The 55,262-nt window shown below is 50.6% G+C and carries 43 protein-coding genes, 1 tRNA gene and 1 pseudogene (1 of these 45 only partly in view); 38 read left to right on the plus strand and 7 right to left on the minus strand.

All coding sequences use genetic code 11. The features are described 5' to 3' along the window. Together DQG13_RS31715 and DQG13_RS01785 are read right to left on the minus strand one after the other, a co-directional pair. Nucleotides 1-121 (minus strand): annotated as a pseudogene (locus DQG13_RS31715) (polyphosphate kinase 2 family protein) (its annotated part extends 98 nt beyond the left edge of the window); the annotation flags it as partial. A gap of 72 nt (nt 122-193) precedes the next feature. Continuing rightward, the gene (locus tag DQG13_RS01785; RefSeq protein ID WP_181592506.1) at nt 194-1,897 is read right to left on the minus strand and encodes a methyl-accepting chemotaxis protein; all 1,704 of its coding nucleotides are present in this window, start codon (nt 1,895-1,897) and stop codon (nt 194-196) included. Nucleotides 1,898-2,191: 294 nt separating this feature from the next. Here DQG13_RS01785 and DQG13_RS01790 point away from each other — a divergent pair, with 294 nt between their 5' ends. From DQG13_RS01790 to DQG13_RS01820, 7 genes are all read left to right on the plus strand, one after another. Continuing rightward, the gene (locus DQG13_RS01790; protein ID WP_113017633.1) at nt 2,192-3,136 is read left to right on the plus strand and encodes a phosphate ABC transporter substrate-binding protein; all 945 of its coding nucleotides are present in this window, start codon (nt 2,192-2,194) and stop codon (nt 3,134-3,136) included. A gap of 146 nt (nt 3,137-3,282) precedes the next feature. After that, on the plus strand, nt 3,283-9,138 hold the full coding sequence (locus DQG13_RS01795) for an S-layer homology domain-containing protein (protein ID WP_113017634.1): 5,856 nt from the start codon (nt 3,283-3,285) through the stop codon (nt 9,136-9,138). A 260-nt stretch (nt 9,139-9,398) separates the two neighbouring features. Continuing rightward, entirely contained in the window at nt 9,399-10,262 is an 864-nt protein-coding gene (pstC, locus tag DQG13_RS01800) for a phosphate ABC transporter permease subunit PstC (RefSeq protein WP_181592513.1), read from the plus strand. Beyond that, entirely contained in the window at nt 10,259-11,146 is an 888-nt protein-coding gene (gene pstA / locus DQG13_RS01805) for a phosphate ABC transporter permease PstA (protein WP_397333915.1), read from the plus strand. The genes pstC and pstA overlap by 4 nt, the downstream gene beginning before the upstream one ends. A 6-nt stretch (nt 11,147-11,152) precedes the next feature. Further along, entirely contained in the window at nt 11,153-11,908 is a 756-nt protein-coding gene (gene pstB / locus DQG13_RS01810) for a phosphate ABC transporter ATP-binding protein PstB (RefSeq protein ID WP_113017636.1), read from the plus strand. Between the two features lie 30 nt (nt 11,909-11,938). Then, a complete protein-coding gene (gene phoU, locus DQG13_RS01815) occupies nt 11,939-12,598 on the plus strand; it encodes a phosphate signaling complex protein PhoU (RefSeq protein ID WP_113017637.1) in 660 nt (219 codons plus the stop codon). 101 nt (nt 12,599-12,699) lie between these two features. Then, complete coding sequence (locus tag DQG13_RS01820) at nt 12,700-14,907, plus strand: GGDEF domain-containing protein (RefSeq protein ID WP_113017638.1); 2,208 nt, start codon at nt 12,700-12,702, stop codon at nt 14,905-14,907. Between the two features lie 17 nt (nt 14,908-14,924). On the opposite strand, the gene DQG13_RS01825 is transcribed toward DQG13_RS01820, so the two are convergent. Both DQG13_RS01825 and DQG13_RS01830 read right to left on the minus strand, forming a co-directional pair. Continuing rightward, a complete protein-coding gene (locus tag DQG13_RS01825) occupies nt 14,925-15,689 on the minus strand; it encodes an HAD family hydrolase (protein WP_181592507.1) in 765 nt (254 codons plus the stop codon). Between the two features lie 240 nt (nt 15,690-15,929). Continuing rightward, a complete protein-coding gene (locus DQG13_RS01830; RefSeq protein WP_113017640.1) occupies nt 15,930-16,382 on the minus strand; it encodes a CBS domain-containing protein in 453 nt (150 codons plus the stop codon). 739 nt (nt 16,383-17,121) lie between these two features. Here DQG13_RS01830 and polA point away from each other — a divergent pair. The 5 genes from polA to DQG13_RS01855 all read left to right on the plus strand — a co-directional run bounded on the left by polA (nt 17,122) and on the right by DQG13_RS01855 (nt 22,824). Beyond that, nucleotides 17,122-19,803, plus strand: coding sequence for a DNA polymerase I (polA, locus tag DQG13_RS01835; RefSeq protein WP_113017641.1), 2,682 nt, complete (start codon nt 17,122-17,124; stop codon nt 19,801-19,803). Nucleotides 19,804-19,878: 75 nt separating this feature from the next. Continuing rightward, nucleotides 19,879-20,760 carry a DNA-formamidopyrimidine glycosylase gene (gene mutM / locus DQG13_RS01840; RefSeq protein WP_113017642.1) on the plus strand — a complete coding sequence of 294 codons (882 nt, stop codon included), beginning with the start codon at nt 19,879-19,881 and terminating at the stop codon, nt 20,758-20,760. A 122-nt stretch (nt 20,761-20,882) separates the two neighbouring features. Next, nucleotides 20,883-21,575, plus strand: coding sequence for a sporulation membrane protein YtaF (ytaF, locus tag DQG13_RS01845; RefSeq protein ID WP_113017643.1), 693 nt, complete (start codon nt 20,883-20,885; stop codon nt 21,573-21,575). 53 nt (nt 21,576-21,628) lie between these two features. Next, nucleotides 21,629-22,225: a dephospho-CoA kinase gene (coaE, locus tag DQG13_RS01850; protein ID WP_113017644.1), complete on the plus strand. Its 597-nt coding sequence runs from the start codon at nt 21,629-21,631 to the stop codon at nt 22,223-22,225. Further along, a complete protein-coding gene (locus tag DQG13_RS01855) occupies nt 22,222-22,824 on the plus strand; it encodes a lytic transglycosylase domain-containing protein (protein WP_113017645.1) in 603 nt (200 codons plus the stop codon). Before coaE ends, DQG13_RS01855 begins: the two co-directional genes overlap by 4 nt. Nucleotides 22,825-22,874: 50 nt before the next feature. Here the strand turns inward: DQG13_RS01855 and DQG13_RS01860 are convergent, their stop codons facing one another. Then, entirely contained in the window at nt 22,875-23,093 is a 219-nt protein-coding gene (locus tag DQG13_RS01860) for an alpha/beta-type small acid-soluble spore protein (protein WP_113017646.1), read from the minus strand. 126 nt (nt 23,094-23,219) lie between these two features. Here DQG13_RS01860 and nrdR point away from each other — a divergent pair, with 126 nt between their 5' ends. From nrdR to DQG13_RS01915, 11 genes are all read left to right on the plus strand, one after another. Continuing rightward, a complete protein-coding gene (nrdR, locus tag DQG13_RS01865; protein ID WP_113017647.1) occupies nt 23,220-23,690 on the plus strand; it encodes a transcriptional regulator NrdR in 471 nt (156 codons plus the stop codon). Nucleotides 23,691-24,175: 485 nt separating this feature from the next. Further along, nucleotides 24,176-25,564, plus strand: coding sequence for an extracellular solute-binding protein (locus DQG13_RS01870; protein ID WP_113017648.1), 1,389 nt, complete (start codon nt 24,176-24,178; stop codon nt 25,562-25,564). 12 nt (nt 25,565-25,576) lie between these two features. Continuing rightward, nucleotides 25,577-26,461 carry a carbohydrate ABC transporter permease gene (locus DQG13_RS01875; protein ID WP_113017649.1) on the plus strand — a complete coding sequence of 295 codons (885 nt, stop codon included), beginning with the start codon at nt 25,577-25,579 and terminating at the stop codon, nt 26,459-26,461. After that, on the plus strand, nt 26,461-27,300 hold the full coding sequence (locus DQG13_RS01880) for a carbohydrate ABC transporter permease (protein ID WP_113017650.1): 840 nt from the start codon (nt 26,461-26,463) through the stop codon (nt 27,298-27,300). The genes DQG13_RS01875 and DQG13_RS01880 overlap by 1 nt, the downstream gene beginning before the upstream one ends. A gap of 117 nt (nt 27,301-27,417) precedes the next feature. Beyond that, nucleotides 27,418-29,232 carry a cache domain-containing sensor histidine kinase gene (locus tag DQG13_RS01885; protein WP_113017651.1) on the plus strand — a complete coding sequence of 605 codons (1,815 nt, stop codon included), beginning with the start codon at nt 27,418-27,420 and terminating at the stop codon, nt 29,230-29,232. Continuing rightward, entirely contained in the window at nt 29,229-30,866 is a 1,638-nt protein-coding gene (locus DQG13_RS01890; RefSeq protein ID WP_113017652.1) for a response regulator, read from the plus strand. Before DQG13_RS01885 ends, DQG13_RS01890 begins: the two co-directional genes overlap by 4 nt. A gap of 131 nt (nt 30,867-30,997) precedes the next feature. Further along, the gene (nagZ, locus tag DQG13_RS01895) at nt 30,998-32,713 is read left to right on the plus strand and encodes a beta-N-acetylhexosaminidase (RefSeq protein ID WP_113017653.1); all 1,716 of its coding nucleotides are present in this window, start codon (nt 30,998-31,000) and stop codon (nt 32,711-32,713) included. A 584-nt stretch (nt 32,714-33,297) separates the two neighbouring features. Continuing rightward, nucleotides 33,298-33,373 (plus strand) — tRNA-Ala (locus tag DQG13_RS01900). A 315-nt stretch (nt 33,374-33,688) separates the two neighbouring features. After that, the gene (locus tag DQG13_RS01905) at nt 33,689-34,867 is read left to right on the plus strand and encodes an SAVED domain-containing protein (protein WP_113017654.1); all 1,179 of its coding nucleotides are present in this window, start codon (nt 33,689-33,691) and stop codon (nt 34,865-34,867) included. 1 nt (nt 34,868) lies between these two features. Beyond that, a complete protein-coding gene (locus DQG13_RS01910; RefSeq protein WP_220094314.1) occupies nt 34,869-36,059 on the plus strand; it encodes a nucleotidyltransferase domain-containing protein in 1,191 nt (396 codons plus the stop codon). Nucleotides 36,060-36,071: 12 nt separating this feature from the next. Continuing rightward, on the plus strand, nt 36,072-36,719 hold the full coding sequence (locus DQG13_RS01915; protein ID WP_113017655.1) for a hypothetical protein: 648 nt from the start codon (nt 36,072-36,074) through the stop codon (nt 36,717-36,719). Nucleotides 36,720-36,888: 169 nt separating this feature from the next. Here the strand turns inward: DQG13_RS01915 and DQG13_RS01920 are convergent, their stop codons facing one another. Next, entirely contained in the window at nt 36,889-37,098 is a 210-nt protein-coding gene (locus DQG13_RS01920; protein WP_113017656.1) for a hypothetical protein, read from the minus strand. Nucleotides 37,099-37,344: 246 nt separating this feature from the next. Between DQG13_RS01920 and DQG13_RS01925 the strand changes: the two genes are divergently transcribed. Continuing rightward, nucleotides 37,345-37,635, plus strand: coding sequence for a hypothetical protein (locus DQG13_RS01925; protein WP_146767080.1), 291 nt, complete (start codon nt 37,345-37,347; stop codon nt 37,633-37,635). 69 nt (nt 37,636-37,704) lie between these two features. On the opposite strand, the gene DQG13_RS01930 is transcribed toward DQG13_RS01925, so the two are convergent. Next, nucleotides 37,705-37,983 (minus strand): helix-turn-helix domain-containing protein, encoded by a 279-nt coding sequence (locus tag DQG13_RS01930; RefSeq protein ID WP_113017658.1) that lies wholly within the window; start codon nt 37,981-37,983, stop codon nt 37,705-37,707. 223 nt (nt 37,984-38,206) lie between these two features. On the opposite strand from DQG13_RS01930, the gene DQG13_RS01935 reads away from it, so the two are divergent. The 14 genes from DQG13_RS01935 to DQG13_RS02000 all read left to right on the plus strand — a co-directional run bounded on the left by DQG13_RS01935 (nt 38,207) and on the right by DQG13_RS02000 (nt 55,212). Continuing rightward, a complete protein-coding gene (locus DQG13_RS01935; RefSeq protein WP_113017659.1) occupies nt 38,207-38,746 on the plus strand; it encodes a zinc ribbon domain-containing protein in 540 nt (179 codons plus the stop codon). Next, nucleotides 38,743-40,449 (plus strand): stalk domain-containing protein, encoded by a 1,707-nt coding sequence (locus DQG13_RS01940; RefSeq protein ID WP_181592508.1) that lies wholly within the window; start codon nt 38,743-38,745, stop codon nt 40,447-40,449. The genes DQG13_RS01935 and DQG13_RS01940 overlap by 4 nt, the downstream gene beginning before the upstream one ends. 148 nt (nt 40,450-40,597) lie before the next feature. Then, complete coding sequence (locus tag DQG13_RS01945) at nt 40,598-41,533, plus strand: hypothetical protein (RefSeq protein ID WP_113017661.1); 936 nt, start codon at nt 40,598-40,600, stop codon at nt 41,531-41,533. Between the two features lie 1,543 nt (nt 41,534-43,076). Continuing rightward, nucleotides 43,077-43,592, plus strand: a complete 516-nt coding sequence (locus tag DQG13_RS01950) for a hypothetical protein (RefSeq protein WP_113017662.1) — start codon at nt 43,077-43,079, stop codon at nt 43,590-43,592. A gap of 386 nt (nt 43,593-43,978) precedes the next feature. Continuing rightward, nucleotides 43,979-45,268, plus strand: coding sequence for a toprim domain-containing protein (locus DQG13_RS01955; RefSeq protein WP_113017663.1), 1,290 nt, complete (start codon nt 43,979-43,981; stop codon nt 45,266-45,268). 75 nt (nt 45,269-45,343) lie between these two features. Further along, nucleotides 45,344-46,363 (plus strand): DnaB-like helicase C-terminal domain-containing protein, encoded by a 1,020-nt coding sequence (locus DQG13_RS01960; protein ID WP_113017664.1) that lies wholly within the window; start codon nt 45,344-45,346, stop codon nt 46,361-46,363. A 44-nt stretch (nt 46,364-46,407) separates the two neighbouring features. Next, a complete protein-coding gene (locus DQG13_RS01965; protein ID WP_113017665.1) occupies nt 46,408-47,382 on the plus strand; it encodes a DNA adenine methylase in 975 nt (324 codons plus the stop codon). Between the two features lie 384 nt (nt 47,383-47,766). Further along, nucleotides 47,767-48,474, plus strand: a complete 708-nt coding sequence (locus tag DQG13_RS01970; RefSeq protein ID WP_113017666.1) for a hypothetical protein — start codon at nt 47,767-47,769, stop codon at nt 48,472-48,474. 59 nt (nt 48,475-48,533) lie between these two features. Beyond that, nucleotides 48,534-49,427, plus strand: coding sequence for a hypothetical protein (locus DQG13_RS01975; protein ID WP_113017667.1), 894 nt, complete (start codon nt 48,534-48,536; stop codon nt 49,425-49,427). Between the two features lie 270 nt (nt 49,428-49,697). Beyond that, a complete protein-coding gene (locus DQG13_RS01980; RefSeq protein WP_113017668.1) occupies nt 49,698-50,303 on the plus strand; it encodes a recombinase family protein in 606 nt (201 codons plus the stop codon). 211 nt (nt 50,304-50,514) lie between these two features. Continuing rightward, entirely contained in the window at nt 50,515-50,745 is a 231-nt protein-coding gene (locus tag DQG13_RS01985; RefSeq protein ID WP_113017669.1) for a hypothetical protein, read from the plus strand. A gap of 121 nt (nt 50,746-50,866) precedes the next feature. Next, nucleotides 50,867-51,355, plus strand: coding sequence for a recombinase family protein (locus DQG13_RS01990; RefSeq protein ID WP_181592509.1), 489 nt, complete (start codon nt 50,867-50,869; stop codon nt 51,353-51,355). 149 nt (nt 51,356-51,504) lie between these two features. Beyond that, nucleotides 51,505-53,250 carry a recombinase family protein gene (locus DQG13_RS01995; RefSeq protein ID WP_113017671.1) on the plus strand — a complete coding sequence of 582 codons (1,746 nt, stop codon included), beginning with the start codon at nt 51,505-51,507 and terminating at the stop codon, nt 53,248-53,250. Nucleotides 53,251-53,541: 291 nt separating this feature from the next. Next, on the plus strand, nt 53,542-55,212 hold the full coding sequence (locus DQG13_RS02000; RefSeq protein WP_113017672.1) for an nSTAND3 domain-containing NTPase: 1,671 nt from the start codon (nt 53,542-53,544) through the stop codon (nt 55,210-55,212). Nucleotides 55,213-55,262: the final 50 nt, after the last annotated feature.

The raw sequence follows: 55,262 nt of genomic DNA on the forward strand, positions 1-55,262 counted from the left end.
CCTTCAACCGGTTAAACTCCTGCATGGCCGCGTCCTTGTTTTTCATCCCGGCAGTATCATCGGGATCAAAGGCCGAAAGGACTGCTTTCCGCGGTTCCTCCATCCGGTAACGGTCCAGCATGCGGGTCACACTCCTTAATGGGGATTTATCGAACAATAGGTGGATATTACCCCATTTTACACTGTTTTAACCCTATGCCACCACAAAGCTTTGCAACAGCCTGAACAGTTCCTTGGACAGGCGGTGAATATCCTCCGCTTGCCCTGCCACATGGCGGATGGCCGCATCCTGCTGCAGGGAGGTAGAGTTGACCTCCTGGACGCCTGCCGCCGTTTCCTGGGCTACCGCCGCTACCTGCTGGAAGGATTCCACCAGCTCCCGGCATTTCATCCGGATGGTGTCCACTTTCCCGTTAACCTGCTCCATGCGGGACGAAACCTCCGCGGCGGAGCCGGCAATCGCCGTAAAGGAACCAAGACAGTTGACCACCTGGCTGTTCTGCTTCAGGATCATTTGCTGGCTCTCGGAAAGCTTGTCCCCCAGCGCCGCAATTTCTCCGCTCAACCCTCCGATAATCTGCTCTATGTTCCTCGACTGCTCGCTGGTATGTAAAGACAGAACCCGCACCTCCTCGGCAATTACCGAAAATCCCTTGCCGTACGTGCCTGCCCGCGCCGCTTCAATGGCGGCGTTCAACGATAGAATATTGGTTTGCGAAGCAATCTCCCCGATGGTCTCCACAATCGCTCCGATCTTCGAGGAGTGCTGGGAGAGACCCGCCATGGATTGCTGCACCTCCATAAGCAGCTCTTCCGTTTGCATGGAAGCCTTCTGCAGCGCCTCAATGGAGGCTTGGCCGTTCTTGGTGTTCTGCTCCGAGGTTTTGCCGCTTTGGCTCATCATCCGGGCATATTCCCAGATATCGCCGATTTCCCGCTCCAGCTGATCCAGAATGCCTGCGCTGTCCTCAGCCTGCTGGGCCTGCTGCCCGGCGCCCTTGGCAATGTCCTGGATGGCCGTAAGAATATGGGCATTGGCTGCGGCAGTATCCTGGGAATAACGCTGGAATTGCCCGGAATGCTCGTCTAAGGAGGTAGCGGCGGCTTTGGTTTCCACCACCATATCCCGCACCTTGTCCACCATCGTATCGAAGGCGCGGCTTAACTGACCCAGCTCATCCTGGGAGGCGGAGTTGATTTTGTGGGACAGGTTCCCTTCTGCGATGACGGAAACCGCGTTTTGGAGTCTTCGGATGCTGCGGCCGAAATAGAGAATAATAACGATGGCAACGGTAGCGCCCAGGGCGATCGCCAGCAGGGAGTAGAGCCACATGGAGGAAGCGCTTTGATCCAGGGTTTCCCGTGAGACAGCCATAGCCGCTTCGGCATCCTGACTGAAGGCGGCGTAGAACTGGTCGGTCAGTGTAAAAATTTTGTCCCGCTGCTTCTGGGTTTCTTCATACAGGTGCTGGGTATTCATCTGTTTTTCCACATCTCTTAAGTTCGGGTCGGAAATGATGGCGACGGCCTGGTCGAACATATTGAGATAGTCATTGGTGGCCATCACCAGCTGGCTTCTCCATTTCATCTGCTCCTCGGTGGAAGCGGTATCCCCCAATTGCCGGGCTTGCTCCAGAAAAACAGGGCGGGCCTCCTTGTATTTGTCGATAAAGGCCTGTGTGCGGGAAATCATCAATCCGGAAGCAATGTCTTTGATATCCTGGGCCGCACCTTTCAGCTCAAGAGCCTGCATCTGCAGGAGAACCTTGCTGTCCTGGGTCTCCATGTTGGCGCGGATCCGTCCGATTTGCCCGCTATTGATTACCGCCGCCACCACAAAAACGGCAATAATGGCGGCGAAGCCGATCCCCAGGCGCAGCTTTAGGGTCAGCCTCAATCGGGGTAATCTCCCTGCAAAGCGGGGGTTTTGACGAAATAGCATGTGTATGCACCCTCCAACGTTCGAATGAATTACGCTTCAACTATATAGGCGATTTATGAGCGCAAGATCACGGAAATGTAAGGGAATTGTAAAGTCATAAATTTGTCGAATATGCAGAAAAGATCCGGATTTTGTTTTTTTGGGACGAGCGAATCTTTTACACTCCGTTTACGAATCTAGGGTTTCAGGTTAACAAAACGCTGTTACCATGAGTTACAGAAAGATAACACTAAGGAGGACAAAGAGAACATGTCTAAGAAATGGTTGGTACTGATTCTTTCGGCAATGATGATGGTGGGGGTATTGGCGGGATGCGGAGGCAAAGAAGAAGAGACTTCCGGCAGCAGCCCGGCAGCAAGCACAGCAGCATCTGCAAGCGCAGCGGCATCTCCCGCGGCATCCAAGGCTCCTGCGGCTCCTACAGTTGAAGGTACAGTTACAGCTTCCGGCTCCAGCGCCCTGCTGCCCCTGGTAAAGGCTGCCGCTGAAGACTTCATGGCAAAGAACCCGAAGGCCACTGTAAACGTAACTGGCGGCGGTTCCGGCACAGGTTTGAAGAACGTGGCTGACGGTACTTCCAACATCGGCAACTCCGACGTGGCTGCCGGCGACGAATATAAAGACAAGGGTCTGGTTGACCACATTGTATGTCTGGCTCCTTTTGCACTGATCGTGAACAATGACGTTAACATTGACAACCTGACCAAACAACAAGCCACTGACATTTTCAGCGGCAAGATCACCAACTGGAAGGACGTTGGCGGCAAGGACCTGAAGATCACCGTTATCCACCGTCCTGACTCCTCCGGCTCCCGCAAGCTGGTTCAACAAATCGTTCTGGGCACCGCCCAATTCACCAAGGACGGCATCACGCAAGCTGAGTCCGGCGCTATGAAAACTTCCGTAGCTTCCACTTCCGGCGCTATCGGCTATATCGATACTCCTTACATTGACAACACCCTGAAGGCTCTGAAGTATGAAGGCGTAGCATACTCCGCCGAAACCATCAACAACGGCACCTACCCGCTGTTCGGCATTGAGCATATGTACACCAAGGGCGAGCCCACCGGCGCAACCAAGGCGTTCCTGGACTACATCCTGGGCGACGAATACCAAAAGCCCGTTGCCGGCGCAGCCAAGTCCAAGATCGAAGAGCTGGGCTTCCTGCCTGCCACCCTGGCTCCTAAGAAGTAATTTTATAACCACATACAACATCCAAGACAAAGGCTCTACCCACAAGGTGGAGCTTTTGTTATGTATATGTAAACAAAATTTGTATTATCTATGTTGAAATTGTAAAGAAATTCATGCAATAACGTTGAGAAAGGAGCAATTTTCCGATGTTTGCATTCAAAAAGAAAGTATTGGCATTACTGTTATCCGTCCTTATGATTTCTTCATATGTCCCACCACTGCAAATGGTAGCCTCGGCCGATATTCTGCCCCCCCTTCCCCAAGAGAACAGCTCTATCGTTACAAATGATCTTTCCGCTACTATCGCGGGGCAGGATGAGGCGGATAAGGATATTACCGTTACCTTGGCCATATATGGAGCCGCAGCTGCAAGTGTTACGCTATCTGTATACCAGCAGCCGGATCTTTATGAAGAGAAGGCCATGGCCGATAACGGCAGCGGCGTTTTTTCCGCCACATTGAAGAGAACGGACATATGGACCGATTCCCTGGGCTGGCAGGTGAAGGTGAAATACGAGGATGGCGGAGAAGCGTCTACACCGTATACGGAAACCAAAATCAAAAGCGCAGTGGGCAGCCAGGACTCCTCGCCGCTTCTGATTACAGAGATTGTTCCGACAGCTACAGCCGGCTACCATTATACCTATGTGGAGGTCTACAACAACTCCGACAAGGACATCGATCTGCGGGATTATACCGTGTACAATACATATCCCTCCGGGAAAAACGGGGTGGAATGGAGTTTTGACGGTAAAAACAATCCATGGAATACAGGCTACCATCCGGCTGAAAGTATTATGCTGCCGGCGGGAAAAACGATCATTCTCTGGCCGACCACTTATAACAGTCCAGCACATACTGTTGCGGATTTCAATAATTTTTATGGAACGAACGTAGCAGCAAAGGATATTGTAAAGGTAAATCATGGCGGCATTCATACCACTGAGCAGCGTTCCTTTCGCATCGGCAAAAGTCTGGATTCCATCATCGCAACCAGTGTAAGCAATGACGGCAATGTACAGGATAATCCCGATAAAAATGTAAATACAAGATACTCCAATCAGTATACCTACCGCCTGAACGGAAAAACCGGCTACAAATTCACGAAAACCGGAGCACCCAGCCCCGGCCATGTGGACAGCTGGCAAATTCCGGACAGTCCGTATCATCTGGACGAACCGGGAACGATTAATCCGATTACCAATGAGGATCTGATCTTCAAAGCGGAGTACGGCATTGATGATGATGTTGCAATTTCAGCCAGAGTCACCGGCAGTGCGGCTGCAGGGACTTCTATCAAGGCCGATCTGTATTATAAGCAAGCCGGCAGTGATTTCAAGCGGCTGGAAATGGCGAAAGCGTCCAATGACCCGGATGCTCCTTACACAGTTACCATTGACCGCCAGCTGCTTTGGACAAGCAGCTTCAGTTGGTATATAGAGGCCTATGACGGAATAAACCGTGTAAAAAGTGCGGAGAAAACCAGCACGGTGGAGCTGGATTACAGCAATCTGCCGCCGCTGATTTTTACGGAGGCAGTGCCGGTGTATAAAAGCGGGCATCAGCTCACTTATGCGGAAGTTTACAATAACTCGGACAGTCCGATCAATATGGGCTATTATAATCTGTACTATCAATACCTGGACAGCACCACAGCGCCTAAGACCTGGATCATTTCCACACCTGAGGTAAACCTTGAACCCGGGAAAACTCTGGTGTTATGGCTGAGCAACAATGGTACTACATCAGTGGCCGACTTCAATGCCGCTTACGGCACAAATCTGGAGCTGAACAAGGATATCGTCCGGATCGACTATTCCGGCTTCCATGCCAGCAACTGGCGGCGCTTGAGTATCGGGACTTCGCTGGATACGGCTTTTACCCATGCGGAATTTAACGAAAACAATGTAGCCGATACTGCCAGCGGCAGCGGACGGTCAGTGCAGTACACCTTCCCCAGGGATCCCGCCAAGCCGGGCAAAAGCTTAAAGGTCAGCAATCAGACGGGCCAAACTCCCGGCCGCGTAGAGGATTGGCAGGTTCCTCCGGCGGACAAGAGGGTGCATTTTCAAGGGTACCTCGGCTATACGGATAACGGCTCATCCCCTGTGATCTCAGAAGAAAACGTTCCGGAAAAAGTGAATGAAGGGGAAGAGTATTTCGCTTCATTCAATGTATCCGACAGCATCGGGCTGGTCGGAATGACCATCGGATACCGCTTCGATAATGAAACCAGCTTCAAAACCGTATATGAAAAAACACAGCGGGTAAAAGGTAAATATTTCGCCCGGATTCCTGCCACCGAAATTCTGAAGCACAATGAAATTACATTCTATGTGGAAGGATATAACCTGTTCCGCAAAACCAGAACGGAAAAAACCTATACGGTTACAATCAATCGATTGAATAAAGGCGGCTTGCGGTTGAATGTGGTGAAAGACCAGTTTATCTCGGGCGTCAAAACCATTACAGCCAATAATGCCGGCGGAAAAAATGATCTTACAAAAATCCTTGTGGACGGCAATGAGGTACCGGTCAACCCGGTACTGGAGAATGGAGCGTATCTCTCCCTCGACACGGCCGGTCAGAATAACTATTTCAAAAATGCCGTAACGGCGCCATATGGCGGAAATGACAGAGAGCTTGTTTCCTACCTGGGCAGGTGGACCAACCTTAGCTCCCGCGCCATTCTAATCGACAACAAGTATTTCCAAGCGGAGGAGAACGGCGATTATACCGTCAAGCTGACCGTGTGGGCGGGAGGCCAGGGTACTCCATTCGAGGACATATACAAGCCGGATGTAAACCGTGAGGACTTCACAGTTATGAATGTGAAGCTGGTGCTGGCCAACGGGGAGGAATTCACTGCCGCAAGGGCGGTGCAGGATTACCGTTATTCCGGCGACAGCTTTTACCTTGATGTGAACAACCCTGCTTTCAGCAAGGTTTACAGTGTCGGAGATTCGAAAAACGGCAAGATGGCTCCCAGCCTGGATTTATATTTTACCATTCCGAAGGAGAAGCTGACCGCTGTGGGTTATGCGCTGGATAGCACAACTTTGGCGGATGGTGTGCATACGATCACGGCAGTTTCCGGAGAGACTCCCAAAGCCAATCCTGTAAATGCTGAGGTTATGGTAGACAATACAGCGCCTGTGATTCATATCGGGATCGAACCGGATGCGGTTGTTTCGGGAACTCTTGTGATTGACCCTGTAATTACCGATAACGACAATACCAAAATTAATCCGGACATTGTAACACTGGACGGTACTCCTATCAGTATCCCCTATTCCATACCCACAAGAGAGCTTGTGTCAGGCATCCATACGCTATACGTATCCGCTCTGGATATGGCCGATAATGAGGCGGAGAAGACCATTACCTTTAAGACGGATACGAAGGATCCTGCCGGTGTAAAGGTCCAAACCGGCGAGGTTTCACAGTACCGGGCCAAGCTTTCCGCCACTGTGGAAGAGCTCAACGGCGACAGCGCCAAGGTGGAGTTCTTGAAGGGGCGCATTCTGACGGTAGAAAACGGGGACATTGCCATGTCGGGAGGCGTTGGCAAGGGAAATATTGAGGTTGTCAAAGGAGACGCAACAACAACCGTTATTTCGCCGGAGGGCGATCTGCCTTATCAATTGTTCCAGGTCAAGGTCGGCAATCTGAACGAGGATGACCGGGTTTCTGCCAACTGGAACGGGGCAGCGAGCTATGCCGACAACTCCCGCGCACTTTCCATGTATGTGCTTAATCTTGCGACCAACAGGTGGGAGCTGTTGGGCCGTGCGGATGAGAACGGGAGTATTGTCGCATCGTTTGCCGCAAAGGATCGCGTGGAAAACGGGAACGCTGTGCTGCTGGTGCAATGCCGGGCGGATGACAACCCCAGCCTCCAGACTCAGGAGGCAAAGGCCGCGGCGGTGAGTACCCAAGCCTCCGGGTGGGATGGCACCGGACGTCCGGACAGCTACGACTTCTCCTTCGCCTGGATAACCGATACCCAGTATTATACGGAGAGCTGGCCGCATCATTATCTGCAGCAGAACCAGTGGATTGTGGACAATGCGAAGGAGTGGGATATCCGCTATACCATCCATACGGGAGACGTGGTGGATGAATGGGATATGGATTATCAATGGCAGGCTGCGGACAAGGCGATGAAAATTTTTGAAGACAACGGAATGCGTTACGGCGTGCTGGGCGGAAACCATGATGTGGGCTCCGGTCTAGAATACTATGACAACTACTGGAAATATTTCGGCGCAAAGCGGTTTGAAAATGAGGCGATTTACGGTGGCACCTACAAGAATAATTTGGGCCATTATGATCTACTGACAGAGGATGGGCAGGATTTTATTATCCTGTACATGAGCTGGGATATCTATACGGACGAAATCAATTGGATGAACCAGGTGCTGCAGAAGTACAAGGACAGAAAAGCCATCATCGCCACCCACCGGTATACCAATTCCCAGTATACGTCCAGCAATCCCGACGGATTGCTTGATTATCAAGGATATGTGCTGCGGGAGCAGGTGGTTGCCAAGAATCCCAATGTGTTTGCGGTGCTTAACGGACATTATCACGGTGCCTCGATTCAGATCGATGCCTTCGATGACAACAACGATGGAACCAAAGAGCGGCTGGTTTATCAAATCTGCACCGACTATCAGTCGGATGTGGAGGGCGGCTCGCAGTATATCAAGTTCCTGTACTTCGATTTGAAGAACAATAAGGTATACATGAATTCCTACTCGCCTTACCGGGAAGACTTTAACTATTATGATGAGCCCAAGGTGAAGGAATTTACGGCAGGGCTGCAAAAGACGGATTATGATATCTATGAGCTGGATGTAAACTTCGATATAGCGGCCAAAAGTCTGAGCACCAACCGGTTCAGCGCCAGCGTTTATACCCAGGATTCCATCGGAAGCGCAGATACTGTCGCCGGGAAGGCGGAGTTGTACTGGAATGGTTTGAATGCGGGCGCTCCTTATAGCTGGTATGCAAGGGTGACCAACAACAAGGGCGGCGTCGCCGAAACGCCGATTCAAGTGTTCCGTACCGCCGAGGAAACAAGCGGGGAGGAGTCCGGTCCGAGTCCAAGCCCCGCTCCTGTCGAACCCGGCAAAACTACTGATCCGGCAGCAACGCCGCCGATTGTAAATACCGTTCCCATCAGCATCAACGGCAAAGCGGTGCAGGCGAAGCAAAATGCCGACGGAAGCATTACCTTGAGTGAATCCGAGATTGCCAATGCAGACGGGAGCGGAATAGTTCTGGCTTTGCCTGCGGAGCTGAAATCCGGGCAAAACGGGAATGCCCTGGTAACGGTGCTGAAGAAAGACGGCAGAGAGATTGTGGTTCCCTTCAGTATTTACGGTGACAATGCCATAAAGAGCTTGATCCGGTCACCGGGGGATTACAGCGTCCGCTACAACTTGAAGACCTTTGGCGATATAACGGACCATTGGGCTGAGAAGGATATTGCGTTTGTCACGGCGCGTGAAATCTTCCAGGGTGTAGGAGACAAGGAGTTTGCGCCTGATGTAACTATGACCAGAGCGATGTTTGTCGCAGCTCTTGCCAGATTGGACGGCGCCGATCTATCCGGCTATACCGGCTCGCGGTTCGGGGATGTTGCGGATGGTCAGTGGTACTTGGGGGCTGTTGAATGGGCGACTGAACATAATATTGTAAATGGAGTAAGTGAAACTCAATTTTCACCGGAGGCGCCTGTTACCCGGGAGCAGATGGCTGTTATGCTGCACAACTTTATAAAGGCGAAAGGCCAGGCGCTGAAGGATAAAGCGGAGGCCGGACCGTTCCAGGATTCCGGCACGGTCAGCCCGTGGGCCGCAGATTCGGTGACGGCGCTCCGGCAGGCGGGAGTGATTGACGGTAAGCCGGGCAATATATTCGATCCGCAAGGCATGTCTACCCGGGCCGAGGTATCCTCCATATTTGCACGTTTTATCACCGGGGTGGTTCAATAAATTGCTGCACTGGAACCTCATATAAATAACGGAAGACGGCTGACGGTATGACCCGTCAGCCGTTTTTCGACATATATCCTCCGTGTCGAAATGTTTACACGGCGTTTACAATTCATTAATGATTCCATAACAGTGGTGAATTAGAATGAAGCGAGTAGAGGCGTTATGTATGAAGGAGGGTTTTTAAATTGTCAATCGCAGCGGAGGAAATTCCGGCTACGGATGCCCGTGGGAAAGGCCCCGTATCACGTTGGACCAGGATGCAGCTTGGCGAAGACGCTGTTATGAAATGGGTTTTTATCCTGAGCGCAATCGTTGTGTCCGTTATTATTTTCACCTTGATTTTGTTTGTAGGCTACCAAGGGACACAGACCTTCCGGGAGGTGTCTTTCAGCTCCTTTTTCTTCTCCTTGGACTGGACCCCCAGCGAAGGCAGATTCGGAGCATTTCCGTTTTTCTTCAGCACCATGGTGCTGACTCTGCTGTCCGTGCTGCTGTCCTTGCCCATTGCCCTGGGCGGCGCCGTATTTATGGCCAAGATTGCCCCCCAGTGGATGCGGGAAATTCTACGTCCGGTGACGGATTTGTTCGTGGGAATCCCCTCTGTTGTGTACGGCTTTATCGGCATGACCGTGATTGTGCCGTTTTTGCATAAACTATTTCCGAGCACGGTTGGTTACGGCATTCTGCCCGCGGCGATTATTCTGGCGGTCATGATTATGCCCACTATTTTGTCCATATCCGAGGACGCTATCCGCTCCTTGCCTATCCGGCTGGAGGAGGCCTCTCTGGCCCTGGGGGCCACCCGCTGGCAGACCATCTGGAAGGTGCTGCTGCCTGCCTCCCGTCCCGGCGTCATTACTGCCGTTATTCTGGGCATGGGACGGGCTATCGGCGAAACCATGGCGGTGTTCATGGTCATCGGGAACTCTCCGCAGATGCCCAAGTCCCTTCTGGATTCCACAACGGTTCTGACCACCGCTATCGTCAAAGACATGCCCTCCACCTTTTACGGGACGGCCTGGAACAATGCGCTGTACCTGATGGCGCTGATGCTGCTTTTAATCTCCCTTGCGCTGATCATCGGCATCCGCGTTCTGGCCAAAAGGAGTGAAGTGAAATGATGAACACCACCCCATCCAAGGTTGCAGAGCGCAATAAATTATTCGACAAAGCGGCAACGGTTACGCTGTGGGGAATCGGCTTTCTGATTATTGTGATTCTCGGTTGGTTCCTGTATAAGATTCTCGGTCCCGGCCTGAAGCATCTGACCCCCAGCTTTATTTTCGGCAAACCCAGCGAGGTGAGAGCAGGCGGAGGCGTCGGCCCCATGTTGTTCAACTCCTTTTACATCCTGTTTCTGTCCATGGCCGTATCCCTGCCCATCGGCTTCGGAGCGGGGATTTATCTGGCCATCTATGCCAAGAACAACCGCTTTACCAACCTGATCCGTATTTCCGTAGAGGCGTTGTCCTCCGTTCCGTCCATTGTCTTCGGTCTGTTCGGCTATCTGGTCTTCGTGAACTGGATGGGGATGAAGTTCTCCATTATCGCCGGCTCCCTGAGCCTGGCCCTGCTGAATCTGCCGGTTCTGGTGCGGAATACCGAGGAAGCGCTGCGCGCAGTGCCCGATTCGTACTGGGAGGCCTCCCTGGCGCTGGGCTCCACCCGCTGGCAGGCCATCCGCAAGGTAATGCTGCCCGCGGCGCTGCCCGCTTTGATCACCGGCATTACGCTGGTATCCGGACGGGCTTTAGGCGAGTCGGCTATTCTGATCTACACCTCCGGCGTGTCCGTGTCCAGGCACTTCCCGGATTTCAGCTTGTCCGCCATGGGGGAGACCCTGTCGGTCCATCTCTGGTACGTGCAAGCCTCGTCCCTGGTCCCGGACGCCAAGCAAATTGCCCAGGGCAGCGGCGCCCTGCTGGTACTGGTGGTTCTGCTGTTCAACCTGCTGATCGCCGTCCCCAGCCGGATGCTGTCCAAAAAATTCAACGGAGGGAAGTAACCGTCCATGGAGCCTAAAATATCGGTCCGCAATCTGAATCTGTACTACGGCGAGAATCACGCCCTTCACGACATTAATCTGGATATCAAGAAAAATACCATCCACGCCCTGATCGGCCCTTCCGGCTGCGGCAAATCCACCTTTCTCCGGACCCTGAACCGGATGAACGACCTGATTGACAATGTGCGGATTACCGGGGATGTCAATGTGGAAGGTGTCAACATCAACAGCGCCGGCACCGATGTGGTCAGCCTGCGCAAGAAGGTGGGCATGGTCTTCCAGCGCCCCAACCCGTTTCCCATGAGCATCTATGACAATATCGCCTACGGTCCGCGTGTGCATGGCATTAAGAAGAAGAGCATCCTGGACGGCATTGTGGAAAAAAGCCTGAAGCAGGCGGTTCTGTGGGATGAGGTGCATGACCGTCTGGGCAAGTCCGCTTTGGGGCTGTCCGGCGGACAGCAGCAGCGTCTGTGCATCGCCCGGCTTCTGGCCGTGGAGCCCGATGTGCTCCTGATGGATGAGCCGACCTCGGCTCTGGACCCCATCTCCACCCTGAAGGTGGAGGAGCTGTCCCAATCCCTGAAGGAATGGTATACGATTATCATCGTGACCCACAACATGCAGCAGGCGGCGCGGATTTCCGATTTCACTTCGTTTTTTCTGAATGGCTACATGGTCGAAACGGACAATACGGACACGATTTTCACCACGCCCCGGGATCAGCGTACCGAGGATTACATCACAGGCCGTTTCGGTTAAAACTATTGATCATAAAAGGGGGTGCCCAGGGTGGATACCAGAACGAATTACCATCAATCCTTGAAGGATATGCAGAATCTCCTGATGCATATGGGAGCAACCGTGGAGAGACAAATTTTCAGAGCGGTGGATTCCCTGAAAAATTTGGATGCTGCGCTGGCTCAGAGCATTATTGATGAGGATGATGCGCTGGATCAAATGATGCTGGATGTGGAGGACCGCTGCCTGCGCCTGGTTGCGCTGCAGCAGCCCATGGCCGGAGACCTGCGGATCATTACCATGGCTGGCAAGCTGGCGGTGGATCTGGAGCGGATTGCCGATCATGCGGTGGACATCGCCAAAATTACCCGGCGTCTGGCAGGGGAAGAGCTGCTTAAGCCCATTGTGGATTTGCCCCGGATGGCCGACCTGTGCATCAAGATGCTGCAGGAGAGCCTGCTGGCGTACACCGAGGGCAATGTGAACCGGGCTGCCTACATGGCGGAACTGGACGACGAGGTGGACAGAATCTACAGCACCGTGCTGAACGAAGTGATGCCCATGATGAGCAATGACGTGGCCCGCAACAGGCAGCTGATGCAGCTGATGATGGCCGCCCACTATCTGGAGCGGGTGGCGGATCATGCCACCAATATTGGCGAAGGCGTCATCTTCATGGTGACCGGCAAGCGGAAGGACCTGAACAAATAGCAATATTTACATGAATTTGACCTTTTCCTAATCCATTCGACATTTTTCGATGTTACGATGGAGGGGAAAAGGTTTTTTTACATAAGCGGGGGACGGATGGAATGATGGAGCTGGAGAAACTTCGGGAATGGTCTGATGAACTATTCAGACAAGACAGCAAAAAGCTTGCGGGCCTGATCTATGTGGATGTTGTGGAATATGCGGGGCTTGTGCGGATTCTGGGCCCGGAGAAATGCGGCCGGATGATTAAGGAAGCGGGAGAGGCGCTTCGCGGGCTTCAGGGGGAGTGGCCGGAAATCCGCCAGTTCCGCCGGATGGGGGATGATTGGCTGATTTTTGCCGAATTGGAGGAGCAGGAGCCCGCTTCCGCCGGGTACCGGCTCAAACGGCTGGCGGAGGATGTGAACGCCCGGCTGACCGCCATGTTTGACGCCGGGCAAAATCAACGGGGCTATCCGCTGTACACAGGCTGCTCCCTGATCGCTCCCGGCGAGCTGCAGAGCGGGGAAGCCCGTCTGGTCTCCGCTCTGAAGCGGGCCATGCGGAACATGCATACGCCGCTTCCCGCTCCTTTTGACCGGGAGAAGGATGAGGCCTTCCGCATGATCCTGGCCACACGCAACATCCGCTCCGTGTACCAGCCCATTGTTTCGCTGCAGGATGCCGCCGTCTTGGGCTATGAAGCCTTGACCCGCGGGCCGCAGGAGAGCCTGTTCTCCTCCCCGTTGGAGCTTTTTGGCTTCGCCGAAGCCCGCGGCGAGCTCTATGCCTTGGACCGGCTGGCCCGGGAAAAAGCTATCGAGGGCTGCAGCGGACTGGGCAAGGATCAGCGGGTGTTCATCAACATCCCCGCCCAGGTGATCCATGACCCGCAATTCGCTCCCGGGGCCACATTGGAGATTCTCCGCCGCCGCGGCATCCAGCCCCGCAATGTGGTGCTGGAGCTGACGGAGCGCAGCTCCATTGAGGATTTTGCCACAGCGAAGCTGCTGCTCCAGCATTACCGGAATCAGGGGTACCAGATTGCCATCGACGACGCCGGGGCAGGCTACTCCTCCCTGCAGGCCATCGCCGAGCTGAAGCCGGATTTTATCAAGGTGGACCGGTCGCTGATCGAGAATATCCATCTGGACAAAATGAAGGAAACCCTGCTGGAAATCTTCGTTTCCTTCGCGCGGAAGATGAGCATCCGGATCATTGCCGAGGGGATTGAGTGCTGGGAGGAGCTGCAAAAGCTGCGTCAGCTGGGAGTCCATTACGGGCAAGGGTATCTTTTGGGTTATCCCCGGCCGGGGCAGGCGGGGCTGCCGGAGGAGATTGTGTCCAAGGTGAGGCGGATCAGCTATCTCCAGGGGATGGACCGGGTGATGCAGATCGGGGCTTTGGCCTCGCCGGCAAGCAGCTACGAATGCGACACGCCCATCTCCGTTATCGCCGATTATTTCAACCGCAATGAGCATGTGCCGGGAACGGTGATCCTGGACAGGGGCAAGCCCGTTGGGCTGGTGATGCGGGAACGGCTTTTTCAGCAGCTGGCGGGACGGTATGGGGTCTCGCTGTACTGGAGCAGGCCCATCAGCCAGCTGATGGACCGGGCGGCCTTGATTGTGGATGAAATGCTGCCCGTTGAATCCGCCTCCCAGATGGCCATGGCCCGGGAGCTGAAGCGTCTGTACGATCTGGTGATCATCACTACGGGGGAGAAGCTCCTGGGGGTGGCGTCCATCCGCTCGATTCTGGAGAGCATCACCAACGAGCGTATGGAAAACGCCCGGGTGGCCAATCCGCTGACCGGCCTTCCCGGCAATATCCAGATCAGCCGGGAGCTGAACCGGCGGATTCTCGACGGCGTGAAGTTTGTGGTGGTGTACGCGGATTTGGACCATTTCAAGTGGTACAATGACCGCTTCGGCTTTCAAAAAGGGGACGAGATGATCCAGTTGACGGCGGATGTGCTGCAGCAATCCGTTTCCGCCTGCGGCCATCCGCGGGATTTTGTCGGGCATATCGGCGGGGATGACTTTATTGTTATGTCGCAAACCCGGGAGCCGGAGCAGCTGTGCGAGGAGATTATCCGCCGCTTCAGGCTGGGGGTGGAGATGCTCACGGAGGATCTGGGGGAATGGGGGACGGTAACGGACCGGAACAACCGCCCTGTGGACGGAGGCGGCTTGCATCTGTCCTTGTCGCTCCTGATCTGTGAATTCAGGGAACGGATTACCCTGGACTACATTTCCGAGACGGCCGCCGCCTTGAAGAAAAAGGCCAAGTCCACAGCAGGCAGCCTTTACGTGAAGGCCTATCTGTAGCCCTGGCGTCAGCATCGCTACAGCTCGAACAGCGCCAATAGCTCCTCCATGTTTTCCACTACATCGATTCGCATGTTGCCTACCTTGCGGCGGAAGTGCTTCTGCTTGCGTCCGGAACGGAACCAGACGGCATTCATGTGAACATGCACGGCCCCCAGCACATCCTTGGTCCAGGAATTGCCCACCATCACCGCCTGATTGGGGCGGACGCCCATCCGTTCCAGGGCATGGCGGAAGATCAGAGGATCGGGCTTGCGGCAGCCCAGGGCCCCGGAGAAAAACATATTCTCCTCCCGGATCGGGGGGATTTGACCGGCCGCCCGGAGACGTGCGGTCTGTTTGGTCTGGATGCCGTTGGAGATAATGCCGAGCCGGTACTTTTGGGACAGAGCGGACAGGGCCTTGGCGGTTCCGGGAAACAATACCGGCGACCGTTCCTGGGCTTCCGCCACTTTCCCGAAAAAGCCCTCCAGCGCTGTATCCCCCAGGCGGAAGCCATGCTTTTTCAGGGCTGCCGCCAGTGCCGCCGGATTGCGCTTGACCTGCTCGCTCCAGAAATCCCGCCTGTTTCCGGGAGGGCGCAGCGCCTTTTGCTCCGCCTGAAAGGTGGTCCAGATGTCCTGCCAGTCCGCCGTATCCCCATCCCGGGCAAGCCGCCCCGAAAAGTCCTCCCATACGCTCCGGAAGGCCTGCTTGAAGGAACTGGTCGGGTCCAGCAGCGTTTCGTTCACATCAAAAAATACAACCTTGATCCGCTCCGGCGTGAAGGAAGCTTTGTGCATCTTCGTCTCACCGCCTTTACCTGTATTCACCTGGCCGCCGCTGCACGCAAAACGCAAATCTGCGGCTGGAAGCTCTATAACCAGCATATGCGCCGCAAGCCTGTATTATTTGGAAGGAAGCGGATTTTGGGCAAATCAAAACATCCCCCAAAAGTGACGTAATGCTTTGAAGCGGAATCCGGGTACTTTTTTGGGGGAGCCCCCAAATGAAAAAGACCGCTGCGGGGCGCAACGGTCTTGTCAGCGGGAGAGGCCTGCCGCCTGTTCCCTGTCCCGGGCTGGGGCCGGCGCGGGCTGGAGAAGCTCCAGGTCGGAGATTTGCAGGGCGCCGGCAATCCGCTCCCCTTCCATCACCAGCACCGGGTCGCGGCGGAGGATCTTGTGGCGGTTTTCCGCATGCTGGAGCACCTCTTCGGGTTCAGCGTGAAGATCGGCCACCAGAGAGGGGGCGGACATCATGTTTTGGACGGGCTGACGGAGCAGATAGCCCATGTTGCGGCTGGCAGTCAGCAGATGAAAAAAGCGGTTGTAGACAATAATTCCGGCCGGGCGGCCCACACGGTCCACTACGGCGATGCAGCCGGCGTCGGGATAGCGGAACATCAGGGCTTCGGCTTGGGAGCAGGGCTCGGAGAGCTCCATCTGGGGAACCGGGCGGAGGATGCCCTTCAATTTGCTGGTATATGCCATCATTGTCCATCTCCTTTGGGGTTAGATGCGGCGAGTGTGTCTGATTTCATTGTAGCTCCCGTCCGTTAAACCATAAGCCGGGATAAGTCAAGGCAATGTAAAGTTTCCGGCGGGGTGCGGAAATATGCTGCCAGGTTGGGCAGGGTATTTGCGAAAAGGCGGGTGTGTGGGAAGGAGCAACTGGTGCGGGAAGGGCCAGTGGGTGCGAAAGGAAGCAGCGGTTGCGGGAAGGGCCAGTGGGTGCGAAAGGAACCAGCAGATGCGCTAAAGGAACAACGGAGGCGAAAGGAACCAGAAAACTCGGAAAATGTAAGCGCCATAAAATGTATGTTAATTAGCTAATTTAATGCTTTTGGCGGGTTTAACGTACATAAAATGTATGCTATCCGTTTGTTGCAGGGCTCCAAGAGCCATTTTGAAGGGAATAGCATACAAAACATATATGCTATTTTGGGGAAAACAGCACTTTTCCGCGGATAGCATACATTTGTTGTACGCTATCATCCGTGGAGAGGGATAACGGGCAGGAGGGTGATAGACGGGAGGGGTGCCGGACAGGAGGAGTGCCGGACAGTTGCGCGTTCCTGCTCCATCCGCTATAATGCAGCTTCCGGACAGGCCGCGGTTTCGGCAGGCATCATTTTTTGGTATGATAGGAGAAGCAAGCTGGAACTATTCTTTCGGATGCACGCAAACTATGCGGCCCGCACCCAATCTGCCAGAATGAGGTGTTCTCGAAGCTATGTCCAAACTGATCATCATAGACGGCAACAGTATCGCCAGCCGCGCCTTCTACGCGCTGCCCCTGCTTTCCAATTCACAAGGCCTGCACACCAATGCAGTCTTCGGTTTTACCACCATGCTGCTGAAGCTGCTGGAGGACCACAAGCCCACCCACTTTCTGGTGGCCTTCGATGCCGGCAAGGTCGTCTTCCGGCATAAGGATTATGCCGAATACAAGGGCGGGCGGCTCAAAACCCCGCCGGAGCTGTCGGAGCAATTCCCGCTGATTCGGGATATGCTGGAGGCCTTCGGCATCCGCAAATTTGAGCTGGAGGGTTATGAGGCCGACGATATTATCGGCACCCTGACCCTGGCTGCGGCGGAGCTTCCCGGAATGGAAGTGATGGTGGTCACCGGCGATAAGGATATGCTGCAGCTGGCCACCGATCAGGTGACTATCGCCCTGACCCGCAAGGGCATCAGCGAGATGGAGCTGTACGGTCCGGAGGAAATCAAGGAGAAATACGGCCTGACCCCCAAGCAGATCATTGATCTGAAGGGGCTGATGGGCGATTCCTCCGACAATATTCCCGGCATCCCCGGCGTCGGGGAAAAAACCGCACTGAAATTCCTCCACCAATACGGCAGTGTGGAGGAAGTGCTGGCCCATGCGGATGAGCTTACCGGCAAGATGAAGGAAAAGGTCAAGGAAAATGCGGACAGCGCCCGCATGAGCAAGGAGCTGGCCACCATCTTCCGCCAGGTGCCCATGGAGCTGGACTGGGACGCCATGGGCTATACGGGCAGCGATTCCGCTGCATTGGCGGCGGCCTTCCGCAAGCTGGAGTTCAAGTCCCTGCTGGAGAAGCTGGATCTCTCCGGCGCGCCCCAGTCGGAGGCCCAAGCCTCCGGTGAGGCGGGCACAGGGGCTGCGGAGCTGAAGGCCACAGCCCTCTCCGCAGAAACGCTGGGTGAGCTGAAGGAGGCGCTGGACGGCATCTCCGCTGTCCACGTGGAGGTATACGGGGACAATCCGCACCTGGCGTCTGTTGTGGGAGCGGCGTTTTATCATAAGGATGGCTTCGGCTTCTATGTGCCCTTCGTCGTTCTCCAGTCGGAGGAAGCGGGTTTCCTGCGGGCCTGGCTGGCCGATGCCGCCAAGGAAAAAAGCATCTTCGACCTTCACCGGGCGGAGCTTGCCCTTCATTGGGCAGGCATTCCGGTGGCGGGCTTTACCTTCGATGTTCACCTGGCGGCCTATCTTCTCGACCCTACCGAATCCACGCTGACCCTCCATGCGTTGGCGGCCAAATACGGCCAGCCCTCCATTCAGGAGGACGAGCAGGTTTTCGGCAAAGGGGCCAAGTATCATCTGCCTGACGAAAATACCGTCGCCGCCCATCTGTGCCGCAAGGCGGCGGCTGTTCACGGATTGGCAGGCAGGCTCCAGAGCGAGCTGAAGCGGCTGGAGATGAACAAGCTGTATTACGAGCTGGAGCATCCGCTCTCCGGGGTGCTGGCCGGTATGGAAAAGCAGGGCATCCGCACGGACGCGGATAATCTGAAGGAGCTGGGAGCGGAATTCACCGCCCAGTTGGAAGGGCTTATCCAGCATATCTATGAGCTGGCCGGCGGCCCCTTCAACCTCAATTCCCCCAAGCAGCTGGGAGAGGTGCTGTTCGAGCGGCTTGGCCTGTCCACCGTAGGCGTAAAAAAGAACAAAACCGGCTTTTCCACCGATGCCGATGTGCTGGAAAAGCTCAGCTCCAAGCATGATGTGGTCCGTTATATCCTGGACTATCGCACCTTGGCCAAGCTCCAGTCCACTTACGTGGAGGGGCTTCTGAAGGAAATTCGTCCGGAAACCGGCAAAATCCATACCTATTTCCGCCAGACCATCGCGGCTACCGGCCGGCTGTCCAGCCAATTCCCCAATCTCCAGAACATTCCCATCCGTCTGGAGGAAGGGCGCAAAATCCGCAAGGCCTTTGTGCCTTCGGAGCCCGGCTGGCGCATTCTGGCGGCGGACTACTCGCAGATTGAGCTGCGGGTGCTGGCCCACATCTCCGGCGATGAGAAGCTGATGGACGCGTTCATCCACAATATGGACATCCACACCAAAACCGCCATGGATGTGTTCGGAGTGACCGCCGATCAGGTAACTCCCAACATGCGCCGCCAGGCCAAAGCGGTAAACTTCGGCATTGTCTACGGGATCAGCTCCTACGGCCTGTCGCAGAACCTGGACATCGGCCGGATTGAGGCAGACCGTTTTATTGAAACCTATCTGTCCACCTTCCCCGGCGTCCGCCGGTATATGGACGAGATTATCAAGCAGGCCAAACGGGACGGCTATGTAACCACCCTGCTGGCCCGCCGCCGCTATTTGCCCGAGATTAACGCCTCCAACTACAACCTCCGCTCCTTCGCGGAGCGGACGGCGATGAACACGCCCATCCAGGGGACGGCGGCGGATATTATTAAGCTGGCCATGGTCCGGATGGCCGAGCGGCTGGCGGAAGAGAAGCTGAAGAGCCGGATGCTTCTGCAGGTGCATGACGAGCTTGTTTTCGAGGTGCCGGAGGAGGAGCTGCCCGTTATGCGCAAGCTGGTGCCTGAAGTGATGGAAGCGGCTCTGGAGCTGAAGGTTCCTCTGAAGGCGGATGTAAACGAAGGCGAGAATTGGTACGAGGCAAAATAGTGGGCGTAGAGCCATTGCATCAAGCGGATGCTTACGATGCTGGCTTTCCTTGGGAAAGCCCTTAGGAGGAATAACATGCCGGAGCTGCCAGAGGTGGAAACGGTCAAGCGCACATTGCAAATGCTGGTTAAGGGAAAAACTATCGCTTCCGTCTCTGTAGAGCTGCCGCGGATTATCCGTCTGCCCGGAGAGCCGGAGGAGTTCGCCAGGCTTCTCGAAGGGCAGACCATCCGCGACGTGGAGCGCAGAGGGAAGTTCCTCCGGTTTCTGCTGGATGATCTGGTGCTGGTTTCCCACCTGCGAATGGAGGGGCGATACGGCGTATTTCCTGCCGATGCCCCCCGGGAGCTGCACACCCATGTGCTGTTTCATTTTACCGACGGAACGGATTTGCGCTATAAGGATGTGCGCCAGTTCGGCACCATGCACCTGTTCCGGACCGGGGAGGAATGGACGAACCCGCCGCTGCGCAAGCTGGGGCTGGAGCCTCTGGAGCCGGCGTTTACCCTGGCGGCCTTCACCGCCCGGATTGCGGGCCGGTCCACCAAGATCAAGCCCCTCCTCCTGAATCAGGAGGTGATTGTGGGCATCGGCAATATTTATGCCGACGAAGCCCTTTTTACCGCGGGCATCCATCCGGCGAGACCTGCGAACAGCCTGTCGGCCGCGGAGCTGAAGCGGCTTCACCGGGCCATTGTGGCTACCCTCTCCGAGTCTGTGGAAGCGGGAGGCTCCTCCATCAAATCCTATGTCAACGGGCAGGGCGAAATGGGGATGTTCCAGCACCAGCTGAAGGCCTACGGGCGCAAAAACGAGCCCTGCGGCCAATGCGGCCGGCCTATCGAGAAGACGGTGCTGGCGGGACGGGGCACCCATTATTGCCCCCATTGCCAGCCGGAGGCCACGCGGCGGATGAAAAAGCTGCGCCGGACCGCTGAACGGCCGCACAAGGATTAACTCATCCCGCCGGGGGCGTTCATCCTTAAGCCGCGCACCAGAACCAAGCCTATGCCATAAGATGAGAGTGATCTGCGATATTTACGGATATGCAATCATCTCTTACAGCTTGGGAGGGGTTTATGGTGCCGCAGCTGGTATCCCTGTTGGCGTTGGCATTGGCGGTCAGTTTGGACGGATTCGGAGTAGGAGCCATGTACGGTCTGCGGAAAATCAAAATTCCGGTGATGTCCGTGCTTATTATTGCGGTGATGTCCGGGCTGGTGTTTTTTGCCGCCATGCAGATTGGCGTGGCTGTGACCGCGTATATTCCCGCAGGTGTGGCCAAAACTGCCGGGGCCGTCATTCTTATCGGGCTGGGCTTCTGGGCCATTATCCAGATGAAAAGAAGCGGGGAGGAAGAGAAAGCGGAAGCCTCTCCGGCGTCTGCTGCAGCCGCCGCTTCCGGCGGGAAGCAAGGGGATGGGCAGGAAGCGCGGGTGCTGTCCATTGAGCTGAAGCGGCTCGGTCTGGTGATCCAGATTCTGCGGACCCCTTCGGCTGCGGATATGGACCGTTCCGGCAATATATCGGCGATGGAGGCTGCATGGTTGGGTTTGGCCCTGTCCCTGGACGCCTTCGGAGCGGGGATCGGCGCTGCTTTTATCGGCTATGCGCCGTTGTTGACCTCTGCCGTAATCGCTGTGGCTTCCGGCAGCTTCATTCTCGGCGGGCTGCGCTTCGGATTTATGTATTCCAATGTCCAATGGATCAGAAAATTATCGGTTCTGCCCGGGTGCATCCTAATGCTGATGGGCTTGTTCAGACTGATGTGAGCATACATGCGTTGTATGTTTTTAAGATTCAGAATCAACGGGAGTGCGTATCTATGAATATCGGATTAACCGGAGGCATCGCCTGCGGAAAAAGTACAGTGTCCCGGCTTTTGGCCTCCCGCGGAGCCATTGTCATCGATGCGGATATCCTGGCCCGGGAGGTTGTGGAGCCCGGAGCCCCTGCGCTTTTGGAAGTGGTCCGGACCTTCGGCCAGTCCGTTCTGCACGAGGATGGAACCCTGAACCGCAAGGAGCTGGGAAAGCTGGTGTTTGAGGACGAGGCCAGGCGCAAGCGGCTGGAGGAGCTGCTCCATCCTGCCATCATTCAGCTATTGCAGGAGCGTATGGCGGAGGCGGAGCGCCTTCAGCCGGACAAGCTGGTGGTGGCGGATGTGCCGCTTTTGTATGAAGCGCAGATGGAGGATTTGTTCCAGGAGGTGCTGGTGGTGGCTGCCGACCGGGGGGTTCAATTGGAGCGGCTGATGACCCGCAACGGCCTAAGCCGGGAAGAAGCGGAGCAGCGGATCAATGCCCAGATGCCCATCGAGTGGAAGAAGGAATGGGCAGATACCGTCATTGACAACAGCGGGACGCCGGAGGAAACCGAACGGCAGGTGGAAGCGTTCTGGCGCAAGAAGAGGCTGGCATGAAAAGCCGGCAAAAGAAACGCTGGTTTGCCCTGGTGCTGCTCCTGTTGGTCTTGCTTCTGTTCTACCGCAGCCAATGGCTGGGCCGCCTGATTTATCCCATCCTGTACCGGGAGGAAATTGAGCAGGCCGCCGCGGAAGCGCAGCTGGACCCCCGTCTGATTGCGGCGGTGATCCGGGTGGAAACCAATTACCGGCCAAGCGCGGAATCCGGCAAGGGAGCGGTGGGCATCATGCAGGTTATGCCGCTTACGGCCAAATCCATCCTGCAGGAGCGAAGGTTCGAGGGGCTGACCTTGCAGGAGATGGAACAGCCTGAGGTGAACATCCGTGTAGGTACGGCGTATCTGTCCACGCTGCTGCGCATGTATAATCAGGATCTGGTGAAGGCTCTTGCCTCATATAATGCAGGACCGGGCAATGTCAATGAATGGCTGGAGAATGGAGTCTGGGACGGCCGTCTGGAATCGGCGGATCGGATACCCTTCTGGGAGACAAGCCGTTATGTGCGGATGGTCATGTATTATTACCATAAGTACCAGGAGCTTTACGATTATGCGGAACAGCAACCGGAAGAAGCACCGGAAGCCGCTTCCCTGTAGGGAAAGGCCTCCGGTGCTGCTCCGGGCTTTAAAATAAAGCCTTCATTGCATTATTTTCCGGAAAGAGTTTGTTCGGCGATTTGTACCAGCTTGCGGGTGATGTGGCCACCAATTGCGCCGGTGTCGCGGGTAGCCATGTTGCCATAGTATCCGTCTTGCGGAATGGCGATGCCCAGCTCTTGAGCCACTTCATATTTCATTTGGTCCAGAGCTTGGTTGGCTTGAGGAACTACCAGAGTGTTGCTGCTGCGGGATTGTCCTGCGCCCATGTGTGTTCACCTCCTTGTCGGTTGGTAATGCTATTGTGTGTCGAAGACCCGGGCTTCAATCAAGGAAACCGCTGGAAACTTATCCGGCATATTAAATACTGCAAACAACCGGGAGGGAATGAATCCATGAAATGTCCATATTGCGACTACGCGGGCACCAAGGTGCTGGATTCCCGGGCGGCCAACGAGAATAAGTCCATCCGCCGCCGCAGGGAATGCGAGAAGTGCGGGAAACGGTTCACCACCTTCGAGATGGTGGAGGAAACCCCGCTGATGGTGATCAAAAAAGACGGCAGCCGCGAGGAGTTCAGCCGGGAAAAGGTGATGCGCGGGCTGATCCGGGCCTGTGAAAAACGCCCGGTGTCCGTGGAGCAGCTGGAGGCGCTGGTCTCCGAGGTGGAAAAGCAGCTGCGCACCACTGCCCAGGCGGAGGTAGAGAGCCGGAGTATCGGCGAGCTGGTGATGCAGGAGCTGTATCCGGTGGATGAGGTGGCGTATGTGCGTTTTGCCTCCGTGTACCGGCAGTTCAAGGACATCAACATGTTCATGAAGGAGCTGACCCAGATTCTCATGAAGCAGCCCCAGGACGAGAAGTAAGCTGACGGCGGCCATGAGGCGCCGCGGCGCCAAACCTGCCGCTTCATCGTGTATGGCGGCTTGCTTTCCAAGCCTTGATTGAAGGACTCTCAGCCGGAATGACCAGCGGGAGTCCTTTTTTTGTTAGTCTGGACGGCTGCTGGCCGGCCTGTCTCCAAACAAACGGACACAGGAGCCGTTATTGGGCGGAAAAACGGTGTTTTTTCATCTGAGCGGACTCAGAATAACTCAGAATCCGTTATGCCGGAAAAGAATGGGTTTGGGCGGGGGCGAGAGAAGATAGCGTACCGTGAGTCCGCGAAATCATCAAAAGGCTGTATTTTTGCAAAATAACGGATTCTCTGTCCGCGCATCTCCTCCTGCTGCCGTTTTACCCTGTAGAGGATTTTGCCCCCTGATAATGGAAATGTGAATCTGCCCGGCTTCGGCGGCCAGGATTATAATCGGGTTGTAATCCAATAGAACGTACATGGGAGGTCCGTCCAATGAAAAAAGCCTTAACGCTTGCATTGACCCTCGTGCTTGGGTCCGCCGCGGTGCTGGCCGGCTGCGGGGAAGACAACAACAGTTCTGCGCCATCGTCTGCTGCATCCGGCGCCGCCACAACTGCTGCCACCGCATCGCCCCAGGTGTCCACCGCTCCCAAAGCGGAGCCCTTCACTGTCTCCCTGCGGCATATTCAGATCGGCGAAGCCCAGAAGTTCCGCAAGGCCATTCTTGACGATGTGGTGAAAAAGACCCAGCAGGATGTGCCCGGTCTGACCCTGCAGCTGGACGGCGTGGAGGACCAGGTGAACCGCTTCACCAAGCTTCCCGCGGAGATGGCGGCAGGCAATCCGCCGAAGATTTTTGACCTGTTCGGCGGCGCCGGGGATGCGCTGAAATATGCCAAGGCGGGGCGTCTTCTGGACCTGACCCCCATTCTGAAGGAGCTGGGCATTGACGGGAAGTTCATCAACCTGAACCAGTTCACCCTGGACGGCAAAGTTTACGGCCTGCCCATCGGCGGCAATACGGAAGGCTTTTTCTACAATAAACCTCTGTTTGAGCAAAACGGCATCAAGGTTCCCGCCACCTGGGAGGAGCTGGAATCCGCCGCCGCCAAACTGAAGGAAAAGGGGATCACTCCCTTCGCTATGGGCTCCAAGGGCGCATGGGTGCCCAATATGCTGCTGAACACCCTCATCGGTCGGTACGCCGGGCCCGATGCCATCGAAGGTTTTGCCGCCGGCAAAAAAGCCTGGAATGCTCCCGAGGTGGTGGCTGCATTTTCCAAATATGAGGAATGGGTCAAGAAGGGCTACTTCACCAAAGGCGAGCTGGGTATGGAATACCCGGAAATGCTGAACCAGTTCCTGACTGGCAAAGGCGCCATGATGTTCGACGGCAGCTGGCGCTCCTCAGTGTTCAAGGATCAGGCTCAGGCAGGCGATCTGACCAACAAGGTAGGCTACTTCTCCATGCCGGCGGTGCCGGGAGGAATGGGCGATCAAACCTTCGTCAACGGCAACTATGCCAACGGCTACGGCTTCTCCTCCAACCTGAAGCCCAACGAGCTGACGGCGGTGAAGGCGTTTATCAAGAATATGTACAATGACGAAATGCAGCTCCGCGGCCTCCTGGAGGATGGTGTGCTGCCTTCCATGAAGCTGTCTGCCGACGCTCTGGGCAAGGTGCAGGACCCGCTGGTGAAGCAGGTGATGGATATTGTGAACAAAGCCGGAGGGGCTTTCTCCCACTTCGACTCCACCATCCAGTCCGAGGTGTATAAGGAGACGGAAACGCAAATCCAGAAGCTTATCTCCGGAGGCGCAACCGCCAAGCAAGTGGCCGACAAGCTGGATCAGGTGCAAAAGCAAGCCAATTCCAAATAAAGGACGCTCATCATGAAGCAGACTCTGCGCAATCCGGCTATCTACATCCTGTTGGTGGCTCCGGCATTGATCCTGTATTGCCTGTTCTTTGTTTATCCCATGCTCAGCTCCTCCTTCTATGCCTTCACCGACTGGAACGGGCTGGAGCAATACAGGTTTGTGGGGCTGGGGAACTTCATCAAAGCCTTTGAGGACCCGGATTTCCACAAAGCCATCATCAACAACCTGTACTTTATTCTTTTTTCGGTAGGCTTCCAGGTGCCGCTGATTATTTTCCTGGCGATCCTCATCAGCGGCGTGCGGCGGCTTCAGCGCTTTTATAAAACCACCGTGTTCATTCCGTCCATTCTGTCCACCTCTGTTATCGGGATTCTCTGGGGCTTTATTTATGAGCCGGAAATCGGACCGCTGAACAAGTTTCTTGGCCTCTTCGGCGTGGAGCCGATCTACTGGCTGGCGGAGGGCAAATGGGCCATGCTGGCGGTGCTGATCACCAATGCCTGGCAGTGGGTGGGCTTCTACATCGTTCTGGTGCTGGCGGCGATTCTGGCTATTCCCCGGGAAATTGGCGAGGCTGCCGAGATTGACGGGGCGGACGGCTTCAAGCGGGCATGGTATGTCACTGTGCCTTTGATCCGGCCCATTATCTCTGTGGTGGTGATGCTCTCCATTGCCGGAGCCATGCGGGTAGTGGATATTATCCTGGTTATGACCAAGGGCGGGCCTGTGGGAGCCACGGAAGTGATGGCCTCCTATCTGGTTAACCATGCCATGGGCGTAAATCCCAGCTACGGCTTCGGCACTGCCATTTCCTTGATTATCTTCGCCTTTGCCCTGGTGCTCACGGCTCTGTACCAGTTCACCCTGGGGCGGACCATGGAAGGAGGGGAGGGCTAGTGTCGGCTGCCGGTGTAAAGCTAAAGCGTTTGCTGCCTCATGCGGTATTGCTGCTGTATGTGGCCGTTATCCTGTTTCCCTTTGTGTTTGTGGTTTTCTCTTCTCTCAAAAAAAGCAACATCGAAATCGCCAGCCACCCCTTCGCTTTCCCGACGGAGCTGTACTTCCAGAACTATGTGCAGGCCTGGGTAAAAGCCAAAATCAGCGTTTATTTTTTCAACAGCCTGTATCTGTCCCTGACCTCGGCGGCAACAGGGGTGCTGCTGGCGGCGGCCTGCGCCTTTGCCCTGACCCGGATGAAGCTTCTGCGCCCCAGCCGGGTTCTGTACCAGTTCGTGCTTCTCGGAATGCTTATTCCCGGCAACGTGCTGTTTATCGCCCAGTACATTCTGGTGATGCGGCTGGGGATTCTGGGTACCCACTGGGCCCTGTTCCTGCCGTATACGGCGGGGGCCATTCCCACAAGTGTGCTGCTTATCTCCGCCTTTATGAAGTCGGTTCCCGGTGAGCTGGAGGAGGCCGGGATCATGGATGGATTGAGCTCTTTGGGATTGTTTGCTAGAATTGTATTGCCTATAAGCCTGCCGGTGCTGGTGACGGTGTTCATTGTCAACTTCCTGGGGGTATGGAATGAATATCTGCTGGCCAATTTCTTCATCAGCAAGGATTCCCTGAAGACCCTGCCTACGGGCATGGTGGGGTTCCGGGATTCTTTTCAAACCAATTATGCGCTGATCTGCACGGGAATCGTCTACAGTGTGGTGCCTGTCCTGATCCTCTACGGCTTTCTGCAGGAGAAGATCATTGAAGGCATTACCGCAGGCAGCGTCAAGGGCTGAGTTGGGGAAAAAGACGGCTGGAGAGCAGTCGGACGCCTGGGGCCGGAATGGCAGGGGCGGACTGCGGCAAGGGCAGTTCATACAAAAAAAGGGGCAGGCGGAGCGGGAGGCGTGTACATGACCTTAAGAGGCAAGCTGTTCGGCGCATTTCTCCTGTGCTTCATACTGCCCCTGTCGGTTCTGGGGATTCTCGGGTACCATCTGCTCAGCGGCATTATCGAGGAAAAATATGCCCAGCAGTCGGAGCTGACTCTGCGGGCCTTGAGCCAAAGCGTCAGCTTCAGCTTTATGGAGATGGATAAGGTGACGGACAGCACGGTGGCCAGCGAATCTCTCCAGGATGTGCTGAACAACCGCTCCGACAGCGGCAAGGATATTGACAAAATTGACTATCTGGAGCTGAACAAGGTGCAGCGGAGTTTCCGGGAGCTGCTGGTGAATCATCCTTCCGTCAGCTATGCGTTTATGTATACCTTTGAGAACAGCAGGATCAATCAGATTTTTACCAAAGAATCCTTCTCTGCCATGCCCTTCGGCCACTTCAAGGAGGAGCCGGCGTACCGGGAGGCGATGCGCCGCCAGGGGCTTCCCCTGTGGGTGGGCCCCGGCGAATACCCGGAGGTGACGGGCAACGGCACGGAGTTCACCCAAATCCGGGTGGTGAAGGATATTCTTACTTTGCAGGATAAGGGTATGCTTCTGGTGCAAATGAAAAACTCCGGGCTGGAAACGGTATTCCGCCATTTCCGCTTTAAGGAGGAGCAATACGCCACCCGCTTCCTGATCGTGTCCGGCAGCGGGCTGGTGTTTTTTGACAGCAGCGGCGGAGCGGTGGACGGCAGGCAGTTGAAGGAGCTGACCGAATACCGCCATCTGGAGGGCGGGGAGGCTTATCAGACAGGAAGAGCCCGGTTTGAAAACCAGGACAGTCTCTTGGCCAGCGTGGAGCTGGGGGTGGAGGACTGGCGGCTTATCTCCGTCACCTCGTGGGTATCCCTGTCCCGGGAGGTGATGCTGTATGCCCGGTGGCTGGGGATGCTGCTCTTGGTTTGCGCTTTTTCGGCGGTGCTGTTCTTGTTGTTCTTCACCAACCGGGTGACCCGCCAGGTGATCCAGACGGTAAAGTTCATGCGCATGGTGGAGCGGGGGGACTTGTCGGCCCGGCTTCCGGTGGTGGGATCGGATGAAATGTCGCTTTTGGCAAAAGGCTTCAACAGTCTGGTGTCCCGGGTGGCGGAGCTGCTCCATGAGGTGATGCGCCAGCAGGAGCGCAAGAAGCTGGCGGAGCTTCAGGCGCTGCAGGCCCAGATCAAGCCGCATTTTCTGTTTAATGCGCTGGAGTCCATCAATATATTGGCGGTGCAAAATCAGGGCCGCAAGGTGAGCCAGATGGTGGCGCGGCTGGGGAATCTGCTGCGGATCAGCATCCAGCAGAAGGATGTGATCACTGTGGAGCAGGAGCTTCAGCATCTCACCAGCTATCTGGAGATCCAGAAGTTCCGCTTCGAGGAGCTGTTCGATTACCGGATCGAGGTGCCGGAGGAGCTGCTGCGCTGCACCATGCCGAAGCTGTCTCTCCAGCCTCTGGTGGAGAACAGCATCCAGCACGGCTTCGAGGGCATCGATTATATGGGCAGCATCCGGATCAGGGCGGAGGCGGAGCGGGGCCGGATGGTGTTCTGGGTGGAGGACAACGGCATCGGCATGGAGCCGGGCAAGCTGGCCAAGTTCCAGTACGAAAGCCAGCGGGACACCGCCCATGCGGATCTGCCGGAGACAGGGGAGCGGCGGGGGCTGGGCGTCTGCAATGTGGCGGACCGCATCCGCATCGGCTACGGCCTGCGCTACGGGCTGTTCCTCTCCAGCAGCCCGGGGGCGGGTACTGTGATCAAGCTGGTGCTGCCGCTGGCGGAAGGAGGTGATGGAGGATGAGGCTGAAAGCACTGCTGGTGGATGACGAGGCCAAAATTCTGGAGAATCTGCGCCGGGTGCTGCCTTGGCAGGAGATGGACATGGAAGTGGCCGGGACGGCAAACAATGGCCTTCAGGCTCTGGAGCAGGTCAAGCTCCTTCATCCCGATCTGATTCTCTGCGACATTCGTATGCCGGTTATGGACGGCATCGCCTTTTTGGAAGCCTTGGCCGGAACGGATTGCCGGGCGGAGGTGGTGATGCTTACGGGGTATCAGGATTTTGAATATGCCCGTTCGGTGATCCGGCTGGGGGTGAAGGATTACATCCTGAAGCCCTTCGATTATGACGAGCTGACCCGGGTTATCGGGAAGCTGGCGGAGTCCATCCGGCGGGACCGGATGGAGCGGACCAGCGAGGAGCAGATGCTGGGGCAAGCCATGGAGCTGGCGTATGAGAAGCTTTTGTACGATATGATCATGGACTACGGCGCGGTTATTCCCCACGACATGGTGGGGGATGATCTGGAGGGGCTGGAGCGGGTCCGCTACTTTATGCTGCTGGCGGACATTCACGAATATGCGCGGCAATACCGGCTGGCCTCCGAGCAGAACCGGAAGCTGTGGAATTTTGCCATCCGCAATGTGCTGAAGGATACGCTGGCCATGAGGGGCTGCCGTCATGCCGTATTGCAAACCCGCGAAGGAGAATGGTGCATTCTGGTGGAGCGGCGTTTGGAGGATCTCGGCATCAGTGAGGCGGAGGGCCGCAGGCTGGCGGAGGAATTGCAGGAGAGTGTGCGGACCCATGTGAAAATCGGGCTGGCCTTTGGCATCTGCCTGGCGTCCCTGGGCATGGAGGAGCTGCCCCGGGCATTCCGGTCCTTGCAGCGCAGCGTGCATCTGGCGGAGGAGCAGGATTGCTCCGTGGTGGTATACCGCTTGGGCGAAGGGGGCGAAGCCAGCCGCAGCGCCTTGTGGGAGACTATCGCCGAGCTGGTGTCGGCTTTGAAGATTTGTGACCGTGCCCAGGTCAAAGAGAAGCTGGCCCGGGTGAACCAGCAGTTGGCTGCTTTGTCGGGGCAATCCTTGGCCCATGCGGAAAAGCTGGCTTATTTCATCGTGCTTCATATGCTGCGGGAAATGAGGAGTCTGGATGTCCTGTCTGCCGCCCAGGAGCATGAGATTTGGGCGCTGATGGAGCAGGCAGACCGGGTGAAGGAGCTGCTGGAGGTGGTGGAGCGGATTGTGAACGACAGTCTCTCCACCGCCATGAGCAAAAAATCCGGGGATATGCTGATGCATGCCGCCAAGGACTATATTCACCGCAACCTGTCCCGGGATTTAGGGGTGGATGAGGTGGCGGGGGCGCTCAGTATCAGCTCCAGTTATTTCAGCCTGCTGTTCAAGCAGCAGTTCGGCGTCACCTTCGTGGAATATGTCACCTCGGAGCGGGTGGAGATGGCCAAATCCCTGCTGGTTTTGACGGATAAGAGTGTCACGGAAATCGGCCGGGCAGTGGGCTATTCGGAGCGGCGGTACTTCAACAAGGTGTTCCACAAGCTGACGGGAGAGCTGCCTTCGGAGTTCCGGGAGGCTCGGAAGGCGGAGGGGCAAGAGGGAGCCGGGAGTTTGTCCGGTGAAAGGAAAAAGTGAATAAATATTTATGATGGAATGAGTGGGAGGGAAAGGAATGAAACTGATTCGCCTAAACAACTCCGTCGGACAGGTTCCTAGGGGAAAATGAGCGGGCCGCCCGGACTTGGGAAAAGGATGTGACCGATGATATGAGCAAGACCGATGATGCGAGCAAGACCGATGATGTGGGCAAAGATAACAGGGCTGCGCGTGATCCGGCTCCTGGGGGAGGACTGGAGAGCTGGTCTCTCCGGCAAAAGCTGGGGCAAATGGTCATGTGCGGGTTTGACGGAACCCAGCCTTCCGAGGGGATTCTCCGTTTGATCCGGGACTACCGGGTGGGCGGTATCATCTATTTCCGGCGGAATATCGGTTCGGCTGCAGAGGTGGCGGGGCTTTCCCGGAGGCTGCGGGAGGCAAATCATGCTGCGGGGGGCGCGCCGCTTTGGATTGCCGTGGATCAGGAGGGCGGTATGGTGGCGCGCATTGACCGGGACGTGTCGCCGGTTCCCGGCAATATGGCCTTGGGGGCGGCAGGCGGGGCGGACCTAGCATATGAGGCGGCCCGCATATCCGGCGTTGAGCTGCGGCAGCTGGGGATTAGCCTGAACTTTGCCCCTTGTGTGGATGTGAATAATAATCCGGCCAACCCGGTGGTGGGGGTCCGGTCTTTTGGCGAGGACCCGGAGCTGGTGGCTGTTTTGGGAGCGGCTGCGATACGGGGATATCAGGAGACGGGCGTAAGCGCTTGCGCGAAGCACTTCCCCGGCCATGGCGATACCGCGGCGGATTCCCATCATGAGCTGCCGCTGGTGCCCCATAGCAGGGAACGGCTGGAGCAGGTGGAGCTGCCGCCTTTCCGCCAGGCGATTCTGGCCGGGGTGGACGCCATTATGACTGCCCACGTGCAGTTTCCCGCCTGCGATCCCAGCGGGGTGCCGGCGACTCTTTCACCTTCTATTCTGGGAGGGCTGCTGCGGCGGGAGTTGGGGTATGAGGGCGTTATTGTCACCGACTGCCTGGAGATGAATGCCATTTCCCAGACTGTGGGGGTAGGCCGGGGAGCTGTGCTGGCCGTGGCAGCAGGCGCAGATATGGTGCTGGTTAGCCACCGGGAGGACCGGCAGATAGAAGCGCTGGAGGCGCTGTACAGCGCAGCCGAGAGCGGCGAGCTGCCTATGGCGCGGATTGACGAAGCGGTGGCGCGCATTTTGCGGGCCAAAGCGCGGCGGGAGGAAGTGTGGCGGCGGCTTGTGGAAACGGGAGATGTGCGTCCGGCAGGCGACCCGGCGCATGGTCGGTGGGTGGAGGAAACGGCCCGGCGCTGCGTCACTCTGGTTAAGGCGGAAGCGGGGACTCTGCCGCTGCGGCAGGAAGCGCCCACCCTGGTAATCTGGCCGGAGGTGCGGCGGAGCAGCGAGGTGGATGAAATCATGCCCCAGGAGCTGACCCTGGGGAAGGCGCTGGCCGCCTACGTGGCAGATGTGCGGGAATTGGTGATCGGTACGGAGCCAACGGCGGCGGAGCGGGAGGCAGTGCTGGTGGCGGCGCGGGCAGGCCGCCTGCAGATTGTGGCGGGCGTGTATAACGCCGCCTTTTTCCCGGGGCAAGCCCGCCTGGTGCGGGAGCTGGCGGGTTTGCCCGGTGCCAGGGTCACGGCTGTGGCCCTGCGCAATCCCTATGACCTGCGGGTTTTGCCGCAGGTCCATGCTTATGCGGCCTGCTACGAGAGCAGGCCGCCTATGCTGTTGGCCGCCGCCGGAGTGCTGGCGGGCAAGCTGGCGCCGCAGGGCAGGCTGCCCGTCACCCTGTCAGCGGAGTACCCGGCCGGGTGGGGCCTGGGTGGCGTGGCTGGCGAATTTTAATCGAGATGCCTGTTGTGTATTAGGGCGCGGCGTTCACTGCTTTTTTAACGGCGGTGAGCGTCGCTATTTCGGGAAAAATAGCCCGTTCAAAAATGTAACGGAAGCAGCAGCCTTTATTTGCCCCAATTGAAGCCGCAAACCGGAAAAAGGGGTCAAATAACGGCACTGGCCGCCGTTAGAATGACAAAGGCAGTCATATTACAGAAATAGAGGCTGTAGCCGCCGTTAGAAATAAAAGGGAGGGTTCGCGCAGGCTAGGTTAGGCTGCCTGAATAGCGGAAAGCCTCTTGCTGCTGTGGAGCAAGTCTTTTGATGTGTTTTCTGCTCCCTCCTAAGGTAGCGAAAACCAACAAAAATCCCTCTTGCGTTTTGCAAAAAGCCTATGTATAATTAGTTCTTGTCCGGCAGAATACCGGAAGTTACGGGGCCTTAGCTCAGCTGGGAGTCCGGCGTGGCATGTTACACTGCCCCAAAAAATTGAATACCAGCGCAAGTTTTAGGGATGGGGAATTAGCTCAGCTGGGAGTCCGGCATGGTCGGTTACACTGCCCCAAGAATTGAATACCAGCATAAGTTTGAGGGATGGGGAATTAGCTCAGCTGGGAGAGCGCATCGCTGGCAGCGATGAGGTCAGGGGTTCGAGCCCCCTATTCTCCACCAACACCACACACAAACGGCAGAGATGCCGTTTTTTTGTTTCGAGTTTGTTTTATGTGGAATCCTTAATATTGAGTCAGTACTGCTCGTCGATTAGCAAAAGCCCGATTTCATTCGATCTGGGCTTTTATGTCTTTAATTCCTTTGGGAAGCGACTCCACTTGAAAAGTAGTAATTGTGTGAATCGATAAGTTCATAGGACGGAACAAAACACACGTTCTGTTTTTCTCTTTACTTGATAAATAATTTGTAATATACTGAAAATAGCACTCGATCAACTAAAGTGCTAACAGGCATTTATGTACAGGAGGGGGATTTGTGGCAAAGGCTAAAAGAAATGGACAAGTAAAAGAAGTTACCAGATATATAAAAAGAGAAGTTGAACGAGAACTGTGGGCAAGAGCCGCAGGAAGATGCGAGTTTGAAGGTTGCAACATTTTATTATTCAAATCACCAGTCACTCAAGAGCGAGTAAATATTTCTGAAAAAGCACATATTTATTCCTTTTCCGAGAAAGGTCCAAGAGGATGGGGACCATTTACAAACAATCCCAAGGATTTAAACAATATAGATAATTTAATGCTTATGTGTCATGGTTGTCACACGACCATTGATCAAGATGAAAATGGGCAAAAGTATTCGGCAAACCTGCTTTTGCAATGGAAACAAAATCATGAATCCAGAGTTTCTATTGTTACAGGAATTGCTTCTGACAAAAAGTCACATGTCGTTTTATATGGCAGTAATATTGGTGAGCAAAGATCAGTTATTCAAAAAGCTGAAGCAATTGATGCTATGTTTCCCAAACGCTATCCCGCCGAGGAAAGACCTATAAGTATGTCGATGGCTTGTTCACACCAAGATAAATCCCCAGAGTTTTGGGTCACTGAATGCAATCATTTAGAAACGATGTTTAATAAAGAGATTACTAGACGAATTGAAGATGAACCCACTTCAGCTCATTTTTCAGTGTTTGCTCTTGCCCCAATGCCTTTACTTATTAAACTAGGGACTTTGTTTACAGATAAAGCTGACGTAGATGTTTATCAGCCAATTAGGGAACCTAAGACATGGAAGTGGCAGGAATATCCTGAAGGGTTTGAATTTATTATTAAAGAGCCAGAATCTTTCGATCATCCACCTGTACTCGTTATCTCTCTTACAGATAAAATTTCATATGAAAGAGTTCATAGGGTAATCGGAAAAGATGTTTGTATTTGGGAATTGACTGTAGCTGACCAATACTTAGGTAATGACAACACTCGTTCGGAAGCACAGTTATCTTTAATGAGAACTGCAATACGGAAGCTTATGGTGAAGATAAAGGATAAGCATGGTTTTGGAACACCGCTAAGTATCTTCCCTACTATGGCTGTTTCGTTATCGATTGAGATGGGAAGAGCGAGGATGCCGAAAGCAGATATGCCGTGGGTCATTTATGATCAAAATAATGATGTTGGATCTTTTATTAAAGCACTGGAAATCGGAGGGATATGACTTGGCCACAAGAGAGCAAAAAGAATTTATTTTAAAAGAAATGATAGAAGCACTGGATTTGCCCGAATCTGCAATTGATAAAGCAGTCAAACGATACCAAGACTTAGGTGAATGGTTTGATCGAGACGAATCTTCATTAAAGGACAATAAGGTACATATTTTCCCTCAAGGATCGTTTATGTTAGGAACAACAATAAGACCGATTAATGAAGAAGAGGAGTATGATCTGGATTTAGCATGTAAACTTAGGTCTGGGGTTACAAAACTTTCCCATTCTCAGGAGTCACTGAAAGAACTTATTGGTCAAGAACTGGAATATTACAGAAAAGCCCGTAATATTAAGGAAGAGCTTGTTTCTAAACATCGTTGTTGGAGATTGGAATACCAAGATGATATCAGTTTTCACATGGACATTGTGCCATGTATCCCAGAAGAAGAGGCTAAGCAGAAAATTCTTTTGGAATCGATGGTGAACTCCGGGCTTGATCAAACGGTAGCACAACATGCATCACAGTTTTCTGTAGCAATAACCGATGATAGGCATAAAAGTTACAATAAAGTATGCGATGACTGGAATATTAGCAATCCAGAGGGATATGGAAAATGGTTTGAAAATCGTATGAAAAGCACTAATGAGCAAATACTCATGGAGAAAGCACAAGTAGACCAGGTTCCTGTTCATACTCGCAAAACGCCACTTCAGCGTTGCATTCAAATACTGAAGAGGCATCGTGATATAATGTTTGGTGAAAACGAATCCAAGCCCATTTCCATTATAATTACTACTCTTGCAGCAAGGGCGTATAATGGTGAAGAAGATTTGGTGTCAGCACTTACTAATATTTTAGCAACGATGGCAAAGCATATTAATACGAATACGCCTAGAGTACCCAATCCTGTGAATCCTGCTGAAGATTTTGCTGATCGCTGGAGTATGCCGGAATGTCGTCATTTAAATCTAGAACAGAATTTCAAAAACTGGCTCTATCAAGCTCAGAGTGACTTGGCAAATATAACTTCTACAAGTGACACAACTTTTATTACGGAACAAGCTCAATTAAAATTCGGCCTTAAAGTTAGTGCAGATAAATTGGCAAAAGGTATGGGGGTAAACAAGGAATTAATGGCAACAGTTACTTCAAAGCAACATATAATCAACGATCCTCCAAAACCTTGGACAAATGGTATATAGGAGTCTATGTTTATGCTTCAGAATGGTATTTTAGATTTTCTAAAGGATTACCCTGGAATGACAATAGCACCATCGAGAGAGAATGACACTATTCTGAAAGGATTATTCAAATTTAAAGCAAAAGTCGAGGGGCTGCCAGAGATTGAGGATTCTTATAGTCTATCAATTAGGATTCCATCGAAATTCCCCTTCCATATACCAATAGTGGAGGAAGATGGCGGTAAAATACCTAGAGATCATAATTACCATATTAATCCAGACAATACATTGTGTCTCGGCTCCCCCCTTCGGCTTTTCAAAAAGTTAAGTAGGAATCCGACTATTAACGTATTTGCAGAAGAATGTCTTGTTCCTTATTTGTATGCTGTTTCATATAAGCTTCAAAACGGTGGAAGCTTTATATTCGGCGAGCTTGCTCATGGTCAGAAGGGAATAATCTATGATTATACGCAGCTTTTAGGGCTAACGACTCGGGATCAGGTCATATATGCCCTAAGATTGCTAGGAGTAAACAAGCGACTAGCAAATAAACAAGCGTGTCCCTGCAAGTGCGGAAAGAGATTGGGTGCATGCAATTTCCGCAAAGTACTTAATCAATATAGGCAAATTGCCCCCTCGTCGTACTATAGAGAGCAATTGCAGAATATCAAGGGATATTAAAATTCATTAGTAGACATCAATTAGTATTACAACTGTTGCATTTACAGCTTCCTGCGCTGTAGATGCTTTTTTTATGCAAATTAAGCAACTAAAACGATGATAATACCTTTGAAATAACGCCAGAAGAGAGGTGAAATACAATAAACTTCGGGAAGCTAACAACAAACTTCTAAGGTCCAAGCAAATCCACCTGTACCAACTCGATATCGATCCCCCCACCGAGCAGCACTTGCTCTCCCTTACCCAGCGTCACCTGAAGCTGGCAGTCGAACACGGTCATCGTTAGATGACCCTCGACCGCCGCGTCGAGATCAGCAAGGAAATCGAAGTTATTCGAGCCGAGCACGATTCTATAATCGTCAACTTGAGCCAGCAGCAAGAATTACAGGTAGCGCTATGAACAAATCGACCAACTCGCACGATTCTAACCGCTCCGCCGGGGCACAGCGCTGCGCAGAGCACCGGACCTTGCCTTACAACAACTCCCCCAGGAACATTTTCCTGACGGCTTCAGGCGGTCTGGGAACGCTTTTACTTTAAAGCGTGTCGCCGCGCCATTATTTACTTGCAAACCATAGCCGAACCAAGGTAACATGCCAGAAACGCGAAGAAGGGTGGGGTATGGATGGCGCGGCAGCATTGGCCGGATTGGATGAATCCTGCATTTGAGGAACGCTTTTTTGAACGGGCTAGGGAGGTTTCAAATATGGAGGAGTTGAAGGAACCTACCCATCAGCAACAAGAAATAACAGCCAGGCTTAGGAAGCAACTTATCCCGGAGCAGGTCGAACTGATGCTTAAATGGGAAGAAAACATTAACTATCGCTGTACGTTAGAAAAGGAGTGGCTGTATTACGCGGGACTTAAGGATGGTCTTCATATTTGGAAGCGCCTGTTAAACAGTATGGCGGACTAAACATGGAGGAAAGCAGGAGCCGCGGCTTCTGCTTTCTCCAAAGCATTACGAAATACAATCAACAGGATATTACTCATCTAATGATTCTTGGTCGGATACAAGCTTATCATACTCTTCTGCAACCCTGCGGAAGAAGACGGCTGGCTTGATACCGAGACCATTACATAAGTCGAAAATCTTGCTCACTGATGGCTCGTGCTTCCCGCTCTCCACCATAGAGATAAATGAGCGATCTAAATTACAACGGTAAGCAATCTCTTCTTGACTGATTTTTGGAGTTTGTCTATTTCGTTCTGCTTGAAGGATTCTGCCGATGATTTTTGGAATGAGTTCTTTGGATTGACGCATGAAAAAACCTCTTTTAGAAACTATTACATCATGGTATGATAAAAACGACAGTTGAAAGTATTCAACAAAAAGGTAATATATGTATTTTATTCATTGTATTTTCAGATTGTATGCAGTGAGAGGATGATGGATCAGGAAAAAGCAGCTTTATGGGTGACTAAAGGAGCCTAACCATGAAAATCCGAAATATGTTCAGTTCAATATCTAATATGGGGAGGAAAAAATGAGCACGACTTATAATGCAGGAATACCTATGCTGGTTTTACTTCTTTTACTCATCGCAATTGGCTATGCTCTGTCATCGGTTATCCGTGGTCGATCCAATCGGGCGTGGCTTCAAGGAATTATCCATTTCTTTAGCGCACTGAAAACCCTTATAGGCGCAATTTTGCTTACAGCGGGAGTCGTTTTAATTGTGTATGGATTTCTTGAATACAATGAGCAGAAGAACACTTTGCAAGGGAAGCTGTCAAATGCCCTGTCAGACAAACCGGATCATACGCCGATTTTTATCGTGATCGGCGGTGCATGTCTGGTCATCCTTGGTTTAACTCTACTTTTATTGAAAACAAAGCAAGCGCCAGTGATTCATTATGTTGCTTCTAAGGAGATCTTGGCAGGAGGTGGGATGGCCGCTACTACTGGAGAAGGTAATGGCAGACAAACCTTTTGTGAACAATGCGGTTCTTCAGTGGGAGCGAATAGCCAGTTTTGTTCTTCATGTGGAGCAATACTTCAGCCTGCCGCTGGAGGGAACCGATGATGTTGAACAGAATTTCTTCATACATAAAAGTGTGGGATCGCCGTAGAATCAAGGTGCTCCTATGGACAATCGCGCTCGGCAGTGCCTTCGTTGGCAGCAATCTGTTCTTTGATAATAACTCTGTGCAGGCAGAACAAGCCTCGGTCTCTACCAAGCAGGTTCCTGTGCGCTTGGATGGAGTCCTGCAATCCTTTGATCCGCCAGCAGTTATGATCGATGAAGTGACGTTGGTTCCCTTTCGTCCTGTGTTCGAACAACTGGGTGCAGTAGTGAGTTTTGATGCTAGTACCCAGACTGTTACAGCGGTAAAGGATGACAAGAGAATTCAGCTTACAATCGGCAGCGCCATTGGAAAAATTGGGGACCAATCATGGCCGCTTCCAACAAAGGCACAGCTTATCGACGGTACCACTATGGTTCCTTTGCGCTTCATATCGGAAGCTCTTTTGGCCAATGTAGAATGGGATATGCGGACGGCATCCGTGAGTATTACCAGTTTTGAGCATTTGTCTCCCCTTAAGGCTAAAGTGAACCAGATTATCGGTCAGATCATAACGCCTACTATGACGAACTTTCAGAAGATCTATGCGATTCACAAGTATGTGGTTAACCATGTTACCTATGATTATGTGAATTATTACAAAGGTACGGTTCCTCTATTATCTTATTCTGCGGAAGGCGCTCTCCTTGGCGGCTTAGCGGTATGTGATGGCTATACGAAAGCCATGTCTGTTTTATTGGATAAGGTCGAAATCGAAAATATAAGAGTGATGGGGACCGTGAGAGCCGGTGAGCATTCATGGAACATGGTACAACTCAACGGTCAGTATTATCATATTGATGCAACATGGAATGATTCGGACAATAATATTAGGAATAAGCACGAACTTTCGCAAGGAGTGGATACATCTCTTGATTATTTGGAGACATATAACCCTACAAAGGATTTAGGCTACAAATACTTTTTAGTGTCCAGTGAACGCTTAGAAGGACATACGTTCCCCACATCCGCATACCCGAAAACGAGCCATTCGTTTGATGGTGTGTTTTCAGAAGCCATTCCTTTTGGTGAAACTGCTGATGATATTTATGTGAGGGCTTTATTCCGTAATGGAGGAGAATTTAGTTACGGAGCATTAAAAGGAATAGCCAAGATCGACAAAAATGGCGAAAGGAGCTATCCGTTTTCGAATAGCGATGTTGAAGTCAGCCGTTTTCTTACCCCTATTATTTTTGATGATCACTTGTATTATGGAGTGGGCGATATCATTGATAATGTCTTTCCAGTCTCTTTATCCATCCATCGTATTTCGTTGAACAGCGGCGAGGACACCCCTTTTCTGGATAAGGTGTTTGATTTGAAAGTCAGCGGTAAATATATGTTTTATACAGCCGAGGTTAAAGAAGCCAATGATCGCGGCTTCATTACACGTAATAGTCATTTACGTCGTATTCTCTCAAATGGTGAACAGGATACCTTAATAGCCGAGAATATAGGTTCATTTCTGCTTCACGGCAACTTCATTTATTATACGAAGAAGGGCGACTCCTCCTCTTCCAATAAGACTTTGCACCGGGTAAGTCTGGAAGGAAAAGACGATACCCTATTAGCCACCGGAGCAGATATTGACCATATAGATGGCTACAGCGAGGGGATATTATCTATTCAGGTTCAAAAGTATATTCACCTAAGAAACGAGTAAAAGCCGAATAAGCAAAATAAACTCATAAGGGGATTGATCGGATAATGAAGTGGAATCGGGATAAATTCAAAGATTGTCACGGAGATAGCCGCTATCAATCTCGGTAAAACTAAAAGTATCAATTATTTCTGCTTAGGAGTGTTCTACGTTGAAGAAACTAATCATTGGTGCAATCTCGGTAAGTCTTGCCTTATCTTTGGGTGCTTGTTCGACTGCACCTAAGCCGTTGGATGAGGTGAAATTGAAGTCAGCAATCACTTCCTATCTTTCATCAAAGGACTCTAGAAGTGATTTCACGATTACCGAGTTCAGCAACCGCAAAATAGAAAAGACAAATGATGGGATAGACATTAAGGTTAGTGTTGAGTCCGGTGGGCAACTCAAAGGCAGTACGATTAAAGATCCTGCCGCCAAGACTCCCGTTCATAAGGAGTCGCTTTACCGTGCTCACTTACAGTACATGGATGAACAGTGGGTGGTGACTGGAGTAAATAAAATTGAAGATTTAGTAGTCACCCCCAAAGAAGGAATAAACCCGCTCTCCTTGCCTGATTTCATGGGACGTACTGCCACTTTTAACTCTGAGAAGACTCGCTACTGGGACACTAAAGTGGTGGATCAAAAAAGCGACCTTCCAAATGGTACTGATACAATAACCTTAAGTAAGTCGTCCAAAAACGCCATCATTACAGAAAGTGGTACCATTAAGTATAATTTCACCTACAACAAAGAATCTGGTTACTGGGAAAAGACCAGTGAGGTCAAGTCAGCCGATTGGAAGCGTTCCTATGCTCTTGGGGGTAGATGGAATTACAAGTTCACCTCAAAAGACGGTTATTACGTCACAATCAACCTGTACCTGTCGGACGTAAATGCTAATGGTGAGGTTACAGCCAAGCTCGACTCTGATGCCATCCGAGCCGGGGCTTTCTCTGGTCTGGATATGAAGACTTCATGGACAGCTAAAGCTTCCCCGGAAAATCCGTTTGTCTTTAAGTCCAGCGAGACCTCTGTCAATTTAGTAATCCCCGATGAAGGGGAAACCAACGTTATTAAACTGGGTGATAACATTTTTCGTAGGTAACATCGTAAGCGGGCGGGGAGGTTGGAGGTGCATGCTTAATTATTGTAGGCTTGATTCTGCTCCTGCTGAAATCGAAGGGAAAGCACACCCCCCTGCGCTGCTACGCGCTCACAATGGCTCTGTGGCGGGTTCTGTCTCCCCCGCTCCATGGGCCTGCCTTCGTTCAAACGAGGCGTTCTGGTGGCTTTACGTGGTTTTGAATTTGTGGGTTGGCTTAGGTCGGCATAGATGCTACTATTGATGTAGATACCTATCGGTTGGGTTCCATTCAAAATGCTCTTCATGAAAAAGATGGAATGTGTCCCATTCTCATTTGGATCTGTCCATTCTCACTGGGAACTGGACGGGGAAAGGTAGAAAAGCCTTGATATTGCTGGGTTTTTCGGAGGTTGCAGGGCGCCAGTGTTTAGTATATCAATAGCGTGGTGCCGACTTTGTCAGACCACGCATTGGGAATCCCTGGACGGCCCCAAGGGATGTTTATTGCCCCTCGGCCCGTTCAGGGTCTTTTTGTCTTTGCCTTTGCTCTTAGGTTCTTTGAAGGGTCTTTCATCAAGTATAGAGTTTAAGATATAGTGATTGATGATTATGATTCATGATAGATAAGAATACTGTATACATGATGGATGAATCTCCAAACGAAAATTTTTCACGGTAATCGTTAAAACCTGCAACAGTGCGCCGTTCTAAGGAGTACATGCTATCCTCTTACAAGTGGACATGTATAAACATACGCAATTTTTGAATAAAACGACTTCTTTTCTTGTCCTTCCATTGTGTCCTTTTTTGCGAAAAGTGTCGGACAAGGGGAAGAGGGGAAACTGACCTATCGCCTTTAATGAAGCGGATTCGCCGCGTATTATTTGGATTCTGGAATCTGCAGAGTAATGAGGGGAATTTTGTAAGAAATGACGAGGTTATTATCGTCCCAGCATATCAATCTCTTGACGGTAGAACTGGCTGCGTAATTTTTAATCACCTTGGTTCAGGCAGGCTTCATATGGCTGAAGGCGGTTGGAAATAAGCGTTCCAGTATCCATGAAACATGGCGACAAGTGCTTGCCGCGGCTGCTTTTTTGGGGAGCAAACTATATCGGTTTTCGTGACTATTCGTAAACGAAAATCATTCAAAAATGAAGGCGACTCTAGTATTTGGGGGTCGCCTTTTTTGTTTTTGAAGGGGTCACAAATCTATCTCAAACGCTTGATATGTTTTTGAATTTTAACAGATGTGGCGTGAGAAAATTTTTATTAGTATAACCGAATAAAAATACCGCCTAAATATACGCCCTAGGTCTGACGTTTTTTCTGGGGATTACGTTCAATTAGGCAGGAGATATCGGTAAAAAAAACAAGAGGGGGCGTTTCCGGCAAGAGTTACTATTTTTTATTCACTGAGATGAAAAAAGATGTATCTGGAGTTGAGTTTTTGGTTTGGTGGAGTTGAATACGTTCCTTGAAAACTTGATAAGCAGAATCGCGCAAGAATGAAATCTCTTTTGGCTAAGGAATTCTAAACTATATTTTCGAAAGGATGTTTCAAATGAATCATAAATTTATATCAATCACTCAACCTAAATTTAAGGATGCACTTCGTAATGTAATTACGGAGGATGAGTCTTTAGCGGTGGTTCTTCATCTCAATGATACCGATTACGTGCTAAAGGATCAGACTTTGTATCATCAAGGGGTTCCACTAAGCCTGGATGATATATTCAGGTTGATCATAGACACGGAGAAGAATGAGCCACTTCCAGAACAACTTCTGATGGCTGCCATTTTTACCTTTCTATACTCCAAGCGTGATTTACGTAATGGTACTAAATTTGAGACATCAGTTAATGAACTGAGTGCCTTCCTTGGAACTAGTGTAGGTAGCAAGGGATTCCGGCTTGTAGAGAAGCTAAAGTCATTTAAGAGTGTGTATGGTGTGATTCCTTCGGAGGGGGTATTCACCGTCTTGGAAGTTGAACAATCTCATGGGAAGCTGATTTTACGGAGTCCGTATTTTCACCGCATCCTTAACCTGATCCTAAGCGAAAAACCTAAATTGTTATGATGGACGTAGAGATTTCTATAGCGGCAAATCATTCATCACTCTGGTCGCGGCTAAAAATAAATTAGCAGCTTTGATCGTCGTCGAGCTTGTCAATCTAGTAGTAACGGCAGGACCGAAGGTGTACAGACCGCACATCTCTTTAGGAACTTTAGCAGAACGTATCCCACAGTTATATGCAATCTTGCACGGTGAAGCTAATCGAAGTGTTCGAAACAAGCAACTCCGCCGCGCATTCGCTGGGGTCGTCTCTTTATTAGCGGAACGGACAAGCTTGCCTAAAGACTATCAGTCTTTCCAAATTCACATTCCTAATCTGAATGTCTCTAATCCAGATGCCGTAATCCAGATTTTACATCTGGGGAAGCCCAAGAAAGGGGGTGTTGCTCATGGTAAGAAATAAACGGGCAAAGTGGGCTGTGAGGGTAAAACAGGTGTTGGAGAGCCTTAAGAATGGGGAGTCCCTGCGGCTCACCAAAATTCCAAAGGAAGTATTCTCTAAAGCAGGTGCTGCTCGTCAGAAGCAACTTCTTCGTGAGAAGATGACCGAAGTACTTAGGTTAGCCAATGTACCGTTGAATGACCATTTACATTGTCTGGTTCATGATGACAAAAATCCGTCCCTTGTGTATTATCCAAAGCGGCATGGTTTGCACTGCTTTGGTTGCATGGACGAGGATAAAATATGGGATATCTTCGACCTTATTGGATTTCTGCTAGATATAGAAGGGTTCTCGGATCAATTCTACTTGGCGAAGCGGATGTTCGTTGAACTGGAATGGGAGAAGAGAGATATTCGATATGTACCTATTACAAAGCCTGATTCGCCCCATAAGACGAAGGAGCCAGCTTCCTATAGACGGGCGACTTCGTCAACAAAAGACCTGGTATATAAGCCCTTTGACACTGACCCCGAATGTGAGGATTTCATCAAAGAACAGGGCATTACGTTCGAAACGGCAAAGAAGTTTGGAATGAAGTGGTGGGAGCATCCCCGATCGCGTAACCGTTATGTGGTCATTCACTGTGATAAAAAATTCTTTGTGCGGAGAATGTACAAGCATGTTACGGGTGATTACAAAAAAAACAAGTATGATTATCCAGAAAATAAAGAGAACAACCCGGATAAGAAAGTAAAGCTGTTTAATGGAAAATGCTTGGATAATAGTCAACACGGGGACTGGATTTTTATCGTTGAGGCGACTCTGGATGCAATTATTTTGGAGCAGGCGGGGTTTCATGCGGTGGCCTTGAATGGCGGAGGAAACAGTGAATTGATTCTTGAAAAAGCGGATGTCATTCGGAAGAATCAGCTTAGACTTATATTGCTCATGGATAATGATAAAAATCGTGCCGGAAGGGATTATGCTATTAGTATTTATAAAGCATTTGAGAAGCAGGGAATTCCTACCTATATTCATTGGTATGATAGCCTTGGGATAGCGCCTTTTCTTGCAGGATTCAAGGACGTCAGAGAGGCGTATATGGATAATCCTGAGCGAACCGTCGAAGCTCTCAATGAAATTATACAGACCCTTGTGGCTCCGCCAAGCTCATTTGATCCCTGCACACTAGAAATGACAGAAGAGCTGAAACTGCTCTCTTCACAGACGAGCTTAGACCCGAGCTCTAACCCTTTACTTCAATTCGGTGTCGCTAAAGTGATCAAACTTAAATAATCCGAAAAACAATAGGGGCTATTCAGGAAGATATATCTTGGATAGCTCCACCATTAAAGAGGAGTGAGCATAATAATGAATAAAAAATTTGAAGGTGAATTTGCGAGAATTATGGCCGATGAAAACTATTCTCAAGATGAGAAGGTAGCTGCTTTACAAGCTAATCTCTCGAAAATGAACATTGGCCATGGTAATAATCTGGATAGTATGCTTGAATGTATTGAAGAGTACGGCGTAACCGTTCCGACTGGATACCCGGAGATTGACATGCTCTTGAAAGGTGGGTTTCGAACGGGGTTAAATATCTTTGCCGCCCCACCGGGGAGCGGAAAATCCACCCTAGCCCTGCAATTTGCAGAACGGTTTAGCTCATGGGGAACACAGACCGTATATTTTTGTAACGACATGTCTGAGGAAGAGATGGTTTGTAAGGCGATCAGCCGTCATTCTTATCTTATTGCCGGGGAACAAGGGTTTGAAGCGGAGCAAGTGGTGGGATTGAAAAACAATCTACGCCAATCGGACGTCTTTAAGAGAGCCTGTGTAAGCTTTAAAGAAAATGCAGAAAAGCTTACCTTTGTTGGGGATGACTATAGCACCCATCTTAATGATATCAAGAGGTTAATCGAACATTATGGAACTTATGGCACTGGTAGTGACCAGACCGTTATTATTATCGATTATCTCCAGAATATTGCAGTCGATGGTGTCAATGGAGACAAGGAGCGGCTGGATGTGCTGGTTCGGGAACTGAAGGCGCTGGCTAAAAAGCATAGATTGGTTATCATCGCAATTTCAAGCGTAAATCGTAATTCTTATGGCAGAGAACTGAGCATGACTAGTCTAAAGGAAAGTGGCGGCATTGAATTTTGTGCCGATCTCGTTCTTGTTTTACAGTTCGAACGTGTCGGTGATGATGATTTTGATTGGAAGAAAGAAAGCAGCAAGACCATCAGAGACATGGAACTTGTTGTTCTCAAGCAGCGTATGGGGCGAATTGGAGAGCCGCTTCCTATTAAGTATTATCCCAAATTTGACCTTATTCCGTTTATGGACAAACGCCCTTCCTTTTCGAAAGCCCAAAGCAAGAAATGATCATGTGGAGAGCATACGCCTAAATCAAGTGATGTTTTAGGCGTATGCTGTACTATTACCGGGATGGTGAAGGCATCGTGGAAAGAACGCTCAAGGATGAAACAATTAAAATATCCGCACGTCTGCCTAAGAGCAAAGTCGAAGTATTAATGAAAGAATATGGTACTGGCAGTGTGACGGAGATGTTGCATAAGCTCATGGAGGACAAGCTGGATCATCGCTTTCAAGCTGATAGCAGCCGTTCCGTCATTACAGCGCTGGGGGCGAAGAATAAAGTAGCCAAGAAGATGATTGCACTGATGCCGGAGCATCAAGTCTACATTGAGCCATTCGGCAATACGGCCAGTGTGCTGATTGCCAAGCCCAAGGTGAGGCTTGAAGTCTATAATGACTTGGACGGGAACGTCGCGACCTTTTTTCGTGTATTGCGGGATAATCCTGTTGGGTTGTATCAGGCTTGCGCGGCGTTGCCCTATTCAGAAGAACAGTATTATGACTTTTTGAAAGCAGGGGCACCCGATGACCCCTTGCACAAAGCGGTTCGCTTTTTTTACCTGAGCAGAGCTGGATTTTTAGGAGCTAACACCACGGGGTTTAAGTCTAGTTCTGCTGATCGCAATAGCGCGGCATTTTACACACGGGAATGCGAGAGATTTCATGCTGTGGCCAAACGATTCCAGGGAGTGGAAATCTCCAATAAGGACTTTGCCCAAGTGATTCGTAAGTATCAAGATAAGCCAGACGCTTTCTTTATGGCAGACCCTCCTTATTATGACGGAACCGATTATTATCTTGACCAATTCAAGTTGGCGGATCACAGCAGGTTGGCTCAAATGTTAGCAGGGATCAAAGGCAAAGCCATGGTTTGCCACAGTAAACAGTATCAAATCCATAAATTATATACGGGTCTTGGGTTCCGGTTTGAGAAGATCAGGACCAGATATGCTTCTCGAATCAAGATGAATGCAGACAGTACATCACGGGCTGATACGGAATTGTATCTATATATGAACTACTGATGGAATATGAGGAATTCTCTTCGGAAGATGAAGCCGCCGCTGGCTCTGTCTTCCGATTTTTTTGTTGGTTGAACGGGTGTCAACATGGACAGGTTAGGCGAGTCATTTGATGAAAAGAAGTTATATTACTTAGAAATCATACTGATCCAAATTTTAGTTTATTTTTGTTCGTAAGGGGAACGTAACCGCTCATAGGGGGCGGCGCAATGCGGCTATTTGGGCCAAATAAATCGGGTTCATCAAAATCGGGAGGCGTTTTTGTTAAGTCCCTTTGCGACGGAATGCTAAGTTCTTCTGGTCACAAACGAATGAAGGGACGATTATGTTCTTTCCTCAGGAGTTGGTCTGTACAGAGGAGAAGGGAATCAGACTGGAGGGGTAGAGATGCTGTTTTTTCGCAAACTGGAAGCCGCTTATTATTCGGTAAAAGCTAATTTGAATACAGACTTGCAGGAAGCGGACATGAGAGTGGAAATAAGCAAATTGAAATTACTCAGTGAGATGGTGGCTTATGCCAACCGTTATGAGTACTTGAATCATAAACGGACGAAACAAAAAATGAAGGCTTTCTTATCAAGCAAGTATGATTATGCCGGTGTGGCGAAGGCTCTCGGGATATCTCGAAATTCATTGGAAGTATCGGTGACCCGAGCATCCAAAAAGTTGGAATTACGGCTTGGCTCTGCTCTTGATCGGGTACTTGCCGGGGATGTGGATGGGGCGGCGAAGGAGTTTTTGATTGGAACAGGCCAGCTTTTACCGCGGAGCGGCTTTGTGGAGGGCGCACTCCGTTTGTTGCCGGAGCCGAAAGAGTGTCCGGGGGTGGATTGGAGCGTAGCGCAACCTGAGCTCCGTCTCCTGAAACTATTGCATAGCGAAACGTTGAGCGGCTTGATCCAAGGCCATGATAACGAGCGGCTGCAGATGATCCTGTTCATTCTGTTCGGTCATGACGGTAAATATGCCACAGAACGGGGGAACCTCATTCAATATTTTAATGAAGAAATAGATGTGGCTGAAGTTATCCAATCCTTCCAAGCCGACACTATTTACAACATTTCATCCCTGAATAGGGAGAATGTCGTTGATTGAGCAGATAAACCAACATCACGATTTATATTAGATGAATAAAACCGGGGAGGAATGATGGTATGTTGAACGCCAGTAATCTTAGCCAAAGGCAGCATGAGTATTTCAAAATCATCGGTAAGCCTGTAGTTCCTGCGCTGAGCGTGGACAATGGATTTCATCGGGACATGTATGAAAGAGGGGTCAAGGAGGGATACCTGATCACCTGTTGTGGCGAACGGCAGCACACCTTCCGTTCTGTCGATATCAGCGAGATGGTCACAGAGTGCGGCAGAATGATGGACGGGATAGCATTCTATAGTGCTGAGGAGATTCGCCAAAGTGGATTGCCTTTACCGATTGGGGTAGAGCGGCAGTATACAGGTTCATTGATCCATTCCTCTTTGCTCAATGGTACGTTATGTTATGTCGAGGCAGATGGTAAAAATGGAAAGTCCAGCTTCTATGCTACAAAGCATATGGGAATCGTCCATGCCTTGAAAAATGATTTGGCCGAGTCTGAAAAGCGAAAGAAGGTAGAGGGTTATCATGACCAACTGACAACATCGCATCAGGAATTGAGCAGCAATATTTTTAATGTGATTAAAATTGTAAATGACCGGGACGGGTTCAAGTTGTCCAAGCATCGACTCAATCTGAATCGCAAGGGCATCGTCATGATGCCCATGTATTCCATTGGGAACTACATCGACAAGCTCATTTATTGCCTTACACATCATCGGGTATTGATGACCTATCTGGAGGAAGGGGTTGGGTATCAGTTTGTAACCAGTCTACGGACAGATGCAATTGCCAAGTGGCAGCAATCCAATCACGCCGCTACTATTCAGAAGGTTCAAGATTCATGGCAAAATCCCTTTGATTTTGGTGAGATCATTTTACCCAATCTGCTTATTCCGAATCAGTATGTGAAAGTGAGAGTGCTGGACATTATATCCATCCAAAAACTGGATTAGAGGTAAAGCCCTATTGGGATTTGGGAAGCTCCTGATAGGGTATTTTCTTCGATTTGCATTGCCGAATCCTATTGTTTTTGGTAGTGTGCTGCCGCGGCGCAGATTATGGGCTTTTCCGGGGTTGCGGCACTGCCAAAAGTATTGCCGTTATGGGATTGCCTCAATCCCCTCTTTGCGGCACTGCCGTAAAGGAGGCGGCTGTCCGTATGTGGGGGTTCTGGCAGTCGGCGGTGTGGTTTCTTCATGCAATTTTCATAAGGGGTGAGGATAATGGAAGGCAAGTTGTTCGGGTATATTCGAACCAGTACCGTAACCCAGTCCACGGATCGACAGGTTGATGTACTAAAGGAATACGGCGTGCAGGAAACGGATATGTTCATCGATAAGATTAGCGGAACCAAGCTCCATCGTCCGGCTTTGGATCAACTGCAGCGCGTATTACGAGAAGGGGATACCGTTCTGGTGGAAAGTCTTAGTAGATTGTCCAGATCCACTAAGGACTTGCTGGGAATATTGGAAGAGTGGGAGAGCCGCGGAATCCAATTCATATCCATCAAAGAAAGGTTGGACTTCTCCAGTGCCACCGGAAAATTGATTTTGACCGTGATGGCGGCTATCTCCACATTTGAAAGGGATATCATTTATGCCAGAGTTATGGAGGGGATAGCAGCCGCCAAATTGCGGGGGAGAACATTCGGACGCACGCCCACGGATAAAAGCAAGCTGAATAAGGCGCTGAAGCTGTATGAAGCCAAGGCTCATAGTATACGTGAGATTTGCGAAATAACCGGAGTTTCACAGTCTGTGCTGTATCGGGCGTTGAGACAACATCGGCGTTCCATGAAGCCTCCAAATCCTGATCCTAGAGAAAAATGAAAAACCGGCAGTGACATGACAAGACGCGATCATAAGTCCGCCTTGTTCCATGTCACTGCCGGTTTTTGTTATTTTCTCTTCAGAATTTGTTTCGGGACAACCAATTTATTACTGAGCCGAAGGCAAATTCAATTTCTACAGTAATTGGAAGAAAAAATTTATACCATTCAGGAGTTCATACTCCCCACTAATTAGACGGAGAGTGAGACGAATGAATGGTGCTTCCGAAGCTGGAAACAAGATGGTTCTACGTGGTCGCGAGTATTTGGAAGTGAAAGCTGCTGATGGGACCGTTGAGCTTAGGCGCTTTGATTCCAAGTCAGGTAAGTGGGTCATTAATCGCTTCTTGGCAACGGATACAGGTGCCGAGAAGGAATTGTTGAACCAACTGAAAGATGAATATGTGCGGCAGCAGCTTGAAACAGATGAATCTCCCATATAGAAATAATTGGAGGAGTCATGTCGTTTCAAAAATAATGAGTTGAAATTATCGCAGAAGCATGGTATTACAACAACACGCTATGAAACTTACAAATAATAACATCGAAGGAGCGGTATCTCCTATGGTTGTACCTGTAGAGCAAGGGATTACGAAGCATATTAATAATGATGTAATAGTCAATGCGTTCAGCACGAATGGCATCATGCGTGAAGTATTAACTAAGGTTGCTGTGCTTCGACGTACATCTGTTGACGGGCGTTTGGCTAGTTCGAGAAATGTTAAATACAGCCATGAATTCGAATTGTGCAAGAGCTATATTCAGACGAAGCCAGGTTGGGTTATGGTACAAGATTATGCTGAACAATATCCCTTCGGACATAAAGGGGAATTGTCTGATCGTAAAATCACCCAGCAGCTCTTTCGAGATGCTGAAGATAAAAAGTTTGCTATTTTGCTTATTCATCAATATGCACGGCTGGGACGAGCAGGAAATGATGCCTCATTGATTGTACAGCGTTTATACAGGCTTGGTGTTCAGGTATGGTCAGTCTTGGACGGGCAGATAGACCTTCAGAATGACATTTTTAAACGATTAAGCAGCTTGATCTAAGAATTGAACAGGATGAAAGACATCCTTCCTAAATTGACGGAACGAGACGGTATTGCCAAGAACGTCTCGTTCCATTATAGCTGGAAAGTATACCTTTCCAATGGGGGATTGCAATTTTTGTGAAATTATTCAAAGGAGTGGCTGATATCATGCTTGTAGTTGCACATAACGGTGTTAAGCGGGTGGCTATTTTGTTGCGGGTCTCGACCAAGAAACAAACCGAGTATATCTTAGGGGTAAATCAGAATGATTTTTTGGATGATATTCCGGGTCAAAGAAAGTCGTGCATGGAATTTATCAGTAAACAACCGGGCTGGCAATATGTAAAAGAATATAGAGAAGCGGGGGTCTCCGGGTTTAAAGTTTCAGAATCAAAAAGAGATGTTCTTCAAGATGCCAAGCGTGATGCTGAAAATGGACTCTTTGACGTGTTGCTAGTTTTTAAGTTTGACAGGCTTGGACGTTTAGATGATGAAACTCCCTTTGTTCTTCAGTGGTTTGTTAAAAAGGGAATTGAAATGTGGTCGGTGGTGGAAGGGCAACAAAAAATAGAAGGTCAGATGGATAAGCTCATCAATTATTTGACCTTTTGGCAAGCAAATACGGAAAGCGTAAACACGTCAATCCGGGTAAACGAGAAGCATTCGCAGATGGTTGAAGAAGGGGTTTATCGCGGCGGTTCGATTCCGTTCGGGTATCGCTTGGAGAAGTCCGGCAAGTTCAACAAAAAGGGGAAGGAGTTGCTGATGGTCGTCATTGATCCGGAAGAGGCTGCTGCAGTTAGATGGGTATATGCTCTGGCCGATCAGGAAGGCTATGGTCAGTACCGGCTTGCGAAGCTGCTGAATGAGAAGAAGATCAAAACAAAACGGGGTGGCGCATGGGCCTCGAATATGGTAAGTCACATGTTGAATAATCCGATGTATAAGGGGTACTATGTGTATGCTCGAGGCACGGATAAGGAAGTCATGTCCAAGGTGCAGATCCCAGAGTTGGTTATCATTAATGAGGACCAATGGGCACGAGTACAGAAAATCCGGGAGGAACGCAGTCCAGAGAACACGAAGAAGAATGATGGTGTGATTATTGTGAGATCCACTAAAGGGTCCTTACTCTTTGTAGGTATGATTCGTTGTGGAACTTGTGGCAATCCGCTTACTGCTACTCCCAATCATAAAACATATATCAGCAAGAAGACAGGGAAGAAGACGGGATATCGCTCCATGAAGTATCGGTGTTCAGGCAAGGCGTCTCAGAAGGTCGTCGATTGTAGGGGTCAAACGATGTATTCGCAAAACATCATCGAAGGGCTCGTGATGGACGAGGTCTACAGTTATCTGGATCAGCTTCAAACCATTGACTTGACCAATGAGATCGAAAAGATGAGGAACCGAAATTTGGAAGAGGAAGCCAGGGCGTTAAGTAAGTGCAAGCAACAATTGAAGCGTTTGGAGCATGAACTTAGCAAATACAAAGAGGAAGTACTCAAGGTCATCATGGGAGAAAGTTCCTTTGACCGAGATATGCTCAGTGGGCTGATCAAGAAGAAGGAGCAGGAAGTTGGGGAGCTTAAGGAGGAACATGCTAAGCTGGAGCAGGAACTTGCGGCGAAGAAGGTCGAGCGTACTGAAATGGAGGCGCTTCAACGGCACATACCGAATTGGCGGAAAGTGTTTGAGGCGGCATCTATTGCAAAAAGGAAGATGATGCTTCGCACGATCATCGGCGGTATCCTTGTTTATCGAGATCGGGTTGAGGTGACGTTCAAGCTTCGGATCAGCCAGTTTCTTGATGTGATGGGGAGCGGCGAGTTTAAATCGCTAGACGCAGCACAGTACGGCAGAGTGCTGACATATAACTCGGTAGCCGGTAGTCCGGTATATAAGCAAGCGTAGTTGTTACGGCTTCAGGTCAACCAGTTGCTTTATGGACGCCGCGCAGCAAAGCAATGTGTTGATGCATAATGCGTCATCCGAAGTTTTGGCATCTAAATGGGCATAATTGTTATGCAGCTCCTGCTGATGGTTGGCGGGGGCTGTTTGTTTAATTTGTCATTTTACCACTATTTCCACATATCGCAAAATTGAAATATGAGTAGTATAATGGAATTGATTAAATTGTAAAAACAAATCGAATACTTATATATTCGTACACCTCAATAGTTTGCCTAGGACGGGATATTCGCTATGAACAATTATGACTTTCTAAATTTATCTGCGATCGAATTTGAAGACTTAGTTAGAGATTTACTTCAGAAGCATCTTAATATGTATTTGGAGAGTTTTACTGAAGGAAAAGATAGTGGAATTGATTTGAGGGGAAGCATTGACAGAAAAAAAAGTTTATTAATACAATGCAAAAGGTATAAAGATTACACTTCACTAATGTCTAATTTAGCTAAAGAAGCTCCAAAAGTTCAGAAATTAGGTCCCAAGCGTTACATTATTGTTACTTCAGTAGGACTGACTCCTCTGAGAAAAGCTGAAATAGTAAAAATGTTTGCACCTTATATTTTATCTACAGAAGATATTTTTGGTAAAAATGACGTAAACAACTTGTTAGGACAAAATAATGATATTGAAGAAAAGCATTATAAATTATGGCTGTCAAGTACGACAGTATTGAAAGCAATACTACAAGCAAATGTAAAAAATCGATCAGAGTTCTTAGCAGAGACCATTACCAATAGTATCAAATTATTTGTTCAGAATAAAAGTGTTAATGAAGCAATTGATATATTGAATGAAAATAATTTTGTAATTATTTCTGGAAACCCTGGGGTGGGAAAAACAACACTGGCTAAAATGTTAATTTTTCAATACATGTCAAAAGGTTTTGAGTTAGTTGAAATAACTGAGGATATCGAGGAGGGAAATAAATTTTTTTCGCCTGATAAAGAGCAAGTGTTTTATTATGATGATTTTTTAGGAAGTAATTTTTTAGAGAATTCAATTGCGAAGAATGAAGATAAAAGGCTTTACAGTTTCATGGAAAGAACAAAAAAACATAAAAATAAAAAATTAATAATGACAACCAGAGAGTACATTCTTAAACAAGCTCAGCAAAAATATGAAGTCTTAGGCAGACAGGATATTGACTTAGTAAAACACATTTTGGACATAGAAAGCTATACCAGGATTGCAAAAGCTGAAATTTTTTATAATCATTTGTTTTTTTCGGAGCTCCCTGAGGAATACATTCACGCAATAGTTTCAAATAAAGGGTATAACAGAATTATTAATCATCCAAATTATAATCCGCGTGTTATTGAATTAATGACGATGAAGTTTAATAGACACTCAGTTCCTCCTGATAGATATTTGGATCACTTTTTATTATCTTTGACAAACCCCATTGAAATATGGAAAGCTGCTTTTGAAAATCAAATTAGTCATTTGTCGAAATATATTCTGTACGCTATTTTAGTTACTAATAGCCCGATTTCTGAGGAGAGTCTCAATCTTTCTGTAAAGGGAATGCTTGAATATGATTCTCTTAGATTTAATATTTCTTTCAAAAGGGGAGATTTTCTGAACTCTTTAAAAGAATTAGAGAATACATTCATAAAAATAACTAAGGGATCAAATAACGAGAAATTCATACAATTTCAAAATCCTTCAGTTAAGGATTTTTTAATTCATTACATTGAATGTGATTATGATTTGATTGAAATGATCGTTAACAGTATGGTTTACTTTAATCAATTATTCACCATTTTTGATCCATATAATAAAAAAGCCTATCACCATGCTTATGATTATACTTTAGTGCTTAGTAGAAAGATTGAATTAACCGACAGATTAAGAAAAAGCTTTGAGACAAAAATCATTAAAGATTTTGAGGCTCTTCGCCGTTAGCGATGCAAACAGCAGTTAGTAGTCATTAAAACCTTTGAAAATCGGACAAG

It is taken from the genome of Paenibacillus sp. YN15 (genome assembly GCF_003285005.1).
Lineage (GTDB): Bacteria > Bacillota > Bacilli > Paenibacillales > NBRC-103111 > Paenibacillus_AR.

Coding starts and splice junctions, on each gene's coding strand:
- DQG13_RS01790 (WP_113017633.1), top strand. CDS start 2,192: ATGTCTAAGAAATGGTTGGTACTGATTCTTTCGGCAATGATGATGGTG.
- DQG13_RS01795 (WP_113017634.1), top strand. CDS start 3,283: ATGTTTGCATTCAAAAAGAAAGTATTGGCATTACTGTTATCCGTCCTT.
- pstC (WP_181592513.1), top strand. CDS start 9,399: ATGCAGCTTGGCGAAGACGCTGTTATGAAATGGGTTTTTATCCTGAGC.
- pstA (WP_397333915.1), top strand. CDS start 10,259: ATGATGAACACCACCCCATCCAAGGTTGCAGAGCGCAATAAATTATTC.
- pstB (WP_113017636.1), top strand. CDS start 11,153: ATGGAGCCTAAAATATCGGTCCGCAATCTGAATCTGTACTACGGCGAG.
- DQG13_RS01820 (WP_113017638.1), top strand. CDS start 12,700: ATGATGGAGCTGGAGAAACTTCGGGAATGGTCTGATGAACTATTCAGA.
- DQG13_RS01825 (WP_181592507.1), bottom strand. CDS start 15,689: ATGCACAAAGCTTCCTTCACGCCGGAGCGGATCAAGGTTGTATTTTTT.
- DQG13_RS01830 (WP_113017640.1), bottom strand. CDS start 16,382: ATGATGGCATATACCAGCAAATTGAAGGGCATCCTCCGCCCGGTTCCC.
- polA (WP_113017641.1), top strand. CDS start 17,122: ATGTCCAAACTGATCATCATAGACGGCAACAGTATCGCCAGCCGCGCC.
- mutM (WP_113017642.1), top strand. CDS start 19,879: ATGCCGGAGCTGCCAGAGGTGGAAACGGTCAAGCGCACATTGCAAATG.
- ytaF (WP_113017643.1), top strand. CDS start 20,883: ATGGTGCCGCAGCTGGTATCCCTGTTGGCGTTGGCATTGGCGGTCAGT.
- coaE (WP_113017644.1), top strand. CDS start 21,629: ATGAATATCGGATTAACCGGAGGCATCGCCTGCGGAAAAAGTACAGTG.
- DQG13_RS01855 (WP_113017645.1), top strand. CDS start 22,222: ATGAAAAGCCGGCAAAAGAAACGCTGGTTTGCCCTGGTGCTGCTCCTG.
- DQG13_RS01860 (WP_113017646.1), bottom strand. CDS start 23,093: ATGGGCGCAGGACAATCCCGCAGCAGCAACACTCTGGTAGTTCCTCAA.
- nrdR (WP_113017647.1), top strand. CDS start 23,220: ATGAAATGTCCATATTGCGACTACGCGGGCACCAAGGTGCTGGATTCC.
- DQG13_RS01870 (WP_113017648.1), top strand. CDS start 24,176: ATGAAAAAAGCCTTAACGCTTGCATTGACCCTCGTGCTTGGGTCCGCC.
- DQG13_RS01875 (WP_113017649.1), top strand. CDS start 25,577: ATGAAGCAGACTCTGCGCAATCCGGCTATCTACATCCTGTTGGTGGCT.
- DQG13_RS01885 (WP_113017651.1), top strand. CDS start 27,418: ATGACCTTAAGAGGCAAGCTGTTCGGCGCATTTCTCCTGTGCTTCATA.
- DQG13_RS01890 (WP_113017652.1), top strand. CDS start 29,229: ATGAGGCTGAAAGCACTGCTGGTGGATGACGAGGCCAAAATTCTGGAG.
- nagZ (WP_113017653.1), top strand. CDS start 30,998: ATGAGCAAGACCGATGATGCGAGCAAGACCGATGATGTGGGCAAAGAT.
- DQG13_RS01915 (WP_113017655.1), top strand. CDS start 36,072: ATGCTTCAGAATGGTATTTTAGATTTTCTAAAGGATTACCCTGGAATG.
- DQG13_RS01925 (WP_146767080.1), top strand. CDS start 37,345: ATGGCGCGGCAGCATTGGCCGGATTGGATGAATCCTGCATTTGAGGAA.
- DQG13_RS01930 (WP_113017658.1), bottom strand. CDS start 37,983: ATGCGTCAATCCAAAGAACTCATTCCAAAAATCATCGGCAGAATCCTT.
- DQG13_RS01935 (WP_113017659.1), top strand. CDS start 38,207: ATGAGCACGACTTATAATGCAGGAATACCTATGCTGGTTTTACTTCTT.
- DQG13_RS01940 (WP_181592508.1), top strand. CDS start 38,743: ATGATGTTGAACAGAATTTCTTCATACATAAAAGTGTGGGATCGCCGT.
- DQG13_RS01950 (WP_113017662.1), top strand. CDS start 43,077: ATGAATCATAAATTTATATCAATCACTCAACCTAAATTTAAGGATGCA.
- DQG13_RS01955 (WP_113017663.1), top strand. CDS start 43,979: ATGGTAAGAAATAAACGGGCAAAGTGGGCTGTGAGGGTAAAACAGGTG.
- DQG13_RS01960 (WP_113017664.1), top strand. CDS start 45,344: ATGAATAAAAAATTTGAAGGTGAATTTGCGAGAATTATGGCCGATGAA.
- DQG13_RS01965 (WP_113017665.1), top strand. CDS start 46,408: ATGCTGTACTATTACCGGGATGGTGAAGGCATCGTGGAAAGAACGCTC.
- DQG13_RS01970 (WP_113017666.1), top strand. CDS start 47,767: ATGCTGTTTTTTCGCAAACTGGAAGCCGCTTATTATTCGGTAAAAGCT.
- DQG13_RS01975 (WP_113017667.1), top strand. CDS start 48,534: ATGTTGAACGCCAGTAATCTTAGCCAAAGGCAGCATGAGTATTTCAAA.
- DQG13_RS01980 (WP_113017668.1), top strand. CDS start 49,698: ATGGAAGGCAAGTTGTTCGGGTATATTCGAACCAGTACCGTAACCCAG.
- DQG13_RS01985 (WP_113017669.1), top strand. CDS start 50,515: ATGAATGGTGCTTCCGAAGCTGGAAACAAGATGGTTCTACGTGGTCGC.
- DQG13_RS01990 (WP_181592509.1), top strand. CDS start 50,867: ATGGTTGTACCTGTAGAGCAAGGGATTACGAAGCATATTAATAATGAT.
- DQG13_RS01995 (WP_113017671.1), top strand. CDS start 51,505: ATGCTTGTAGTTGCACATAACGGTGTTAAGCGGGTGGCTATTTTGTTG.
- DQG13_RS02000 (WP_113017672.1), top strand. CDS start 53,542: ATGAACAATTATGACTTTCTAAATTTATCTGCGATCGAATTTGAAGAC.